Source organism: Chryseobacterium sp. Tr-659 (genome assembly GCF_011752975.1).
In the GTDB taxonomy this organism is placed as follows: Bacteria; Bacteroidota; Bacteroidia; order Flavobacteriales; family Weeksellaceae; genus Chryseobacterium.
In genome coordinates this window covers 576,717-634,387 of the sequence record NZ_VWWP01000002.1, presented here as the reverse complement: position 1 = coordinate 634,387, position 57,671 = coordinate 576,717, and the positions used below count along the sequence as shown (strand labels likewise).

The window sequence follows — 57,671 nt, the reverse complement described above, 5'->3', positions numbered from 1 at the left end:
ACAGAAATATGCAAAAGCTGGTACGTCTGAACGGGAAGGCTGAAATTGCACCATCCCATATCAGCTCAATTTCAAGTATTATGGGAGGACATATCAAATCCATTCATGTGATCAGCGGAAGTCATTTCAGGAAAGGGCAAGTGCTTGCCGTAGTGGAAGATCCTCAATTTATCCAGCTTCAGCAGGACTATTTGGTTACAAAAGCACAGCTGGAAGCTGCAAGACTGAATTTTAACCGTCAGAAAGATCTTAACACAAGCAAGGCAAGCAGTGACAAAACTATGCAGGCCGCCCAGGCAGAGTATGCCACATTGAATGCCACTTTAAGAGGGCTTGAAGAAAAGCTGAGAATCATCGGGATTAGTGCTAAAGGATTAAGCATAGGAAATATTAAAAGTAAAATCAATATTTATGCTCCGTTTTCCGGTTTTGTAAGCAGGATTTTTGTGAATAATGGGCAGTACATCAATCCGGCAGATACATTGTTTGAACTTATCAATCCGGCTGGATTACTTCTTGAATTAAAGGTTTTTGAAAATGATGTGAATGATATAAAAACGGGACAGGAAATTGTAGTTTATAATAACCAGAACCCGGATATGAAAACGAATGCCCAAATTGTAAGTGTAGTTCCGAGTATTGAAAACGGAGGTTCCGCTACTGTTTTGGCCAGATTATCTTCTGCAAATTCAGAATTTGTAAAAGGAATGTACGTTAATGCCGAAGTAAAAATCCACAGCCGTTATACACAAGGACTTCCTAATGAAGCCATAGTTTCTTTTGAAAATAAGAATTACATCTTTGAGGATCTTGGAAAGTCAAACTATAAGATGATTCCTGTGGTTACCGGAATCTCAGACAACCAGTTTACAGAAGTTTTAAAAAGTGATTTTTTAAAGAATAAGAAGATCGTTCAGAAAGGCGCTTACAGCTTGTTAATGATGCTTAAAAATAAAGCGAATTAATACTCACTCCGTTTTCTGTGGAGATTATCAAAGTTCCATCTTAAAATAAGTCAATTGCTGTCAATTTATTTTAGGATGGAACATTAATATTACAGAAGTATCTGTTACTTTTTGTTTAGAAGTTCCAGCGTATGTTCTACATGTCCGCCGCCTTTCCATTCATCATGGCCTGGAATAATGAGGGCAGCCTGTGAATATTTGGCTTTAAGTTTTTCCATTGTCTGTGGCCATTGTGCTACATTAGCTTCTCCTGTATAACCCAGGTCCGTTGCTGCTCGGCTTTTTACAAGGCATCCGCCGTCCAGTACTTTATATTTTGGGAACCATACCACTACATTATCTACGGTATGTCCTTCACCCAGAAAATCTACGGTAAATTCTTCTCCGCCTATACGATAAAGCTTTCCTGTTTTAATAAGTTCAGTAGAGGTTGCCTTTCCTTCTTTTTTTAGGAGCTCGTTGGTTTTGGCGGTGGCATAGGTTTTAATTCCTTTGTTATTATAAAAACTGAGATCTCCGGCTCTGTCGTCATGAGAATGAGTGGCAAAAAGGGCTATAACAGGAAGATTGTGACGTTTTTTGATAGTATCCAGAAGACTTTGATACTGTTCTTTCTGCCACGGAACATCAAATAGAACAACTCCTTTTTTAGTAATAAGGTATACCGCATTGGCAGAATATTCTTTCCCTCCGAATACTCCGAAGGATTTATAGATATAGAGGTTGGGCTTAATCTGAGGTTCAATCACAAAATCTTTCACCTGAGCATTAGCAAACGGACTCAACAGCATAGAAACAATAAAAAACGGAATGCTTTTCTTCATAATTTTATGGGATAAATAAATTAAAAATTTTGTATTTGTCGGAAAGACAAAACGTTTGAGGAAAGTTCTGCAAACCTAATAAAATTAAAATACGAAACATTTTATGAAAGCGAGTTTAACCGTTTTTTAACAGTCATTTATATTCATAAGGATAAAATAAAAAATTAATTATCGCAACATTGTTGCGATAATTAATTTTTTACTACATTTGATTTTTATTAATAACCATTTTTCAAAGTTTAATAGATCTTAATAAAAAACCTTAATGTATATGAAATTCAGATTGATGCTGTCGGTATTTGTTATCTTTATTATTTCGATGGTCAATGCTCAGGATGCAGAAGTAGCAGGTAAAGTACTTTTTGAAAATGGAAGCATTCCGGATGCAGAAGTAATACTCAAAGATACTTCAATAAAGACAATGATTAGTAAAAATGGTGATTATTCAATCAAGAATATTACTCCCGGAAATTACAGGCTTTTAGTGAAAGCTAGAGGATATGAAGATGCTGAGCAGGGAATTGCTGTTGAGAAAAAGAAGACAATAATTCCTGATATTCTTCTCATTCGAAATAATAATAAAATTGATGAAATAGCAATAACAGGTGTTTCAAAAGAGACTTTAATTAAAGAAAGCCCTGTGGCTATCCTTAGTATTTCATCCAAACAGATTGAAAAAGCTGTAGCTACAAACATCATCAGTTCATTGATAAAATCCGCTCCTGGGTTAAGTGTTGTAGAAACGGGGCCGAATATCTCAAAACCTTTTATCAGAGGATTAGGCTATAACCGGGTTTTAACTCTTTATGATGGTATTCGTCAGGAAGGCCAGCAATGGGGAGATGAGCATGGTATAGAAGTCGCTCCATATATTGTTGAGCATGCAGAAGTGATAAAAGGTCCAGCCAGCCTGATGTACGGATCTGATGCCTTGGCCGGAGTGGTGAGTCTTTTTCCTTACTTGCCTTCTCAGAATGACGGAGTTGTACATGGAAAAATAACGGGAGAATATCAGGGAAACAATAACCTTATAGGAAACGGGATGCAGCTGGGGTACAAAAAAGATTCTTTTATAGCCTCATTAAATGCTTCTTACAGAATGGCAAAAAACTACAGAAATGCTGCAGATGGCAGGGTGTATAATACCAATTTTGAAGAAAAAAACTTTTCTTTCCTTTTAGGGCGCAAAACAAAGACAAGTTTTTCAAAAATCAATTTTACATTATATGACAATCTGCAGGGAATACCTGATGGAAGCCGTGATCCTAATACTGGAAAATTTACCTATCAGATAGGAGAAGGTGAGGATGACGACACGGAAAAAAGGCCTGTTGTTTCACAGAAAGATCTTAATTCATATACCCTTTCTCCTTTGCATCAGAGAATTCAGCATTATAGGCTGTATGCGCAGCACAGTCAGCAGATCGGGAAAGGAGATCTGGATGTTCAATTGGCTTTGCAGCAAAATATTCGTAGAGAATATAATCACCCGACTGTTCCCTCACAACCGGGAATGTATGTACGGCTTAATACTTTAAATTATGGCATACGCTATAATTTTCCGAAGTTTTCACCCATAGAACTTTCTGCAGGAGTCAATGGAATGATTCAAAATAATAAAAATAAATCAGCGACAGATTTTCCTATTCCCGATTATGATTTGAGTGAAGGCGGCTTTTATACTTATATTAAGTGGAAATATAAAAGATTCAACATCAGTGGAGGAGCCCGTTATGATATCCGAAATATCCGTTGGGATAATTTTTATATACAGACCAATCCGGCAACACAATTTGAAGAGCATGCTGCCCAGGAATCATCTCATACCAGACTTGGATTTGCCTCATATAACAAAACATTCGGAGGTCTGTCAGCCAGTATCGGATCTGCTTTTCAGCTCACAAAACAGATCAGTTTAAAAGCTAATATCGGGAGAAGTTACAGGGCCCCTAATATTACAGAGATTGGTGCGAACGGTCTTGATCCCGGTGCTCATATTATTTATAAAGGTAACAGGGATTTTAATCCTGAGTTCTCTTTACAGGAAGATCTTGGGATCAGTACACGCTTCAAAGATTTCTCAGCGGATGTAAGCTGGTTCAACAATAATATTCAGAATTATATTTATCTGTCATTGCTTGTAGACTCACAGGGAAATCCTCTTGTAGATGCACAAGGAAATAAAACCTATCAATACCAGCAGGCTTCTGCACAACTATATGGAATGGAAGCGTGGTTATCATTGCATCCTGAAAAATGGAAAGGATTCAATTTTGAAACCAGTTTATCTGTTATTTATGGATTCAACCGTGATAAAAAATTTAAAAATAAAGGGGTTCAGGGAGAATATCTTCCTTTAATTTCTCCATTAAAATTATCGGGAAACCTGTCTCAGAAAATAAACATGAGATCAAAACTAATTTCATCAGTAACTCCCACAGCAGAAGTAGAGTTTTCAGCGGCGCAAAACAGGTATTTGGGATTGGACAATACAGAAACCTTCACACCGGATTACACATTGTTCAATATTGGGGCATCAGTGGAGCTTCACTATTCCGAAAATCATTCTGCTATGTTACAGCTTCAGGTTAATAATGTATTTGACCGGGCTTATCAGTCTCATCTCAGCCGGCTAAAGTACCTGGGGAATATATATAATATGGGACGAAATATTTCCTTAAAACTTATTGTCCCTTTTTAACAAGTAAAAACGGTGACGGCAAAAGATCCGGTCACCGTTTTATATAATGTCTTTGCAATAGTTTATTTTTTTACCAGTATTTTCTCTGTCGCTTTTTTGCTTAAAATTTCTGCTTTACCTTCAATTTCTATCGTCATCGATTTATCAAAACTTTCAATTTTTACTATTTTCACTTTAGTATCAAGAAGAAGTTTTCTGTCATTTAAGTAGGTTAGAAAAGAATCATCAGAAAGTGTTACTGAAGCAAAAACAACGGTTTCACCAATCTCGCAGCTGCTTAGTTTCTGCAAGTCCTGTGCAATTATATTTCCGTCTTTATCCGGAATAGGCTCTCCATGGGGGTCAAATTTAGGATGATCCAGAATTTCATCCATTTTATCAAAGAAAATCTGAGAATGTACATGTTCCAGCTGTTCTGCAATCTCATGAACATTTTCCCAACCGAAATTCATTTTTTTTACCAAAAACATTTCGGTGAGCCGGTGTTTACGAACTACTAATGCAGCTTCACGTTTTCCACTTTCTGTAACGATCAGAGGTTTGTAGGTCTCATAAATAACCCACTTTTTCTCTGCGAATTTCTTCATCATATTATTAACGCTCGGCATTTTTACATTTAAAAATTTACTAAGCTCGTTAATTGTAACCTTTCCTTCATTGTCAACCAAATGAAACAAAGCTTTCAGGTAATTTTCTTCTGTTAGGGTTGTTTTCAAAATGTTAGATGATTTTCAATACAAATCTAACAAAATAAAACCAAAAATTGGCTCTTGTTATTTTAACTTTTTTTAATTTTACTCTATGAAATTTTCATTCAAAAACGACTATTCTGAGGGATGCCACCCGAATATCTTACAAGCACTTTTACAGTATAATCTTAACCAGCAGGCAGGTTACGGAGAAGATGAATATTCTTTGAAAGCAAAAGAGCTGATTAAAGAAAAGATAAAAAAAGAAGATGCACAGGTTTATTTTGTTTCCGGCGGAACACAAGCCAACTTAATTGTTATTTCTTCCATTTTAAAACCTTATCAATGTGCAATCTCAGCTTCACCCGGCCATATTCTGAATAATGAGACAGGTGCTATTGAAGCAACGGGGCACAAAATATTAAGTATTGATACGGAAGACGGCAAGCTGACACCGTCACACATCATTCCGGTATTAGAAAGCCATGGAAATATACCGCATCAGGTAATGCCGAAACTTGTTTATATTTCGAATTCTACGGAGTTAGGAACTATTTATCAGGCTAAAGAGCTGGAAGAACTTTCAGCATTTTGCAGACAGCATAATTTATTCCTATTTATGGATGGAGCAAGACTTGGACACGGGCTTACATCCGAAATCAGCGATCTTACCCTGGAAAAAGTGGCTGCACTTACTGATGTTTTCTATTTGGGAGGAACCAAGAACGGAGCATTGATAGGAGAAGCTATTGTGATAAATAATCCTGTAATTCAGGAAGATTTCGGTTTTAATATCAAACAGAAAGGAGCCTTGCTTGCTAAAGGCAGACTTTTGGGAATTCAGTTTTTGGAATTAATGAAGGATGATCTGTATTTTGATCTTGCCAGACATGCCAATCAACAGGCTATGAAAATTAAGCAGGCTTTGCAGGAAAAGGGAGTCTCATTTCTTTCGGATACCTATACCAATCAGATTTTTCCGATTATAGATAATGATCTGATTGAAGTCTTATCTGAAAATTTTGAATTTTATGTCTGGAAAAAAATCGATGAAAAGTCTTCGGCTGTTCGTCTTATTACTTCATGGTGTACAGATGATGAGGCTGTAAACAAGTTTATTGAAATTATTGAGAGAGAATTACCATAAAAAAACAGCCTTGAACAGGCTGTTTTTTATATAGAGTTAATTATTTTAAAGCTTTGCTGACCACTTTACAATCTGCTGTATTGAGCTTTTGCCCGTCTTTATAGCTGATCTTTTTATCGTTCGCATACTTAGACTGTCCGTCTTCTTCTTTATGATCTCCGATTCCTTCTGTCAGCATATTATCTTTTTGAAGGAAGTAAATATCTCTTTTGCTTTTTTTACCTTCAGAAGTGAATTCATAGGTAAGTTTCAGCGTATCTCCGGATTTATAACCGGCCACATCACCTTTTGAGCTGTCTTTTTCATTGTTTTTGTAAGATAATTTTCCGGTGATTGTTCCTAAATTATCATCAATAGAGGCAAAAACACTGTCTTTTCCTGTTGTACCGATATAGCAGAAAGATTTTGGCCCGAGGGTATCTACTACAGGTTCAGCAATAGCAATAGTGTCAGCTGCAACTTTCGGAGCGGGAGTTTCAGTTTTTTTATTACAATTAATTAAAAAAGCTGATACAGTGCTCAGTAAGATTAATTTTTTCATATCCTTAATTGTTAAAATCAAATTTCGATTCTGCTAAAATAATAATAGTATTTGTATATTAAAAATAGGATATAAGGAGATATTCATTTTATGATGAAAAATTAATATTTCAAAAGTGAGATTTTAAGGAAAAATAGTAATTGAAATATTATTTAATTGATCTTTATTTTTCTGTTACAATACTCAACACCTATAACCTTGTAATCTTGATCTCTGGTTATCAATTTTTGTGTGAGATCCATTATGATAGAATAGTGGTCAGTGTCTTTATATTGTGTCAATCTGATATCTTTTATGTCAAAATCTCCCTGTAAATGATAGAATAATTTACTGTAATGATCTAAAGTTAAGACGTTTAAGTCAAATCCATAAAAATTGGTACTATATGAATAAAGAAATTTCTTGTCTTGTGAAATGATAGGCTTACTTTCAAAAGAATAAAATAAACTGTCCTTTTCATTATACATTAGGTAACCGCTTATTTCAAACCCGGAGTACTTAAAAAAATAGAAGTTATCTACAACAGAACTGAGTTTAAATTTTCCTAAAGTGGTATACCGGTCTTCGGGAATTTGATCTCTTTGATTTTCGTCACAAAAAAAATATTCGTTATACTTTTTTGTCGTTATTTTTAAGCACTTGCCATCATATACTTCCGGAAATTTATTTTGAAATAACTTAAGATTATCCTGATTACTTTCTTCTATATTGATTACTTCAGCTATTTTTTCAGAGAAATTATCAAACAATTTTTCCGTAAAAGAAATATTGAAGTTTCCATAAGAATCTATATTTTGCTTTAAGTCAGTACATTTTTGTGTATAGAACACTGTAGAGAGGAGTGTAGATATAAAAACGAATATTTTTTTCATACCCAAAATGGTTACAATTAAATTTTGAATCCCAAAAATAGCAATACTATCCATATAGTAAAGAAAATGTTGATAAATAAGAACAATTTTAATGCTTTTAAACAAGATCAATGGTTTTAGGCACGGAAAATGATTGACCATGTAAAATTTATTCTAATGAAAAATATGACAAAAGTACTAGGATTGGGGTTATTTATGCTTGGGCTGTACTGTCTAAAAGCGCAGGCCATTCAGAATTATATTTATACATCTTCAGGGGATCTTAAAACAATAGAAAAGATGATCACGCGTAAAGATATTGGAGGGGTACAGATTGTCTATAATTGGAGAGCTTTGGAAACGTCAAAAGATGTGTATGATTTTTCTGTTATTGAGAAAGATCTGGGTTATTTGAATTCACTGCATAAAAAATTATTTATTCAACTTCAGGATAGGTTTTTTGAGACACAGGCAAGATATATTCCTGATTATGTGTTGAATGATAAAGAATATACGGGAGGGTTGGTTCCTCAATATGACAATCCCGGGGAGAACAAACCCGTAGGAAGCGGATGGGTTACCCAGCAATGGAACTCTGCTGTTCGGGAGCGGTTTCAAAAGCTTATAGGAGAGCTGGCAAAGAAGTTTGATGGAAAGATTCAAGGGATTAATCTTCCAGAGACTTCCATTGATATAGATATGAAAAAAGACAAAACAGGTTTTAACTGTGAGCGTTATTTTCAGGCTGAACTGGAAAACCTGAAGTTTACGAGAAATGCTTTTCATGAATCCAATGTATTGCAGTATGTCAATTTTTTTCCATGTGAGTGGGATAATGATCATCAATACATGTCAAGGCTGTTTGATTTTGCTTATAAAAATAATGTAGGATTGGGAGGACCGGATATTGTACCGAATAAAAAAGGACAAATGAAAAATTCCTATCCTTTTTTTAATCGGTACAAAGGACAGCTTTCTCTTGTGGCCATGGCAGTTCAGGAGCCAACACTTACTTATACAAACCCGAAAACGAAAAAACCTTTTACCAAAGAAGAGTTTGTAGAATATGCTGAAAACTATCTAGGCGTACAAATTATCTTTTGGAGTGTGGAATCTCCCTGGTTGAGAGATTCCTAATGTATTTTGAGAAAGATCTTAGTTCATTTTTCGGATTACACTTTCAAACTTCCTCTAAATCCTCTTGCTGCATAATAAGAATCTGCACCGTTGTGATACGTGAATACAGTATTGTAGCGTCTGTCACAAAAGAGTGCTCCTCCAAGTTCTCTGATTTTGGAAGGCGTCTGAATCCAGCTTGATGTCTTTTGGTCAAACTTTCCAACCTCCTGAAGCTTGCGATATTGTTCTTCTGTGAGAAGTTCGATGCCCATTTCAGAGGCTGTATCAATAGTATTGCTTTCCGGTTTGTTAGCCTTCCTTGCATTCCAGGCCTGATAATCATAGCATAAACTTCTGCGCTTTGGACTTTCCGGGGAGCAGTCGAAAAAGATATATTCGTCTGTCTTTTTATTATAGTCTACTACATCGGGTTCGCCTTCGGTGGTTTCCATTTGATGTAAAGACCATAGTTTTTCTGGTGCTGCTTCAAGTTTTGCCTGAATTTTTTCCCATTTCACATCTTTATGGCGTGGCATATTTCTTTCAAAACGGGCTTTTAGTATTTTTAAAAGTTCATTGATTTGTTCCTGGGTCAGTTTCTTTTTCATATCAAATTTTGTTTTTACTATGATTAAATTGTGGGTTTGTATTGTTGGATAATCGCAAAGGCGCAAAACCTTTCATAGTGTAAATACTCTCAAGGCACAAAGATTTTATCTGCGATAAAATTTCCGGCTTTTTATCAATCAATAATCATAATCTTTCTGTCTGCAGGTCTAAAATACCAAGAAATAATGACTAAAACAAACAATAAGACTGCTGGAAAAGTCCTTGCCATAGTATCTTCTACAATAAGGTGTGAGATCACAGCTCCTGACATGACAAAGAAAAATCCTGCATAAGCCCATTCTTTTAATAATAAATGTTTCGGGATCAGTATAGCAATGACACCCAGAAGTTTCCATACTCCAATAATGGTCATCAGGTAAGCCGGATAACCGAGATTGGTAAAGTTGGCAAGCTCATCTTTATTTCGCATAAGCTGCACAATGGCTGTAGAAACCATTCCCAATGACATCCATAGGGTGAAGATCCAATAAATAATCTTTGTTCTTTTTTGTGATTGATGTTGTGTGTTCATGATCTGTTTTTTGAGGTTAATCATTTAATCCTTTTCCTTCCATAATTTGTGGAATCTGCTTTTCAATACGAGATTCCCTGGTCTTGGATTGTTTAGCTGACGAAAAGTAGAGTAGGTAGGCTCTCTGTCTTCCCGGAGTTAAAGCTTCAAATGCTTCTTTCAATTTGGGATCCTGATCCAGTTTATTTTGAAATTCTTCAGGCATTTCGAATTCTTTGGTTTTCTTCATTTTTACTTTTGCTCCGGATTCTTCAATTTCAACCGCTTCAAACATATAAGAGCGGAGAACTTTTTCCAAATCATTGATCTGTTCTACATCTGTAAAACGGATTTGTCTTGCGGCCTGTACATTTTCAGACTGCTGTATTAAAATATGATCCGGATCTTTCATTAATGCTCCTTTAAAGAAGAGTAAAGCACAATATTCTTTAAAGCCGTGAATCAGGAAAATATTTTTCCCTTCATAAGTATAACAAGGGCATCCCCATTTCAAGTCTTCCTGAAGCTCTGTACTAAGGGCGATAGTTCTTAATTTTTCAAATTCTTTGTGCCATTGCCGGGCTTTATCAAAGAAAAAATCAACTTTTGGATTCATGTGTTTGGGGTTTTGTGGGTTGAGAGCGTTTAAGGTTCAAGGTTTGATGTTTAAAGATTAAAGTTCAAGGTTGTCGTCTTTTTACTGATAATTGAATTGACGATTTATTTTGTGAAACAAAATTAACTATTGAACTGGCCTTACTTAAACATTTCCTGCAGACGATTATGAGCCATATTAATTCCTTGTGCAAAAGGCATTTTCAGATGCTGATCTCTGAAGTCTACGGATTTATAAATCGTTTGAATGGTAATTTTACTGGTAGTATCTGTCAGTTTTCCAAATTCTAAGAACTCAATCTGAACAGGAAAGGGTGTGTTTTCCATCTGAAAGGTTCGTATAATTTTCTCGTTATGAATAATTTCGTGAATGGTTCCATTAGCACTGAAAACTACATCCCCTTGGGGATTAGAGGTTTCGAAACGATAACTTCCGTGTTGCTTATTTTCAAATTTGGTGACCTTTGTCCCCATCCATTGTTCGAAAAGTTCAGCTTCTGTATACGCTTTAAAGAGCAGTTCTACCGGAAGGTCAAATTCTCTGATGATGAAGATTTCCTGTTTTCCATCTTCTGCGTGAATTTTTGTTTTTAATTCCATGATTTTAGGTTTGAGGGTGTTAGAGTGGGAGAGTGTTTATGATTCAAGGTTCAATGTTTAAGGTTGCCGTTCTTTCACTGATAATTGACGATTCACTTACTAAGCAAAATTGACTATTGACATCGACAAACTACACTTTTACATTATTGCCTCTCATCTTTATCTATTTATTTTTCAAATTCTGATACGCTTTCATCACATCTTCCAGTTTGTTGAATTTCTCGTCCCACATTTTACGGAAAGGTTCTATAAAATCGGCTATTTCTTTCATTTTATTGGGATTGAGGTGATAGATTATTTCGCGGCCATTTTGTTCAGATTTCAGAAGTTCACATTCTGTAAGGATCTGGAGATGTTTTGAAACAGTAGGCCTCGCCGTATCAAAATTAGAAGCAATGGCTCCCGCTGTCATCGACTGTGCTGCCACCAACATTAATATAGATCTTCTGGTAGGATCTGCTATTGCCTGAAAAACATCTCTTCTTAAATTCATTGTGTAGTTATTTGACTACAAATATATGTGTAGTTATTTAGCTACGCAAATTTTTTGAGAGAAATTTTTTGATTTTAAGAAATTACCAAATTATTCATAGCCTGCTTAATTCTTTCATAAAGGTTTAAAACATAATTTTCCATTCCTACTTCCTGAAGAATTAAATAGAATTCATCATCCTTAACAAGTTCATATAGATTAATATCAAAATAAATAGTACTTTCTTTGGTCAACAGTGTAAAACCATTTCTCTTAGGAATTTTATTTATAATATATTTATAAAGCTTAGAGTGCGCTTTTATATTAATATTAAAAAATTTAATATTTTCTTGTGAGTAACAATCTTTTAAAAAATATACATCTAAACTAATTGTAGAAAAGTCAATTCCTAAATATTGAATAATTACTTCAATAAGCCATTCATCATCCGATAATAAACTTTTTCCAAATCTCCTTTCTTGTTTGTTCCATTCTATTTCAAATTCCAACTTGAAAAAATTTAAGAATGATGAGAAAATTGTTCTTGATGATGTAATGTCAATATTAGATAAGAATCTTTCAAGTTCTGGAACAATGACAATTTTATTTAAACGATTTATATTTTTATAATTTAAATAACGTAATAACTTTGAGTCATATATTTCAAAAGTGTGCTCAATTACCTTTTCCTTAAATTCTTCATTAGATTCAATATGATTTAAATGCTCGCTAATAAAATAAACTTTAAAATCAGAACCAGAAAATTCATACCATCTTTTATTAGCAATGATAATTGGTGATAATATTTCTACATGATGATGTGGAATATTATATTGAATAAAAAGTTTTTCAATCCGAATTTTTGGAATTGAGAAGTCATGGTCAAAACTATTTTTTGTCAGTTCATAGAAAACGTTTTTAAAAAGGATAGAATCAATATTTTTACTTTTGCAATAAAAAATAAAAAAGGAATCTAGAAGAGTATAGTTATCAAAAGAAGATAAAGAAATAGCTTCATGCTCTAACCAATGAATAAAAAAAGAAAATATATCTTTGTTATGTTTAAAAGGAGCTGATATAGATTCATCGTCATTTAAGTTTAGTATGTTAATTAATTTTTTGTTATTCTTGATAGTTTTAAGATATTTAATTGGCTCAAAATCTTCATCCGAATTATCAAGTATATATTCATTTACAACATTATCAAATTTTTTAGGCTTAAACTTATATCTAGGTTGAAATTTGAGTTTTTTCAAAGTCTTTATTTCCTTATTATTTAAAGGTTTTGAAAGTAAAAATATCTCACGTTTTGCAGCATCCTCAATTTTTTTAATAAATTTAGAAGTAAGCCTGATTTTATATTTTGTACAAATTTCTTCTATGTAATAATCTAAAAGTGTATCAAGCTTAGATTCCATATTGTTATCTCTATAATATTCTATTTCATCTATTATTTGATATTTTATATCTTCTTTTATTTCAGTAACATTTTTTTTAAGAAAAGCATCAAACTCTATTGGAAATATTTTTTTTAATTTAAATAGATGATAGTATTCATAAATAAATGTACAATTATCCCAATAACAATAAATTATATAGCTGGCATCTATCTCTATATAAGGAATTAATAGTTTTATTATATCTGAAAATTCACCTATTGAACGCTCCGTCATTATTTTCCAACTAATTGATGAATATGAATTTATATCTTCTTTAACTTCTTCAATTATAAAATTTCGTACATCCAGATTCTCTTCTTTTGAAATATTGAACAGATTATTAAGAAAAAACAATTTCCGATATTTAGCTTCATCGACATTATGCTTTGAGGGAAGGCTGCGCTCAGATAAGTTATCATCATAAAAACTAAAATTTAATTCTTTAAACTCCTTAAGTATTTTAGCTTTTAGTACTTTTTTTAACTCTTCAGAAAGATTAATTTTTTTTCCATATAGAGGATTTCCAGATGTAATATTTTGTTTGTCATCTTCTTGGGTTTGGGTCTCAAAGATAGAATCGAGTTGATGAAAAAACATTGCCTTTTTTATTAATGGCTCTATCCATAGTTTACCGTCTTTTCTAAGGTATTCTATTAAAAAGTCTTTTATTCCTGGATTCTGAAAGCGAATAAATATTTGGTCAGAATCATATTGCTTTTCTGAAATAATATAAAAATCTTCTAATATTTGTAACTCTTTATTGAACATTAAAGGCTTTATATCCTCATTTAGGCTTTCACGCACAAAGCTTTGTACAACATTAAAAGACTTTTCTAAATTTCGTAAATCAATCGAATCATTTGATATAAGCAATAACAGAAGAATAAGTTTAGATGTTCCACTTAAATCATTAAAGTTTTTATTCCAGTATTCAATAGGACTGTTAAGATATTCCTGAAATGAATAATAAAAATTAAATCGACCTTGATCTTCAAAATTTAAGAATCGTTCAATAAATTCCTCAATATGTCTAGGTGAATAATTAGGATGTTTGATAATCTCTTCAAGAATATCACTATATTTTAAATGATTAAAAAATGACTTTTCAAAGTCATAATATAAAAGGTGGTTGAGAAAAATACGGACTTTGTCTTCATCATGATAATCGTCTAAGTTAACAATATATCTCTCCGTTTTTAAGATTTGCTGTGTTTGATACTCAGAATGGGCCAAAACATCTTTAATGATGTACTCTCTTGAAGTAAGAATAAGATAACGATTTTCACTTTCTTTAAAGTAATTTATGATTCTATTAAAATCTAGAAGTAGAGGACCATCAAGCTGCTTCGGGCTATAATTTTGCCCCCAAAAATCATCAACAACAATAATTTGATTTTCTTGATAAAGACCTTCGATTTCATCAAAATCAGTACCAGTTAGAAAAAGTACATTCTCTACTTTTTGATTGATAAAATAATTAACAATCATTTTGGCTGTGGTAGTTTTTCCAACACCAGGATTTCCGGTAAGAATAATAATTCTATTTTTCTCAAGAATATCGATACAATTTCTCAAGATTTGAGTATTATGAAATAATTTATGTTCTTTTTGTATCTGTTTGAGAAATGATTTTGTTTTATTAATATACTTTTTATCAACAATTTTTTCTAATTCACGCTCAATAAACTGTAAGTTTGGAACAAGCAATTTTGAATAAACTTTTAATAGATGTTGATATTTTTTATTTTCATATTGTTCACCACGAAGAAACCTATTAAGTTTTGCTCCATCTATAATATCTTCTTCATTTTTGATATATCCTTGAAAAAGCTCAAGAATTTCAGTTGCCCAATCTGGCTTTAATGTAATATTGGTACAAAGAATATAACGATCTGGATTTTGTCGGATACATTTTTTTACTTCATTTTTCAAACTTGTGAAAAATGAAGAGTAGTTGGCAGGATTATATAATTTACATTGCCCAATAATCTTTATTTGGGTGTTAGTAGATTTAAAATCAATGCCACCGTCTTTTCCTCGTCTGTATGTTGTAAATTTGATTGGACTATCTCGGATATTAATAATATCTACACATAGCTTTTCAAATTCTATATCGAAAAGTAGATTATGAAAATCGAAATCTGTCATTAAGTATTCTTGCTTAATAATAAACTAGCCGTAGATAAAATATCTCGGCAAGCTTTGTTGAATATATCTGATTATTAGTGATGGTTTAATAGCTGATATTGAAAAATTTATTACTTATTTTCTATAAGTTTTTCTAATTTCTCAATCATCTCTTTCTGTTGTTCAAGCATACGCTCATAGAGCTCCACCATTTTATCAAGAGGGTTGAAATTGAAAGTAGGATAGTAGTTATAACCGTTTGATTGGTCGTTAAAAGTATTCGAAATAATATTCACCGCCTGCTCCTCATCAAAATTCTCAATCGCTTCCGCAGGAACTTTCAAAATCTTCGCCACTTGCGCCAGAATATCAGATTCTACGGTTTCTTTCTGTTCCAAAAGAGAGATTTTCTTCTGGTTCCAGTCATCTCCCAGTTCAGAAGCCAGTGCTTCCTGTTTAATGCCCAGCATTTCGCGGAAACGTTTTATATTTCTACCCTGGTGTATTTTCTTATTTTGCATATCTGTGTAACTCATAATAACAAATATAAAGCTTTAGAACAAAAAAATAAAGCCCTGTTTTAAAATAAATACTATTCTAAAATATCCTTCTTTCTGCATAAAATATTCTTCTTCCAACTGGGATATCCTCCTGTTTATGCTTTGATTTACTGAAAAATAACAAAGATGAAAAGAACAAGAAGAATGAACAGCAGCAAATATAATGAACTGCACAATCGTAACCTTACGGTTTTCCTCAAATCATTTTCAAGAGCGTATGGCAGAATCGTATATTTTCCTGAAATAAGAATCACAGGGAAGTGGGTACAGCAATGCGGTTTTCAGGCAGGTGACAGAATTGTGGTTACAGTAAGCAGAAACCAGATTATTCTGGAAAGGGAAGTGGAGTATGAAGAATAAATATGATTTCTATTGTCTCCTGCAGAAATTGATATCACAGATTGCTTAGTATGATAATCTGTGATATTTGCTTGATTCGCGAGATATTATATTTTTTGATCTTTCTCTGCTTAAGGCTGAAATCTCCTTTTATTATTTAAGTAGGAATTTTTGTTTTTTTCTTTACAAAAATGTCTGTCCAAAAATATATGGAGTATGGCTATAAAAACATTTATACTTTTGCTTTTTTTCACATGGGTAGGTATTAGCTTTTTCTATTAACACACTAAAAAGTGTGTTGTTTTATAGCTGCAAATGTATAAAATAATTATAAAAACAGAAAGATAATTTAAACGAAATTATACTAATGATATTTAATTGTTTATTGAGGCAAAAAATGGTGTGTTTTATAGAATAGATCAGTTATTGAAAATAACCTGTCTTAAAATAATTAGTGGGACAGGTTATTTATAATCTATTACATTAAAACAAAATGATGTAATGATAATATGTATATTATTTTGTACATTAATTAAATTATGGCAGTGCAGGTGCTATGTCTTTCACTGGAACCGGCCAAACACCTGGTGCAGGAAAAGAAACTCCTTTATTAGATCCCATCATCATGTTATCCTGACCAAAATAATAAAGAGGCCATCCTTTATAAGTAAGCTGTTTTTTTCCGTGTACGGTAATCGATCCAAAAAGTGATTTATCCAAACCAGAAGGAACAACTATTTGATCAGTCTCGTAGATTGGCCATACTCCGTTATTTGAAAAATCGGCAGCAGTAAAGTTGTTCTTGTTTTGCTTATCATTCTTAAATGTATAAAGCGTAACTCCTTTAGCATCGGTAAAATAAAGTGTCTTGCCTGTTCCTTCGGTATAGGATGAAGTATAATTTTTCCCATCATGGCCAATAAGTTGTGCATTTGTAAGCATAATAGTATAGTCAGGCTTTGCTACAAACCATACTCCGCCAACATTTTCTCCTCCCGTTTTTCCCGGTTCTTCTTTTGTATTTGTTCCATTTACTGCAGGTGCATAATAATATAAAGGTCTCCCTTTATAAGTTAGCTGTTTCTTACCCGAAGTTGTAACTACAGTTGCAAAATCAGGAAAATTCAGTCCTGGACCTAAATTTTCAGCAGAAAGATTTTCAACATTAAATGCCGGCCATACCTGCTCGCAGCCACCTGTACAATTGCTCATCGCTGTTGGATCATTGGCAAAATAGTAAAGTGTGCGGCCCTCTTTATCCGTAAGTATATTACCGAGACTAGTATCAGAACGGAGTTGAATTTCTTTGGTTTCGGATTCCATTTCCATTATTTCATTGTCATCAGAACATCTAACAAGTGTAAACATTAACATAACAATTGAAATAAAGCATAATAATACTTTAGGTATGAATTTTATTTTTCCCATTTGTATAAATTTTTAATTAATCTTAATAATAAATTGTAAGCTATTTTATATTAGGTGCAAAAAAAACAAAAAAATCACCTGATATTTTTATGTAAAAAGTTTAAGTGTTTGATTTTCATAGATAAAAATTTATTTTATTTGATGTTTTTATGTACAATGTGCTTATTGGTATAATTATATTTTTGTTGAACCTCTTCCATATTTTTATAAAAGCCGCTAAAATCTTTACGGACAAGTCGTCCACTTAAGAAATACAGAAAAGCCCTTCTTAAATTATATGAAAGAAGGGCTTGCCAGTTCTGATTTTTCGTTGTGTAATAAAAACTGCTGGATAATTATAAAGACTTCAAGACATTATTTGTCTTTTTCTTTTCAGAAATGTTTGTCCAAAAAATAGATGGTGTGTAGTCATAAAAACAGCATACTTTTGTATTTAAAGTTTCCCATTTATTTTAATTTCTTCATCGCAAATCCCTGTTTTGACTGCTTTCCGTTTAGCATGCCGGAGATCTCTGCAAACAAAGAGTCTTTTCCCTTTTTTTTATAAGAAATACTTTGTGGAAAGTCATGAGATGGGTTTTCAAATATAAGAGAAGAAGGATCTTTTATGTTTTTTGAAACAAAGTCTACCGGAAGCTCATTATTGTGGTTCTTTACAGAAACAATATAATGCAGTTTCTTATCTTTCTCAACAAGCCGGACGGATTCAAACAGAATAGTGTCTTTATTCTTCAGATAATAGCTTTTGCCTTGAAATTCATTAGCATTTTTTCTTGTCCAGGTTTCATAAAGTCTTCCTTTCGAGGTTTTTGTTTCCCATGTTCCTAAGAGCCATTCTATTTTTTTTGTTTCATTTTGTTGTTGTGTCCAGCTGCCCGCAAAAGATATAACGATAATTGCGAGAATTAGTTTTGTTTTCATTGCCTTAATTATTTATAGCGACAAAGTTCAACATAGGGACCCACGTAAAATTGTAAAAATGCGACATCAGGAATCTGTTCCATAAAAAAGAGAAGACATTTGCAGTTTATCTCCATAAAACTCTTTCGGCGTGAAGCCTGTAAATTCTTTAAAATCCTTAATGAAATGAGCCTGATCATAATATTCTGACTCATGTGCCAGGGCCGTGAGATTAGAATATTCTTTATTTAACAGATGTTTAAGAGTGGTTTGAAGTCTGATGATTTTGGAAAGCTGTTTAGGGCTAAGACCAATAGCCGATGAAAATTTGCGTTCAAGCTGTCTTCTGTTGATATTGATTTGTTTTGAAAGTTCGTTAATAGATATTTTTCCATTCATATCTAAAAGAAAATCAACGGTAGACTTAACAATTTTGTCGACAGTTTCTGTATTAAGCATTTGAAGTAGAAAACTTTCAACAGTAAGTATTTTGTCTTCAACGGTTTTTGCTTTTAAAACATCTTTTTCAAGCTTAATACCATTATTCCCGAAAAGTTTTTCCAGCGGAATAGCTTTATCATCCATATCTTTAATAGGAATAGTGCTAAAAGGAACGAAGCCGTCGTGGTGAAATCTTACAGAAAATATACCGGTAACCCCGGTAGGTTCTATTCTCAAAGGATGTGTCAGCTGTCCAAACACACAGCTTCTGGGCTGTATAACAGCTTCTCCTTCAATATATTGTTTGTACAGATCTCCATAATGAAAAATCATCTCCATACAGCCATCAGGAACTATAGTCTGTACCTGTGAAGTTTCTTCCTTGGGGCTATCCAGCGTCCAGTAACATTTTATGATGGAAGCCAGATCCGGATGTGGCAGGAATGTTTGATAATTCATATGGTTTTCATTATTCTGACTATATAAAACTATTAAATAAAACTGAAATAATCTGTCTCATTTATCTATTAGAATATTTTTTAACAAAACTTGCAAAAAAGCCCATAAACGCTGTGTTTTTTAAGTTAGTAACTATGCTATCTGCTTTATATTTGAAGCTAAAAACGGGCAAAAACGCTATTTTGGGTTAAAAGAAGCAAATTACATATGGAAAACATTAAATTTATGGCCGTCCGGATCTGCAAAAACAAAACCGTAATAACTTTCACCGAAGCTTTCAGGGGGAGAAACAAGGGTTCCGCCGGCTTTTACAATTTCTTCAGCCCAGCGGTCAGCCTGATTTATGCTTTCCGCTGAAAGTGTAAAAATAATTTCATTGGTTGTCTGAGGATCACAGAATTCAACTTTCACATTGGTTTCTATAACATTTTTCAGGAAGAAATGAATGACAAAATCATTTTCACCGACAAAAAAACTTACCAATTCATTAGAACTGTGTGGATTATTGGGCTTAAATCCAAGTTCCGTATAAAATTTCTGTGTACGTTCAAGATTGGCAACAGCGAGATTAGCCCAGATCATTTTTGGTTTCATATTATTTTATTTTGGTTGGATAAAGTTATTATGTTTAGCAATATTAAAAACTGTCATGTGACAAGATTTTTTATTTAGAATTGGTTAGAAGGTTTATTGGTAGAAAATTTCGAGAATAAACAATTCTCAGGGAGTTAAGTACACTATTATAAGAGGTAATTAAAAATCCTATAATTTATATTATGTTAAATTGTATTTATTTTTAGAAACCTTTTCAATTTGTGTCCAACGAAAATCACTCTTTCGGGTTATTGTATTCTTTTAATTATAGAGATATTTTTAATTGAAAATATTCTCCTATTCTAAAATTAAAAATCAACCATATGAAAACATACCTAATAATTAAGAATTTTCTAAAGAAAGAAATCGTACAAGCTGTAATAATGTGTATAATTCTTGTATTTCTGGCATTCTCTGTACAAATAAAATCGGTTAATTTTATGGAGTCGTCTTCTATAAATGTTCTAAAACCATTAGATTCCGCTGATGCAATTCAGAAACAAATTATTAATGATTTGTTACCAGAAAGATCAGGTAAAATGTTAATCTTAAAAAGACAGTATCAAATCACTGAGGAAATAAAAAAATATTATAGGCACTTGGGAACTACTTATTATGTTAACTATTATTCTTTTTCAATTTGTGCTATTTTATTTACAACTCTACTTACGGTTGCCGTTTTCCTTGTGGTGAACAAAGGCTGGCAAAATTCTGGTCTTATTTTCAAAACATTCTTATTATCAAATATAATACTGGCTTCTATATATTATTTTCTTCCAAATGTTTTGAGTAATAAGGATAATTTAGCCAATAATATGGAAAAAATAAAGGTCTTTCAGAATATCCAGTCTGATATCATCTCTGTATCATATACAATCAAAAATCTGGATGAGAAAAAGACAGATAGTGCAATTTTAAGCCATTTTAATAGAATATCAGTGAACGTAGATTTTCCAACTACTATTGATAATACTAAAATTAATAATGAATTATCAAAATTATTGGAAAATTATACTGGAAAGCAAAAGTAAAAACCAGCGAAAACTCAATCTATGGGCAAAATCTTTTTCCCCTCTCTCCTATTTTTTTAGTTATAAAATTTTCTACAGCTTATATTTAGTGATCACATCTCTTTAAAATAAATAAGCTTACAAAGTATATGCTTTGTAAGCTTATTTTTAAATATTTAAAAATTATTTTTTGGTAATCCTGAGAGTTCTAATTGCATTACCTTTTGTATCTTTCAAAGAAAGTAAGTAAATTCCTGATGGATATTCAGCAAGGTCAATCGTATTTTTTCCTTTATTTAAAATCATAGTTTTAATAATTTTACCTGTGCTGTCATATAAATAAGCGCTTTCGTCAGCTTCTGATTCAATAATTATCACTCCTGTCGTTGGATTAGGATACGCCTGATTTTTTAATTTTTTCGAAGATTCTGTTGTTGATAAAACACACGTAGAATAATTGTCACCACTGATACTAAAGCCTCTGTTAACCAATTGAGCTCTAGCCATAATGGCTTGTGGCGTAGAATAAATAAGCCCTGCGGCATCTATATATCCAGATGTTAGTGTTGAACCTGTCCATGTGGGATTATTATTCAGAGCAATTAAAAAATTATTATAATTTGTACACGATAAACCGGAATTTTTTAATCCAAAAAATATTGAATTTCCAGTAAAATTTTGAAGCTGAATATTCCAGGTAGAAATATCCTGATCAAAATGTGAGGCGCCATTAAACATATTAAAGCCGAAACCATAATCAACTTTACTAACATCCCAATTTCCAATCGGCTGATTGAATGATACCGCATTTTCAAACATATATTCAAAATCCGTTACCTGGCCTGTATCCCAATTGTTAAGAGGCTGGTTGAAGGATGCAGCATTAGAAAATACATAGCGAAAATTAGTTGCATTTGAGGTATTCCATGAATTTAAAGGCTGGTTGAAAGCTACCGCATCTGCAAACATGGATGAGAAATTGATTCCAGACGCCGTATTCCAGCTGGAAATATTTTGATTAAAAGCCGATGCAGAAGAAAACATGCTGCTAAAATTTGTTACATTCGCAGTATTCCACATTCCAATATTCTGATTAAACAATTTAGCTCCGCCAAACATGCCACTCATATTCGTAATTGTGCTTGTATTCCAATTTGAGAATGAATTATTACCAATTAAAGATGGACAATTAAAGAACATTTGTGATAAATTGTTTAATTGTGTCAGATTAGGGGTGTCTGTAGCCGTTACGTTAAGATTGAGGCAGCTTGCAAATCCTCCATTGAATTGCTGAAGCCAAAGAATATCTCCCCATTGGCTGATTTCAGCGAGTTCAAAATTTGGAAAAGTACCGATAGTAGTTATGCCGGCTCTAAACCCATAAAATAATCCACTACCATTTGATACTTTCAGTTTGTAGGTGGCCTGCAGAGGATTTGTATTTAAAGAAGTACCAAAAGAAATAGTCATAGGATTATTACTATTAGATGTTACAGAGTTAAACACCCCATTATGTTGAGGATATCCTACTTCTTCCCAGCTAATTGTATAGTTAGTTCCGGTACCGCCAAAAGATATGGCATTATCAATTGGACCATTTACATTAGGTTTCCATAATGTAATAAATTCAGTTTGTGCATAAGAACTGAAAAATGAAAAAAGAAAAATGATTACTAGTTTTTTTTTATACATAATTTAAAAAATTTCACAAAATAAGAGTCATTAAAAAAAATAGAAAAGTGTTGTTCTGAATTTTTTGAAGCAATAAGTTTTAAGGTTAAAAATTTTGTTTGGTAAGAATAAAAATTCCCGGGATTACTTATCTTATCTCTAATACAAAGATATAGATGCACAACGACAAAACATGTCGTAATAAAGTTGTATTACAAAATAAATCTTTAAGTTTCTTATATTATCTTTTGGGTGAGTTTTTGTAATTACTATTTTAATTATATTTATTTTAGCACAAACTAAAACCAGTGAAAATTCAATCTCTTATGAGCAAAATCTTTTTCTTCTCCCTCCTATTCTTTTCTTTAACTATAAATGCGCAGGTATCTAACTGCAAATCTGCACATATTGGAAAATTTGAGCTGGATTCTGGTGAGTATGGAGTATTTGTGGTTGAAAGAAATCTGAAAACCCAAACTGAAAAAAATGAAAAATTAGGCTTTAAAGCAATTTATGATATTGTTTGGAAAGATGACTGTCATTATGAATTGAAAAACAGAAAAATTATAAAAGGCGAAATTTTAGAAGGCTCTTCTCCTAACGATGTTGTAAAAGTAGAAATTGTAAAAGTTGTAGATGGAAAGGTGTTCTTAAAAATTGGATCGAATTTTTCTGATGAGGAAATGGAATGCGAAATGACCAAAATAAAATAATCAGTATCTAAATAGAGATCAATATACTTTGTTATAAATGAATAGAAGTAAATAGTTTCCATTGCTTATATCTCATGATCACATCATTTTAAAAGAAATAAACTCACGAAACTAAAAAACATGTTTCGTGAGTTTATTTATGAATTTTAAAAATTATTTTTTAATAATCCTGACAGCTTTAAATGCATTACCTTTTGAATCTTTTAAAGAAAGCAAATAAATTCCGGAAGGATATTTAAGAATCTCTGTATTGATATTCTTTTCAATGGCTTCAATATTTCCTTTTGAACTGAAAATTAATTTACCATCTATACTTAAGATTTCTGCATTGTAATTTCCTGATGCATTTTTTACTTGAATGTGGATTAAACTATTCTTCTCCACAGGATTAGGATAGACCATTAATTCAGAATTGCTGTTTTCCACTTTATTTACAGAAAGTGTCAAATTTGAAATGGGATACACCAAAATTTTCTGTCCGTCGTAACCTACCGCATACACTGCCGCAGCATTAGACGGATAATAAACTTTTGTAGTCTGATTAGTAGTATCTCCTGTTCCCATTACAGATACATAGATAAGCTCATTATTAGCATTAAATGTTTCATAAGCTACTGCATTTTGCCACACACTATGTTGTACCGTAAGGTAACCATTGCTTAAAGTAACCCCTTGCCCTGTCTGCCCGCTTAATGGAAGATGATCACGGAAAGCGGCAATACTTCGGGATGAAATATAATGCATTACAGGCGAAACAGGTGCTTGATAATTCTGAGCCTGAATGTGTGCAATAGTAGCATCAATCTGAGCCTGTGTAATGGTAAGTTGACCAACACCGTAATCATCAATAGAACGGTCTATTGGTTTTAAAAATCCGGTTTTTATGAAGAAGCCGGTCAGATCTTCCTGTACTACAGCGCAGGTGTTTTTTACAAAATTCAGAAGCAACTCACCATTGGAAACACCTGAAGCATTATAACTTCTTGCAATATTTGCTACCATTCCAAACCAATGAGCATAATCTACTCCTGTATAATTGGTTGGATAATTAAAGGACAGAACAGGTGCATTTCGTGAAGCTCCCGCCAATTGATAATACAATTCCAATTGCCAGAAAGGAACCAGTACTTTAAAAACATCTGTATTTGTATTTCCCTGTAAAGCTTCCTGGTTTATTGTGGTATTCAGAATCGCTCCGTTTATTCTTCCTGATGATATGCTGGTCATTCCTGTTGCAGGTTCCACTGATTCTCTTTCCAGACGGGACATTCCGTCGTTTTGTGGATTCATATGATAATCTACCCATGTACTATGCATATTATTGGTAACTTCTGTAGTACCAATCCATTTAATGTCTGGCCTTATCTGATTGATATGTCCAAATTCATGGGCAAGTCCCCATAAAGATAATTGATTCACATTGGCCATACTTTCTTCACCCCAGTCTGAGTCCATATTTATACCCAGTCCTCCTGCATACCAGCCTCCTCCATTATTACTGTAGCTGAACATACGGTTTTTCGGAACTAAATTATATTTATATAGCCCCATCACAAGCCATTCATTTTTTACAATAAGGTCATATTTGGCAATAAGTTCTGCAGGATTAAAAGGAGCATGATTCTTCAGCATACTTTTCTTATAAACCAAATGAGAATGCTGACCCACAACATCAATCATATTATAAGCTGAATTCGTCAGATTATCCTGCCAGTCGTTTTGTGTAGACGTCTGATAATGATAAAGACCATTTACCTTACCAGAAACAATATTAACCCGGATATCAGGCAATGCACTGTTAATATTATAATAACTAATATATCCTAAGCCACTGTTGGTTGGCTGAAATACATTTAATCCGTTATGAAGCTGATAATAGGAAGTGGTACCTCCGAGTACTGTAGAAAAATCCTTTATCTGTAACGAGACATTCGCTCCTGCCGGGATATTCTGAACAAACATAACGGCCTTATTTTCCCTTTCAAATACAATACCTGTAGGATTTTCAAAACTGTCATACCCACTTCCCACCTTTAAATTATTGGTAGTAACAGCCACAGGTGGATATACCTCATAATCCTGAATTCTATATTTATTTACATAAGTCCCATTGAATAAACATTGTGCTAAACTTTTATAGAAAGGAGATGTTATTGCATCTATATCTGCTTGAGAAACAGAAGGCTTTAATGCTGAATAAAGATTGTTTGTGAAAATATGGGTATAAGTGTTAGCTGTTCCGGAAGAGCCTATTGTATAAAAGCCCATTTCAGCGCAGCTTGCAAAATTTCCTTCACCACTGTTTATGGTAATTCTGATATTTAAAGGAATGATCTGATTAGGAAAATAAACATTCACAGGAGAAGAAGGATTCTGAAAATCATAAGACATCAATGTAACAAACGTACTGTTTGCGGTAGTATTATAACTGATGCTTACGTTTCCAAACCGGCCATTGCTTCCACTAGCTCTTGGCGTATACTTAAGATAATCAATAGGAGTAACACCATCTAACCTGTAATTTAGAACTACTGGAAAAGTAGTATTGCTCCATGAAGAGTGATAAAGTGTATTTACATCGTTATCATAAGATTTATCAATGTTTGCTCCAGGCTGATAAGAAGATGCGGTAGTCCCCGAAGGAATAATGGTTGCTTTTATATCGCTGGCACCATTGATGCTTAGTTCTGATGTATTGATTGCACAGTCTGCACCATCAGCAATTACAGGTTGTGTTTCGGAAAAGAATTTCATTTCTGCGCAGCTCGAAAAATTTCCTACGCCTGCATTTACCGAAATTTTAATAATGTAAGGATTTTGGATCGCCGTTGGAAAAACAACTTCCTTATCCTGAGTATTGGCGGCCCAAACTAAGTTGTTACCTATCGGGATAAAAGTGTTGGGAGCCGCTTGTGTACTGTAGGAAATACTTACATTGGTCCATATTCCGTTAGTACCTCCGGATTGTCTTGGAGTGTAGACCAGTTTTTTTATACTGGTAATATTAGAGGTAAAATAAAACTTCAGCTCATCGGGAATACCGCTCTGATTCCATTTAGAATGATACATAGTTGCATTGTTACCATCAAGCATCTTGGCGGCTTCTTCCCCCGATTGTGCCGGTTGTAAAGATGTACCTGTATATACAGGCACCTGGACGAGCTGCGAAAATGCATGCAGGCTGCATAATAAGGGGAAAAGCAATAGTAGTTTTTTCATATAATATCTTTTTTATAGAGTTTTAAAATGTTGTTTAATTTTTAGGAGTGGCTCTTCAATCTTCTTTAATTTATTTATTCACAAAATTGAGAAAAATTTTTCTTATTTACAGTACTCAAAAAACTCTATAAATACACAAATATCTAATTGGAATACTTCAGAAAGATTATTTCCTCTTCCCTAGATTCATTTAATTCAGATTTATTAGGTATAAATTTTATAATATCCATTAAAACTAATGAACATTAATACCTTATTTTCCTTTGAATAACAATTATTAACGAATTAATTGTGCAGTAGTAATTTATTTATTTAGAGCTTTGCCCTCAATTAAAAACATACATAATGAAAAAAGAATTGATAGTGTCTTTAGTTAGACATTTTACATTGCCTGCTGTATTTCTTTCGGTTATACTTTTCGTACAATCATGTCATGAGGACAATAATCTCAATGATAATAATGCCATCAAGCATGAATTACCTATTATTGAGGATAATCCGAAGGCAGGAGGCTTTCCGTTAATAAAAAAACAAGTTCCTTATGTGAGAATGGAAATGCCGGCAGATCCTCAAAAGCTGATTTTTGATGAAAATAAGAAAGATGTAGCTATTTCTGCAATCAAAGATACTGTAGTTGTTTTTCTTGAAGGCGGCCCAAAACATGAAGTAGGATATGATTATGTAAAAATGATTAAAGAAGAAATTAATTCTAAGGGATTTATTAATCATACGGTGGTTGGTTTAAGACAAGCTCATAGTACTAACCCCACAGTTTTTGGAAGTGGATCTTCATTTACAAGTGCCAATGCAGAAGAAGTCAATAACCAGACTCTTAATGTGACGGAGAAAATAATAAAATGGTTAAAATCAAATAACAAGACCGTTTACATATTTGGACATTCAAATGGTAGTTTTATAGTGCAGAATTATATGACTTCAGGAAAAATAAATCCAGCCGGTTATATAATATCCGCTACAAGAATAAAGCCCATAAAGGCATTTACAGATAATTATCCCAAAAATATAGATGCTTCATTTACTAAAGGAACAACTGTAGTAACCAAAGATGTTCCGGCCAATGAACTGCCCTATTTCAATGTTATGACAAAATTACAACTCAATCACATTAAGAATTATATCACTCTCCTTGTAGGAAATAATATGCTTTCAAAAACATTTTACTCTTTGGCCGAGCATGATGAGGCAGTGGGACAAATAGAACAGGATGAAAAAAATTTCATAATTACGAACAAAATACCTAATATTTTTATACCTAATGGAGAACATGGGGAGGCAGCTCTGGGGATTACCCCCGCTTTGACTTTTTTTAGAAAGTAATAATATTTTGAATAGAGGGTGAAAAGAAAATTATTAAACAACATTCATATTTATTTTATAGATTTTTTTACGAAAGGAGAGACTGCTTTTTAGGCAGTCTTTCTTTTTCCACAGGAATTCAAATCACAAAAAAACCGCTCTGAAAAGAGCGGTATAATTTTTAATGTCAGAACTTACTGATTAGCAAGTAGTACCACACTCAAGTAGTCTGATGTGGATAACACCATTTACTACACACTGTGTTTGGCATAAAGCGTTAGTAACAACAGTACTTACACCGCCTACTACTCCACCAACTGTAGATCCTACGCCAGTAACTACACCACCAACGATAGTACCTACACCGCCAACTACTCCACCAACTACACCTCCTAGTCCACCTAGTAATCCACCGATTGGATCTAGAAGTCCGTTACCTGAAATAGTTTTTAATTCGTTTCTGTCTAATTTTTTTAAGTTTTTCATAACTATAATTTTATATGATTATTACATCACGAATATAGGAATAATTACAATACAATTGCAATTATTTCGAATAAAATAATTAAATAATTTTATAATTTAATATTCCATTAATATAAAGGTGTTTTAATAAGAATATCATTTTTATTTATATCTAATTGATTTTCTAAATGTTAAAAAACATAACTCAATTTGCAAAATTTAGAGTTATTATTTTTACACTAAATACTGTTTATTTATGCTTATTCTTCAAAACGAATAAAACCTTTGAAATTTCTCTGAAAACTAACTTTCATCCTCCACATTTGGCATCTGAAATACTCAGAATAATCCATTTTTAGAAAAAATAAGCAACACATGCATTAAAAATAGTTTAGTTCTTATAGTAAATCCCAATCTGAATTATTGATAACGGAATCAAATTTTGTATTTTTGCTGACATACTTTTATCAATGTCAGTTTTTTCAAATAATATAAGATTCTTAAGAGCCAGAAGAAAGCTCTCCCAACAAAATGTAGCCGATGAACTGAGTATCTCCCGTGTACGATATTCAAAATATGAAAACGGTATATCCGAACCTCCCATTGAGCTGCTCATTAAAATTTCCAAATATTTCCATGTAAGTATTGACCTCATGCTGTCGGTAGATATTGAAAAATACCCGATGGATGAAATGCTTAAACTTCCGGATAACAGAATTGTTCTCCCAGTGGCAGTAGATACCCACGGAAATGATACCATAGAAATTATTCCACAGAAAGCTTCAATGGGATATCTTGAAGGATATAGCGATGTGGAATATATCGAAAGCCTTCAGAGAATTGCACTCCCTTTCCTTACTAATGGAAAATACAGAGCTTTCCCTGCAGACGGAGATTCTATGCCGCCTTTCAGAAACGGTTCTTATATTGTAGGAAAATATGTAGAAGGAATTAATGATTTGAAACAAGGGAAAACCTATGTCTTTGTAACATTGAATGACGGAATTACCTATAAGCGCTTTAAAGAAAGAAAAGAAAATTCAATTTGTGTAAGTGCAGATAATACGTTCTATGAACCTTATGACATTCCTTTTGAAGAAGTGGTTGAAATCTGGCAGTATGCTTCAGGAATTTTCCCTGAAGATTTTGAGCCCGGCGATTATGAAAGTTATAATTTTAAAGAAATGTTCCGCGAGCTGAGACAAGATATAAAGGATCTGGACCGTAAGGTTTCAGGGCGTCGCAAAAAATCTTAATCTTTGAATTAATATATAAATAAGGATCAACTTAAAATCATAAGTTGATCCTTATTTATTATACCGATTACGAATCTGGGTTCGGCAAAATAATCAATTGATTATTTATGAAAAGTACCATATGCTGAGATATGGTACCCATGGTTTAAGTCCGGATAATAGTAAGCTATATAATTAATATGTGTTTTTTTAAGGTCTGACGATCGATGTTTTTAAAGTCCATTTCCAGGTTTGCCCGGAAATGGACGCATCACCTTACCATCATCCAAATCACAACTAAACTATGAACAGCGAAGCAATAGCTGTTGCATCACTTCCGCTTAAAATTTCATCATAAGCCGCAGAACCTGCTGCTGCACCAAATAAAGATCCGGTATTGTATCCTGCCTGAGTGAGATTGTCTTCTCCTGTATAAACAGGATTGGTGGCTGATGGCATATTTCCTCCGTCCGCAAGTTCAATCCATCCTTTATTAGCTCTCATTCTTCTTACCTGTGAAGCATGTCTTGCTTCAACCGAATGTATCTGTAAAGCAGCCTGAAGTACTCCTTTATCAGACATTACATTCCCGGCCTGCCCTTTATAGGCTCTTACTCCTGTATCTTCAAAAGCCTGGGCCAGAATAAGAAATTGATTATAATCTGTAAAAGGAGAAAAGCTTCCATTGGCTGTAAAATCAAAAGTGGGTTTATTTCCAGGAGCTGTTCCCAGAGAAGTGAGTGTACTTTTAAGGAAGCTGACATGTGCTGATTCATGCTTTGAGATCTGCATAAAAACAGTACGGTCTGCGTTAGGGATCAGTCCTGGTGTAGACAGTCCTATACTGTAGTATTCATTTTCAAGATATTCCAGAACCAATGCCAGTTGTAAGGCATCCGTAAGAGTACTTTTAAAAGCAGCTCCTGTTCCCCCTGGTTTTGGAGATTCTGCTTTGGCAGAAGTAGTCATAAGCGTTCCTAATCCAAGAGGTATTGCTGCAATCGCTGCTTTTTTTCCGAATAATGACATATTCGTAATCGTTTCCAGTCTTGATGCTTCCGTTGTGAAAAATTTATCATGAGAAAGCTTATCCAATAATCTAAGAATATTCATAATATGAGTTTTAAAGGTGAATGATTAGTTGATACCTCTCTCTTTCCAGGTAAAAGGAGTTTTGATAAATGCTCCGGCAGCCATTACAATATCTTTGGGTTCTTTTGCCAGATCAAGCCCATTAGCATTTATAATATCATCTCCTGAAAAATCAGCAGATCCGGGATTGATCAGGTTTCTGATGGCAGAAGCATGTCTGGCCTCCACTGAAACTATTTTTCCTGCAATAACAAGATAAGCGGGGTTGGAAATATATTTCCCTGCACCGTTGTAAGCAGCAACACCGGTATCTTCTAAGGCTTTGGCTGTAGCCAATACCGAATTCCGGTCATTAAAATTCACATTTGGATACTGAAACTCAAGCTTAGGAAGCACATGGTCTGTAGCTCCGCTAATAGCTGCTTTGAAAAAATCCCGGTGTATAACTTCATGGTGATAGAGATCCGTAAAAATTTCTTTTTCAATACTGGAAATTTCAGTATAAAAATTATTGACCACTTTTGTATAGAAATCAGCTTCCAGCTGTTCCAATGCATAAGCGTAATTCAATACTCCTACATCTCCTGTTCCCAAATCATATTTGGGTTCTTCCATGATCTGGAAATCATCGTTGTCATTACAGCCTATAAAGGTGAGTCCTGCAATGGCTATTCCTACTCCGCTTAGTTTTAAAAAGTTTCTTCTATTGGTATCAAGGGTAGCTCCCTGATTAGAAACGTTGATTGTTCTTTTCATACTATTAATTTTTTAGTGTTCGGATAAATAATAGAAAAAAAACAGCATATTTTATTATGCTGTTTTATATCTTACAAATTGTCATGGCATTAAAACGGTGTCTATCACATGAATAACCCCATTAGACTGGTTCACATCTGCGATGGTTACTTTAGCATTGTTTCCTTTGGCATCTTTTATATAAAGATCTTTACCCTTTGTCCAGAAAGTAAGCTCTTCACCTTGTACTGTTTTCATCATACTTTTTCCGTTTCCGGATTTTACAGCAGCCCATATTTCTTTTGCGCTGTATCTTCCAGGTAATACATGATAAGTCAATATGCTCGTAAGCATTGCTTTATTTTCAGGCTTTACAAGGTTTTCCACTGTTCCTTTAGGAAGTTTTGCAAAAGCAGCGTCAGTAGGAGCCAAAACGGTAAAAGGTCCTGTTCCCTCGAGCGTTTCTACCAAACCGGCAGCTTTTACAGCAGCTACAAGAGTCTTGTGATCCTTAGAATTTACAGCATTTTCAATAATATTTTTGGATGGATACATGGGAGCACCTCCTACCATTACTGTTTTTTCTTTCATCGTTTGTGCAGTTACCTTCCCACTGAAAGCAAATGATAATGCAACCATTGCTAAAACTGTGATTTTTGATTGTGTGTTCATTGTGTTGATTTTTTTAATTATAGTTAATTGTGCTTTTAATGTCATTTACGAGGTTGGTTTTATTTTAGATTGAAAAAAAATGAATTTTATTTTAAATCATTGATTTTCAATTAATTATTTTCTCATTGGAACAAATTCAAGGCATATAGAATTCATACAGAACCTTTTTCCTGTGGGTTTTGGACCATCATCAAAGACATGTCCCAAGTGAGAATCACATCTTCCGCACAATACTTCTGTTCTCTCCATATGATAAGAAGTATCTTTACGGTATTTGACACTATTTTTACGAATAGGTTGATAAAAAGAAGGCCAGCCGCAGGTGGTAGCAAATTTTGAGGTTGAAATGAAAAGAGGGTTTCCACAGACGGCACAATAGTATGTTCCCTTTTCATCAAACTCATAATATTTTCCTGTAAAAGCTGTTTCTGTTGCTCCCTCTCTGGCGACCTGATAGAGTTCAGGTTTTAAAATTCTTTTCCATTCAGCATTGCTCACTTTCAATGGATTTACTGCAGTATGCGAGTAATAGGGGTTTTTAGTTTTAAAAAGCTGGTTCTGGGCACTCAATACGCCTATGGATAGAGCAATACATAAGATAAATGAAGCTCTTGAAATGAAACTTTTCATATTCTAAATTTTTAATGATTTTCTTAAAAATATGTACGAAATAAAAGATTATACGGTTTTTTATAACTATATGTTTTATTTTACTACATTTGAGTAGAAAAAATAAAAGCTATAAAAACAACCTATTCGGAAGAGGAACTTATCGTTTTATTAAAAGAAAAAAACGAAAACGGTTTTCATTATCTGTATGACCACTATTCCGGTGCGTTGTACGGAATTATTCTTAGGATTGTTCAGTCTAAAGAATATACTGAAGAAGTGATTCAGGATGTTTTTGTTAAAATATGGAACTCTATCCATCAATATGATGCTTCTAAAGGACGGTTTTATACCTGGATGATTAATATTGCCAGGAATACGGCGATAGACTATCTCAAATCCAAAGGGTTTCAGAATGAGCTTAAAAACCAACCACTTCCCGATTTCGTATATAATACTACAGAACTTTCAACGGTCAATAATTCATCTGATTATATCGGGTTCAATAATGTTCTTGAAGGTTTGGAAATAGACAAGCAGGAACTCATTGATCTTGCCTATTATCAAGGTTTTACCCAATATGAAATATCGGAAAAGCTGAAGATACCGCTGGGAACGGTAAAAACAAAAATGCGGAATGCGCTAATGAAATTAAAAGATTTGTTAAAAGATTATCAATAAATTGAACACTAAAGAATACATATCATCCGGAATTATAGAATCTTATATTCTAGGCCATGCTTCTCCTGAGGAAGCTGGTATTTTGGAGTGTGTGATGAAGAATAATGCTGAAGTAAAAGCAGCTTTTGATGAAGCTCAGAAAACGTTGGAAGATCTTGCTACTGCTCAGGCTGTAACACCTCCAAATGATTTAAAATCTAAAATATGGAACAAAATTCAACAAGAACAGACTGTTGAAGAAATTCCTGTTGCTCCTGTGCATGCTTCTAAAACTCATGATGAGAACGAAATTCAGGCTCGTGGAAATACAAACTGGAAAACTTATGCTATTGCAGCATCGGTCTTATTTCTGTTAAGTATTGCGGGAAATGTATTTTGGATGAACAGCCAATCTGAAGCCAGACAGGAAATAACAAGGCTGGCGGCGGAAAAGCAATCTCAGGCTGCTGCCATGGAAAAGATGAATCAGAAACTGAACCTGTTTTCAAATCCTGACATGCAAATGGTTATGCTGAAAGGAGTGGAAAAACATCAGGATGCAAAAGCCATCGTATTCTGGGATAAAAAGACAAAAGAAGTCTACCTGAATGCCGAAAATCTTCCCAAAGCTCCCACTGGAATGCAGTATCAGCTTTGGGCAATACAAGATGGCAAACCGGTAAGTGCAGGCATGTATACTGAAAATAAAGATAGCAGAATTGCCCTTGCCAATATATCAAAAGCACAGGCCTTTGCCATAACTCTCGAAAAAGAAGGTGGAAGTAATGTTCCTACTATGGAGAGTATGTATGTTATGGGAGGAATATAGCCGGCAATAAAATGGCTGCATATTAAACAAGACGGATAAAAACCCGTCTTGTTTCAAAAAATCTGTTAAAAATGTAAAATATGTTTGTTAAAAGTGATGACTGATTTTATATCGGGGATGCTTTTAGCATTAAATAATGCAGGTCCGTATTCTTAATAAATGGCTGTAAAAGCTCACTTCCAGGCCCGTAAGCAGCAACTTCCACATAATCACCCGAATGATCCATACTGATCCACCCTACCGAGTTTCTGTTTTTTTGAATTTCTGAATAAAGTTTAAAAGGCAGTTTTTTATAGTTATAGAGACCTTCTTCTTTTTCCAGCCCGTTATAAAAGCTCAGCAGATGTTTAGCTTCATCATCGCTAAGAACGATTTTATTGCCTTCATAGATCCAGTCTTTAATATCTTTTTGAGAGTAATCTTTGTTAATTTTATTTAGAATGTACTCATTCGTATACTGATAGTTTGAAATACTGTTGAAGTTTTTAGTTGCATCATTTCCGTAAATAGTTCCCGGGTTGGCATTTCCATGATCTGTAGTGATAATCACCAGCGTGTTTCCATCCTTTTCAGCGAAATCCATTACGGTTTTCACAGCTTCATCAAATGCCAATTGATCATGGATGAGTGCAGCCACATCATTAGCGTGGGCAGCCCAATCCACTTTTCCACCTTCTACCTGAAGAACAAAACCCTCTGGATGATCTTTCATCTGTTCAATAGCTGTACCAGCCATTTCTGCCAATGTGGGTGTATTTTTAAATTCAGAAAGACCGGCTCTGTCAATGCTGTATGGTAAAGCACCTGTACTGAAAATACCCAAAACCTTTTCTCCCTTTTGAACTTCTTTCAGGTGGGTGCGTTCTTTCATAATCCGATATCCTTTTTTTCTGTAGACAGAATAAAGGTCTTTTTTATCTTCTCTTTTTTGAGCATTGAAAAATTCGTCGCCACCACCCATCAAAACATCAAATTCCAATTCCGCATACATTTCAGCGATCTCAGGTTCAGCACTTCTCTTCGAAGAATTAATGCAAAAACCTGCGGGTGTAGCATGAGTGATTGTAACAGTAGTTACACAGCCTGCTTTTTTTCCTGCCTTTTTAAACTTTTGCCATATAGGAGTATGCTTTTCCCCATTAGCTCCTATATTTAATACTCCGTTTTTCACCCGTATTCCTCCTCCGAAGGCGGAGCTGGCTGCTGCAGAATCTGTTACAATAGAACTTGCAGAAGCAGTATCCATTAAGGCGCGTGACACTTTCTTCTTATGATACAGATTCATCCAATGGCTTTCTTTCCCTAAAATATTTCTTGAATAGAGATCTGCCATCGAAAGAGTACCGAGACTCATACCGTCACTTACCATGAAAATAATATTTTTTGCTTTTCCTGTTCGGGGTTGTTCAATGTTCTTTGAAGAACTCCAGAGTTCAGATGGTGATAAGGTGAATAATCCGGATAGTAATGCTGATCCTTTAAGGAATTTTCTTCTGTCCATATATTGTAGAAATAATGCTGCAAGTTATTCTATTTATAACTCAACTGTAACACTGTTGCATTAATTTAAGGTTAATTTTAAATATTTTTCGGAAAAGGATCTTCGAAGCTTTGTTTTTGTTTGAAAAGCCTCCTTTCAGATTCATTAATAAGACAGCTTTGAAGATCAGAAGAAATCTGCTTTTTGTCAAGATTCTGGCCAATGAATACTAGTTCATTGATTCTGTCTCCCCAGTCTTTATCCCATCGGCTTTCAATAAATTCCTGGTTTTCTGCAAATGATGCATATTGTATTCTGTAACTCATCGGCATACTGCACCACCAAACTCCTGCTTTTTCCAGGCGGAAAGAGCCTCCTGCCTGAGAAAAATTCAACGCTTCATCGGGTCTTGAAGCCAGCCAGAACAAACCTTTGGCTCTGATTGCTCCTTCAGGATAATAATGGTTAAGATATTCCCATAACCTCATTGGGTGAAAAGGTCTTTTATCTCTGAAAACCAAAGAACTTATTCCATATTCTTCAGTTTCAGGGGTATGATGACCAGACTGCAGTTCCTTTTGCCAGCCGGCAGAAGATTGCGCTTTATCAAAATCGAAAAGACTTGTATTTAAAATCTCTTTAGAATCAACTTGCCCAAATTCTGAATTCAGGATAACAGCATCAGGATTTAATTTTTTTATAGCAGCCTTTAAAAAGCCGAGTGTCTCAGAATCTACAAGATCTGTTTTATTTAAAATAATAACATTGGCAAATTCAATCTGGTCAGTAAGAAGGTTAACAATTGTTCTATGGTCTCCAGCCATATCTGTAAGATTACGGTCCATAAGGAGTTCAGCTGAGCTGAAATCTTTTATAAAATTGAAACAGTCAACTACCGTTACCATCGTATCTATATAGCTGAAACGAGAAAGGTCAATTCCGCTTTCTTCATCAATGTAAGTAAAGGTTTGTGCTACCGGAACCGGTTCACTGATCCCTGTACTCTCTATTAACAGATAATCGAAACGGTTTTCATTGGCAAGGCGTTCCACTTCTTCCATCAGATCTTCCCGGAGTGTGCAGCAGATACATCCATTGCTCATTTCTACCAGTTTCTCTTCTGTTCTGGAAAGCGTATTCTGATTTTCTACAAGACGGGCATCAATATTGATCTCGCTCATATCATTAACAATTACCGCTACTTTTAAGCCTTCTTTATTATGAAGAATATGATTAAGTAAAGTGGTTTTTCCGGCACCCAGGAAACCACTGAGTACGGTGACAGGAAGTTTTTTAGTCATGTACTTTTAATGTTTATGATGTTTAAAATTGATGATATGTCCTGTGATTAATCCTACTGCCCCAATATAGATAAGAGGAAGATGTACTTCAAACAGCAAATCTGTAAGGACGGAAATAAAAATCAGGGTAACAGATATCCAGAAAAGAAACTTCAACCAAAAATTGGATATTTTCCTTGTTACCCTGAAAACCACAATAGCGCCAATACTAAGAAAGGCTAAATCAATATATGGATTGTGCGATATGCCTAAGGGAATGATCAGTAATAATGGAAATATAATACAATGAATCATGCATAAAACAGCAGCTGAGATTCCGACAACATCAAGAAATTTTGATTTCATAAAGCATGGGATTAAATGTTCTTATTGTAACTTTGTTGCAAATGTAAATATAAAAATCTAAATAACGCAACAAAGTTGCAATAAAAATTAAACATGCAGGAAATAAGCAAAAACTGCCTATGCGTAAAAAAAATAAGCAAATAAGCGGTGAGCCTATTTGCTTATTCTAAAAGTAATGTAATATCCTGTTATAGAGAGGAGATATATACTTCTATCTTAGTTCCGTCATAGTTGAACGTTCCATCGGAATTAATTTTACCTAATACCCACTTCATATCCACCGGTACAGACCATGTGGAACCTAGTGCAAATCCGTTGACAGATCTGATTTCATTTCCGCTTCCTGTAGTAATTGCCGAATGAAACCATGCTTTATCGGCCACTCTGTAAAAGCCGATTGCTTTTCCTCTGGGTATTGGAGTGTATCCGTCCCATTTTTCTCCTGCGGAGTAGTTAAATACAGATAACCATCCTCTTCCTAAAGACTCGGCTATTTGTGTAGGGCTTATGGCAGCCCCCCGCATATATAATGCATAAGCTACGGCATCATGGCATATTCCGCTGGTATATTTTGATATATTCTCTGCTCCTGAGAGAACAGCATTAGAAACGGATGCCCTTTCAGAAAGGGATAACTGTGCCTTCGTAATTCCTTCCGGTGTTAAAACTGACATATTATTATATTTTGTTTGGTTAGGGTAAAGATACAGCTTTTATAAATTAAATGCTTTTAAATGTATAAATTGAGTTATGTATGTTATTATTTATAAATAGACTTGATGAGCCGCTTGATAATAGTAATGAATAATTTTTGCATTGTAAATAAGCACCCTAATACCAAATATTTATTGTAAATTAACATTCATTTTAATTATACTATAACCAATTATTTAAAATCTCGAATTTGTTCAGCTAAGTCAGGGATATTTCTTTAATTAATAGCTATATAAGAATTAAAAAATGAAAAACTTTTAAAGAATTTGTTATTTCTTACTTTTTCTAAGCTTTAAAATTTAAGAATTGAATAAATTAAATAAAAACTAATTACATGAAACTTTGCTTTGTTATTATGGGATATGGAAAGAAAACCGATCCTACTCTCGGAAAGACCTATGATCTTGATAAGACTTATCACAATATTATAAAACCTGCAGTACTGAAGGCTGGTTTCGAATGTCTTCGGAGTGATGAGATTCTTGAATCAGGAATCATTGATAGAAATATGTACGCTTTACTTATTCGTGCTGATCTATGTATTGCTGATATTACAACTTTTAATCCTAATGCAATATATGAATTGGGGATCAGACATGCTGCGAAGCCTTTTTCTACCATTATAATGAAAGAAAAAGATGGTAATATTCCTTTTGATCTCAATAGTAATAAAATCTTCACTTATTCCCATATGGGAGAAGATATCGGATTCAATGAAACATTAAGATGTGTAGATACTCTTACAAAGCTTATAGAAGAGGTTGATAAAACTAAAGAAACAGATAGTCCCCTCTTTTATCATATCCGTGGAATGAAGCCTTATACCCTTCCGGAAACAGAATATACTGAAATTATCAAAGAACTTGCAGATAAGGAGAAAGGGCTTTTTGCTATCGTAGAGGCGGCAAGAGAAAAAATGGAAGAGAGTAATTTTAAAGAAGCCAAACGACTTTGGAAAAAGGCCAGTGAAAAGGTTGAAAACGATGTTTATTATACTCAACAATGGGCATTGGCAACCTATAAAGATGAAGGACAAAATCCTATTGATTGTTTATTTGAAGCCTTGAATATTATAAAAACGCTAGAACCCGAAAGCAGAAACACCATAGATCCTGAAACTTTAGGTATAACAGGTGCAATTTATAAAAGATTATGGTTTGAAGATAAAAATAATATCGAATATTTGAATAAAGCTATTGAGTATTACAAACGGGGCTTTACAATCAATCAGGATTATTATACCGGAGAAAATTATGCGCTTTGTTTAGATCTCAAGGCTGGAATTACAGATGATCCGGACGAAAAGATTTATCTTAGCTATGCAGCTAAAAAAAACAGAAAAGATATCATTACTATTATTGAAAAATTGAAAGAAGATGAGGATTTTGAAATAAGAACAGATCTGAAATGGATTTATGCTACTTTGGCTAATTGCTTTTTTGCTCTTGATGATAGAAGCAATTTTCAGATATATAATGATCTTTTTTTCAATTTAAACCCTGAACCCTGGGAAGCAGCAACGTATAACAATGGTATATACCAGTTAAAAGAGATTAAGAGCCAATAAAAATGAGAGTCTATGGGCTATCACTGATAATGATTTCTGTTCTGCTGACTTTTACAAGGTTTAGTAATTTTTTACCATCATCAATATTTCCTGATCCTATTGACTTAATGTGATCAGATGGAAAGCCTTGATTTATAAGATAGTTCTTAATAGAATTCCCTCTACGTTGTGTAAGTTTTAATATATATGCTTTTGATGCCATATCATTTTCAAAGTCATAACTTTTAATAATAATATCAACATTTTGATAAGTTTTTAAACAAATTAATAGTTTATTTAAATAAGAAATATAAGCCGGAGTGATGCGATCCATACCAGGTTCAAAGAGAATAACATGTTCTTTTGATAAGTAGTTACAGTCTATATTGGTAGGTGGTTCGTAGTTCATTAAAGTTCTTACTGTGAAGTTTTCCACCTTTTTGTTTGAAACATCAAGCTCTGCATGGGTATTGAGGAGCTTATTTTGATTTTCATGTAGTTCCGATTCTGTTTTATTAAGTGAATCTTCTTTTATCTTTAAAGTCCTTTTAATATCTGAAAACAAAGAAGATAATAATTTAAGGGAATCTTCTTTCTTTTTAATCATGATCTCTATGTGTTTTACTGATTCTTTTTTTATTTGAATAGAATCTGCTAAACCAACATTGATAATCTGAAGTTTCTTTCGTTCTGAAAACAAGAAAAATAAAATTCCCACCGAGGTTAAAATCAGTAATAAAAAAGTAATGATGCTGTTTCTGATCCTGATGGACTGCCGGGTATAGTTCAATGAATTTTTTACTCTTTTCAGAAGCTCAGTAGAAAACTGCATTTTCAAAAAATTTGTTTTTTCATCAGATAAGGCAATTCCTTCAATGCTTTCAAACCACTGAGCTTTTGAAATATCCGTTAGAGCAACAGGGATTATTATTTTTTCGGTTTGTAAAAATATGTGAATTTCCTCTTCTATTGCTTTCGAAGTCAATGATGCTTCACTTCCTAACAAGATTAAAACAGAGCTATACTTTATTTTTCTTTTTAAAGAGTTAGGGAGCTCTTTTCCCGGAAGAGATCCCCATTGATCCAAATAGCAGCTGTACTTGTCTTCAATAATAATATTGGCTAGGTTAGCAGCATATTCTGAACAATCTGAACGGGAGTACGATATAAAGAAGTCGTATCCTATAAAAAAATGCAGTATTTTATTTATCTGATTCATGGTTAATTCTGCTTTAAAGAATTTGGCTAATCCGGTAAATAGGGCACACTATATAGAGTTCTTATCTAACTTTCCGGAGACTTGTCTTTCATAAATTTCTTCAAGGTGTCTGTTTATCATTATAGATTTACCAGGGTCTAAATCTTTTATAATCATCATTCTAACAGAAGCTGTAATAGTACTCCACGCCATTTTTGGATTATGAAAATCGCTTATTGGTTTTGCCTGATATGGCAACGCTGAAAACTGCTGAAGATTATAATCTCCATTTCTTCCCCAGTCATAGAATTCAAGTATTACAGGTATTATTTTTACAGGATCTCCTTTTTTATATCTGTCTATACCAGTGGTTATTTCATGATCAACAATATATGGAGTACTATAAAAAAAATCACTTATCATATAGAAAATAATATCTGCTTCTTCAAATTTGGCTTTTATTACTGTATTCCATTCTTCTGCAGGATTCAATAACGTACAATACCAGGGTTGTTCAATAAGTTCTTCTGCAATTAACGGATTTAAATACCTTATAAGATTGTGTACCTGTGCAACATCTTTTTTAGAATAAGATATAACTACTTTTTTCTTTTTTACAGGATTATCTATAAAATTCATATAATTTTTAATGTTAAAATATTTTTCATTTTCTTTCCCTTTCTTAAAATCTGATATCTTTTTTTCTGTGAAAATATGCTTTCCAATACTGGCATTCTTGTTCAATACTTGTTTTGAAATATAATCTTCCCCATTTAATGTGATCATTTCTTCCAGTTCATATCCCTGGTTTACCTCTCTGATATAGGTAAGTACCTCTTCCACAAACTTAGAAGTCTTCTTTTGAGTTAGATCAAAAAGATCTATATGGGCATTACCTTCTTCATTTCCAAGATAGAATCTTACCATAATTATTTCTTGTGTTGCCGGATTTTTTATTATTAATCCGTCCTTCCAGTAATAAAATATATCTCTGCTTTTATCAAGGGAAAACGATGTTCCCAGTTTTTGGAATATACTTAAAATGATGGTTTTATGAATGAATCCATTATATTCAAACCTTCTGTAAGGAATTTGATTTTCATTAAGGAATAATTTGATCTTTCCATCGGGAAGTTTAGGAAGATAAAGAGGAGCAATATAGGTATTTGAATAAGGATGTTTAAAAATCATCTTAAATTCCTGCATTATGGACAAAAGATTATCTGTTTTATTATTATCAGAGTCCATAATTTTTAAGACATAGTCTCTGTCAAATTCTCCGTTTTTTTCTACCAGTTTTGAAAGAACTTTATGCATATTATCAATAACCCATTTTTTATCGATATAGATTCTTTCTTCAGTATCATCTTTTTTATAGATATACAATAATACTCCTATCTGATTTAGGTATTTGATAAGCCTGCGACATTGATCTTTATCTATGGGATCTTCAAGTATAGAATTACAATAATCTAGAAACTCTGAAAAGTTTAAAATTTCCGGGCCATTATATTCAGCTATTTTACTTTTAATGGGCTCATAAAATTTTGGAAGAACAGCTCCTATAACTTTCATTTTTGAAAGCATTTCAGAAAATAAATGATCAAAATGATCCAAATTTCTCTTAGGCTTAAGTGAAAGATTTATAATATCATAAGTAAAAGGATAATTTTCTTTAATCGTTTTATTATCCTGAAAAACGATTAAAGAAGCGTCATCAACTTTATTTTGTATCAAAAGTAATTGGCTGTCATAAGTAATTTCTCTTTTAATTTCAAATTCAAAATTATCAGCTTCAATATCCTTGATATGAAATTTGACAGAATCCAACCAGTATTTTATGGGATAATCTTGGGTTTCAATTTCAATTTCTGTATTCTCTTTTGTAAGCTGCAGTGATTTTCTTAGATTTAATTGATTAGTATTCTGGTCCCATAAAAGCAAATAAATAGTATTAGTGCTGTAAAACAGGTGATGAGTATCATGATAATAATCATGACCTCCAAAATCAAAAATATGAAGGAGGCATTCCTCACCTATCGTTGGAACGGTATATTTGCTTTTTACAATTTTCTCTTCCAACCATAATGTTGAAGGGTGTTTATCATCAAGACCAGCTTCCTGATCTAAATATTTTACCATAGTAGATTTTCCTACCTCACTGTTGCCAACAAGAATGACTTTAATATCTTTATTGATATACTTCCCTCTTTTTGCAATGTCATCAAAAAAGCCTAGAACAGCTTCTTTTCCTAAACTGACAATTTCAATTGGAGGCTGCTCTAATGGATTTTTTGTAATGTTTAAGGTTTTGACAATCCATTTGTCATTACGTATTCCTATTTTCTCGATGACTTTTCTGGCGGGTCCGAGATCTTTGATCTCATTGTGATGAAGATCCAGGGTTTCAATGTTCTTTAATTCACTTATAAAATCAACTGTCTTAATTTTATTATTACTGAGATATAGTTCCCTTAATGAAATGAGGTTATTTAAGGATTCTGTTTTCGATATTTCATTATTATTTAAATAAACAATCTGAAGATTTTTCAAGTTATTTAAACCCTTCAAATTAGTTATAAGGTTATTACTTAAATTCAGATGTTTCAACTGTGTTAATTTCGTTATAGATGACAGAGCATTAATTCCCCACCTGTTCCAATTTTGATCTTTGGATTTATTCCAGTCGCCACCACAAACTAAAATTCTAAGCTTCGATAGATTATTGATTAAATTAGGGAGAACCTTAATATTATTTTTCTTTCCTATATTACTACTTTCCACCCTTTTCCATTTCCCTTTTTCATATATAGCATATTCATTACTTAAAATTAAACATTCTAAATGAGTACAATCAAACAATTCAGGAATGGCCATTAAATCTGTTAAGCCACAATTTCCTAAATCTAATAATTCTGATTTTGTTTTCAGACATTTATCTATTAAAAGAATAGCCTGAGTAAGGTCTGTACTTTCTTCTAACTCTAAAACGGTCTCTTTTCTGATGTTTTGATCCCAGACAGGTCTTATAAAAGGTAAGTATAAGATTCTACTACAAATTGCTCCAAAATTTTTAGGATGTTGAGATTTTATACCCAATCGTTCAAAAAATTTGGTAATAATTTCCCAAAAAGAATTCTCATTATAAGAACTGCCGGGAAAAATATTTTGAAAAACTTTCTTCCGATGATCTTCAGAAAGCATAGTAAGACGATATTCAGGGTATTGTAAGTATTTAAGTGCGTTTTTAATACTTGAAGAACTTACAGCATTGGGATTATTCTGTACTTTATATTTTAGCAGATTTAAAAACCAGTCATTTTGACGAACACCCGATTTAGCCAATACTCGTTTGTCCGGATATTGATTCCAGATATTTTTATGATAAGCATTATAATCAAGATAAGCAATTAATTCCCCACACAAAGTTGTGAATTTTAGTTGTTCTTCAGTCAACGATCTGGAAGCTATAAAATCTTTAAAAGCTAGCTTAGATTCTTTAAATTTTTCAGATAAGGTATCATAAAAATGATTAGAAGGAGGAGTATGTATAACAAACTCTTTATACTTTTCCAAGGCTAGTTCAAAGTAGAAATTTTTTGCATATTGAATCTTTTCGACCGATTCACTGATAAGAATGTTATTAAGCTCGGCTTCAATTACCAACTGCCCGCTGGAGGTAGTTATATTTAAACGATCATCCTTTATCAGATTGAGAATATTTTCATTGATTGTGCAAAATATAAGTTCCACGTGATTTACTTCCTGATTTTCATAAAATGCATTACGCATAATATGGTAACTGAAATAAGGAGCAAGATTACCTGCTCCTGTCCCTAATATGGGAGTCACAATTTTTTTAATCTTTTTAAGCTCATGTACCATTTTGGAAAGCCTTTTTCCTATCAACTGAATACCGTAATATGAGTTCTTATACTCATCTACCGAACAAGCAAATACAATATAGAGATTAAGCTCTTTTTCAAAATGGATTTTAATCTCTCCAAACTTATAGTTTTTGTATTCCCAGATGTCAGGTGAAATATTAAGATTTTCCAAACCTTTCTCAAAAGATCTGGAAATAGTTCCTTCGGTAGATATAGGAATAACTATTAGATCAGCCTTCACATTAAAGATACTGTCATAAACAGAAGAATACATCATTTTCATTTGAATTTATGAATGGTTATAGTTTAGAGTTATTTGATTTTTAAATATATAAAGTAATATCTTAATATATACTCTTTATCGAAAAAAGATTAGCTTAAAAAGAAAAAAATCGTTATTCAGAATCGGTATAAATTCCATCCTATTGAGGGTGTTCCGTTGGGTAAAGTAAATAAAAATACTATTTTTATCGCCCAAAAAAAGAAAAGACTAAATATGCCGACCGACGCTTCTCATAAGCTGATTCCAATGACTACTTTCGTACTTGAATATTACTCGAACGAAGGATATGCCGATCTTCAGATTTTGAATCTGATGAATAATTATGCTAATTTTCTAAAGAAGCGACTGACTCTTGGAATGTTTGTTCCTGTTGACCGTGAAGGTAATGTATTGAAAGAACCTAAAAATTATGCCTCATGGAAATCTCTGGATCATAATGACGGAAAACGTACAGATATTGCCGGATTCGAAGAATATGGAGAATATCAGAAAGCAGACCAGAACTGTATGTTTGAAGGTTTTAAAGTAGATTATAACGGATACTCCAAAGTGAGAATCACAGCATCATATGATCCCTCCATAGAATTATCCTTTAATAAAACTGACCTTATGCCTACAGGATTCAAGGATGTAGAGTCTCTAACGGTTTTTGATGATATTTTCCTAACTTCCAGTGCTTTAAAAGCAATAGGAATTAAAGACCGGTCATGATAAATCCTTGTATGATCAGGTAAATGATTTAAAGGTAATTAAACTACTTTTCGTTAATCATTCTTTCAAGTTCTGTAATGAATGCGGTTTGGGCAGAGTTGATCTTTTTCATGGCCTCTTCAGATGGAAACCATTTCCACTGGTCTACCTCAGAAATTTCCATTGTCTTGCCTGATCTGGGCGGCCATTCAATCTGTAACGTATTGCTATAAAGTTCAGAGGGATCAATATCACCTTCCAAAGCCCATGCATAAACGGTTTTGCCTCCTTTTTGTATAATGGGTGATAATGCTGTGAGCTCCCCTTCTGCCACTTTTCCTGTTTCTTCTTTAAATTCAATGAGTGCCCGTTTCAATGCATCTTCATCAGGAAGTATTTCCCCTTTGGGAATAGACCATGCTCCCAGATCTTTATTTTTCCAGAAGGGGCCGCCTGGGTGTACAAGAAAATAATACAATTCATTTTTTTCTTTTTTAAACAACAGAATTCCAGCGCTTGTTTTCATGGGTAAAGTATAATAAATGAATTCATGAAAAAATTACACCAAAGCTATATGAGATATCACTCTTCAAAATTTCTTTGAATTTTCGTCCCCTTCAAAAGAGGAGAATTTTTACATCTTCAACTGGAGATTAGTACAAATCAGAGGTTTTATAATTCATTAATAAAGAACAATTTAACTGGGCTTTATCGTTTTATTTCCTTTTTTAAACTCAGATGGAGATATTTGTTTATATGTTTTGAATATTTTATTAAAATGGCTGGCATCATTAAAACCCAGCTTATCAGCAATTTCATTGATATTATCATTACTCTGAAGCAGCCGTTTTTCAGCGGTCTTTATTTTAAACTGAATAATATGCTGCTGTATAGAATATCCGGTTTGTTTTTTTACATAAATACTGATATAATTGGGGGAAAGTAAAAATTCTTTGGCTAGATTTTCTATTCTCATTTTATCGGGATCCAGAACATTTATGTTGATATAATAAAGGATTCTTTCTATTTTACTTAGTTGTTTTGAAATTTTTTCTTTAATCGTATGATTGCTCATTGTATTTCTTACCAGGATGGTTATAATTCCGGAAAAGAGATTCGCAGTAATTTCTTTATTATAATTATTCTTTTGACCGAATTCGTGTAATAGAATCCTGGATAATTGTAAAAGATGTTTCCTGTCTGTTTTATTTTTAATTGCTGATTCATATATAAAAGACTGGTCTTCCATGATAAGCTGGATTACTTTTTTTAATTCATTCTTTTTATCCATAAGAAAGTGCTCCCATATGTACTGATCTGTAAATTTAATATAGATGAAACGGGTCTTGTTTTTAATGGAAAATTCGTGAGCATCACTAGGTCTGAGTAAAAAAACATCACCTTTTTTGTAAGGAAATGTAATTCCGTTCAGATGATGGGATCCTTTGCCGTTTTCTATGATAATCAGTTCATAGAAATTATGGTTATGATATTCAATATCCCATATTTCTTTTTCGATACTGAACACATTGAAAGAATTAAAATTAACAATACGTTTCATTAAAGGATGAATTTATACAAACTTACCATTTATTTTTACAATATATTCTGATCGGTAATAAGCAATTTTGCAGAACAAATACACTTAAAATGAAATATATAAAACAATCTGTACTGATATTGGCTTCAACAGTATTTTTGATTTCCTGTTTTAATAATGAAAGAAACCAGAAAGAAAAAACAGTTCGGAATGAAGCTCATACCTCAAAGAAATACTGGCCCAATGGTGCACAGCTGGTAATTTCTGTTTCTATGCAGTTTGAAACGGGTGGACAGCCGGAGGGAGCAGAAAGTCCTTTTAGCGGAACTCCCCTTCCTAAGGGATATGTGGATCTTCCGGCAGAGAGTTGGTATCGTTATGGAGCTAACGAAGGAATTTACAGAATGCTTGATCTGTGGAAAAAATATGACATTAAAGTAACTTCCCATGTAGTAGGAACAGCGGCCGAAAAATACCCGGAAGTTGCTAAAGCTATTGCAGCAGGAGGTCATGAGATTGCAGCGCATGGGATAGCCTGGGATAATCAATGGAATAAAAACTATGACGAAGAGCTTCGTTTTGTGAAAGAAGGAGTGGATGTTGTTGAAAAAATTACAGGCCAGAAAGCTGTTGGCTATAACTGTAACTGGTTGAGGAGAAGCCCAAATACGCTTAAAGTATTGCAGAACCTGGTTTTTTTGTATCATATTGATGATCTTAGTCATGATGAACCATTCATCACTAAAGTAAAAGGGAAAAACTTTGTGGTGATTCCTTATACCCTCAGGAATAATGATATTGTAAATATTGAAGGGAAACATTGGAGCCCTGATCAGTTTCTTGCCCAGTTGAAATTTGAATTTGATCGTCTCTATGAAGAAGGCGCTTCAAAAAGAAGAATGATGAGCATCAGTTTTCATGACAGAATAGGCGGAAATCCTGCCATAGTTCATGCAATGGAAGAATTTATCAGATATACAAAAGAAAAACAAGGTGTTGTTTTTATGAGAAAGGATGATATTGCCAAAATGGTAATGAATGATCCCAACACTCCTATTGACAATAGTGAGGATCAATATAACAGATAAAAATAGCTGATAAAGAACTTCTGCTTTTCTTTCTTTAAACAATCAGAACCAATAAAATTATTTCTATGAATACAAAAAATACCAAAACAGCATATTTTCTCCTTCGCGTGTCTATGGGAATTAACCTTTTCGGGCATGGGTTAGTTCGTGTAATTAAACTACATGATTTTGCCGAAGGAATCACAGATAGTTTTGAAGAAAGCTGGCTTCCGGCATCATTTGTTTATACTTTTAGTACAGTATTGCCTTTCCTCGAATTTATTATCGGATTACTGCTTATGATTGGTTTTAAAACCCGGATTACTGCCATTTCCGGAGCTCTGCTGATTATTTTCTTGCTTTTTGGAAGCAGTACGGTGGAAAACTGGGAGGCAATGGGATTCCAAATGATCTATGCAGGACTATTCTATATCCTGATCAGCAGAATTGATGATAATTATCTGGCTTTTGATAGTAAATAAGAACAATGCTCTGCTCAATTAAAAAAAGTGACTAAAATAAAGTGAAACTTTAATAAAAAACGCAAAGTTTAATGTTTTCAGAGCTTTATTAAAGTGAGCAAAGATAGCGACAAAGCCGCTGATTAAGCACTCGCTTAGAAAGGATCAATTTATTGATCACGGTCCTTTACTTTCTTAAAATCAGAGATCAATAATTAGACTCTTTGCATTTAAATAAGGTAAAAGGAACGTTTATAAAAAACGCAAAGTTTAATGGTTTCAGATTTTTACTAAAAATAATTAAGTGAAATGGATATACATCCGTTTAGAAAGAATCAGTTAATTGATGTCTGTCTTTACTTTCCCGAAATATAGAGTAAAACATTAATGCTTTGCGTTTAAATTTATGATAAAAAGGATTTGACTATTGTAACAAGGCTCATCAGAATCACCACTATGCCAACTACCACAAACATTTTTTTGGTTGGAAGCTTGGTTGTAAGCATCGCTGAAAATGGAGCAGTAAAAACGCCGCCCAGTAAAAGTCCTAAGACAATATTCCAGTGATGAATACCAATGGTAAAGATAAAGGTGATAGCGCTTGTGACGGTCAACAGAAACTTCGCCACTGTTGAGCTTCCTACCACATAGCGGGGAATCCTTCCCTCTTTTATCAATGTTCCGGTAACCAACGGCCCCCATCCGCCTCCTGCAAAAGAGTCTATAAAACCACCAACAAATCCCAACACTCTGAGATTGGTTCTCCGTTTGGTTTTAACCTGTCCTGATTTTTTATCTTTGAATGCGTTTTTTAAAATATTGACACCAAGATATAATGTATAACAGGCAATAACAGGCTTTACAATATGAGCATAGTGTTCACCGTAATGAGAAAGGGTTAATGCACCTATTATCGAACCAACAATGGCCAGAGGAAACAATACCCATACCATTTTTTTATTGACATTTCCCAGTTTATAATGACTGAATCCTCCGGCTGCCGTAGTAAATGATTCTGCAGAATGGATACTTGCACTGACCACAGGTGGCGGAACATTCAACAGCAATAATATCGTAGTACAAATAACACCATAACCCATCCCCATTGATCCGGCAACAATTTCAGCCATGAATCCGGCGAAAAGCATCCAATAGAAAATATGACCGTCTTTATTAAGAAACTGCTGAATATCACCTGCCAGATTGAATTGGTAAATAACAAGCCCGAAAACTCCCAAAAGAAGCATAACCCCTATAATGGCAAGGTAAATATTGGCTTTTCTCTGAGCTGTTTTTGTAATATTAATCAGTTTTTCAATCTCCATATCAGGTTTTGCAGTGGAAACAGGTCCATCGGCTAAATACTGAGTGGTTATCTTATTAAGTTCTTTAACCTTATAATTGAAATCACCTTTTAACTGATTCCGTATATTCTGCATATTATCGAGTACGAGATCCATTTCCTCTGGAATGGTTTCCGTAAAGGTTTCCCTTAATCTTTTGGCTATGGTAGGAGATTTTCCATTAGTTGAAATAGCAATTTTAAGGCTCCCTTTTTTTACAATGGAACCCAGATAAAAATCACAAAGATCAGGCTTGTCTGCAATATTAACCAATACATTATTGCGTTGGGCATCTTCTCTTATCTTTCCTGCAACTTCAAGGTCATTAACAGCTATAATTGCCACATCAGTATTATTGAAATCATCATTATGATAAACTCTTTCAAACAATTCTATATTGGGATAGAGACTTTGGAGCGCTTTAATCTCCGGACTGATTTCTTTCGCAACCAGCCTTATGGAAGTTTCAGGGGAGTTACCAAGTACCGATTCTAATTTTTCAAGCGCAACATGACCACCGCCAATAATCAGTAATGATAGTTTTTCAAGCTTTAAAAATATAGGATATAAGGAATTACTCATCGTGATCACAATTTTAAATCATACGTAAAAGCGAGATAATATAAGCCCCCTATTTCAGGGCCTGCAGCATATTGGAAGTAACGGCGGTTAAGCAGATTCGTTGCTCCTATTTTCACATGGGCATTGATTTCGGGAATTCTCCAGGTTGCCTGGGTATCAATCGTATAATAAGCCGGAATTTTTCCTGAAGCCAAAGGACTCTCCCACATAAAACCGTCTTGCCATCTCGCAACCACAGTAAATCCTATATTTTTAACGATTTCTCTGTTTCCGACACTCAGATTCACCATCCATTTCGGAGTATTGAAAGCGGTAATAAACAGATCGGAAGTATTGTTGGAAGCAAGGTCATTGTAAGAAACGTTGGTATTGATATTGTAATTTCCGGTTATATTATATCTGATACCTAAAGATGTCCCATAACTTTTGTAGGTACTGTTACTGTTGGTATAAACCCTGTAACGATCCTGCTTGCTGCGGTCCAGCATTGCCAGAACAGCTGTATTGCTTCCTACCTGGCTGTTTTTGGGAACAGCAACTTCAACCTGTCCCAGAAAGCCTTCATAGATATTGTAATAGAAATCCCAATCCAGAACCAGTTTGTTATTAAAGAAAACCGATTTATACCCTATTTCAAATGAATTGATTTTTTCGGGCTGCAATTTCTGCAGATTCGCTACTGTTAAAAGGCGTTGATTATCCTGAGCTGCCTGGCTCTGGCTTTTCCCTCCGTCTACATCAGCGTTTACAGCAGAAGTGAACCTGTCAATAGAAGCCAGTGTGTATGAATTCTCCAGATAGCCCAAGCCTTCATTTACTTTTGAAAGTCCGCCTACTCTTCTTACATTTCCGTTATTAACAAATGAAAGTGCTTCAAATAATGATGGAAAACGGTATCCGTTTTGAAAAGAAGCTCTGAAATTATGCTGTCTGACAGGAGAATATACAATACTGATTCTAGGGTTGAGCTTGGCTTCAAATTCCGGATTTCTGTCAATTCGTAAAGCTGCATTCAGTTTCAGTTTATCATTAAAGAAAAGCTTAGTAATCTGAGCAAAAGCGCCATATTTCTGATAAATAACATCTTTTCCGAATGTTCCGTTAGCTAAAGGGATATTTCTTTCATTTACGGGACGGCTAAAATCAACGAAATTGTTTCCATCAGGAGTAATACTGTACAGGCGATAATCTATCCCGGCAAGAAGATTAAAAATTTTCACAAACCTGCTGAAATCATAAGTTAATTCACCCTGATAAAAGCGGGATTTTTGTTCAAGTTTAGCACCTCCGGTAGCCGGAGCACCTGCAATTCCGGCATTGGCAGAATCCCAGTTATTGATTCCAATAATGGTGTTTTTTAATTGTTCAAATGCTGCAGTTCCGGGGACTACTCTATTTTTATCAGCCTCCTGCCTTGCCAGAATAAATGCATCATTAAGGGTTACTCCAGCATTTAAGTTATTCTGGAGGGAAGTCTGAAATATATTTTTCCAATTATTATTCGAAAGATTGGTGAGATCCAGATTATCTGCCAAAGGTTTAAGATTGTAGGAATCACCTGTGTTTTCGATTGATACATAAGCTCTGAAGGTAAGTTCCTTTCCTGTAAGTTCCACTTTATGATTCTGAACAGTAGCATTCTGTAAACGGATTTTATTTCCTCTCTGAAAAGTTCCGTCCAGCAAGCCATAACGATAGACATAAGATGTTCTCCACTGATCTCCGAAACGGTAGTAGATTCCTGCATCAAACTTTATATTTTTTACATCAGGACTTACAAGATCTTTCTCCAGATATCCGGTTCTTGAAACATTGAAAGTGGTAGGCTTCCCATTATAATCAACCTTTACGGCAACCCGGTTATTTCTTTCATCGCCGTATTTATTCCAAAGATCTTCTGCCGGATTATTAGCTAGAGGAAAATTGGGATTGGCCGTAACCAATGAGTTCGGATTCTGATCAGTCTGATTGTTGGAAATCCAGTCTGTACCGCTGAAATAGGAAGCATTTACTTTGATTGCGATATTTTTATTTAAAACTTTTGCAAATCTGATGGCACTTTCTCCCAAAGAAGTTATTTTATGATCAATATTATCCACATGATTGACTCCACCGCGGAAATAAACACTTAATCCCTGGGAAGTAAAAGGATCTTTGGTCTGGAGGCTTGCCAGCCCGTTAATCGCATTCATTCCGTATAGCGCGGAAGCAGCTCCGGGCGTAACTTCCATAGATTGTATATCCAACTCTGTGGGCCCTATCGCATTTCCCAAAGGAACTCCTAATGTTGCAGACTGTACATCTACACCGTCTACCAATTGCATAAATCTGAAATTGTTAGGAGAATTGAATCCTCTGGAATTAGGAATTTTTAAAGTAAGACTGGAGGTCAGCAGCTGTAAGCCTTTCACATTTTCAAGGGTTTCGTAAAAGGATGCGGCAGGGCTTTCTCTGATTGTCTTAATATCAATTTTTTCAATAGCAATGGGTGATCTTAGTATCTTTTCAGGAACCCTGGATGCAGAAATGACCACATCATCAATAATTGTATTCTGAGGATTGAGCCCGATGGTAATTTTACTGGAAGGAGAAAGAACTTCAAAAGTCTGATCAGAAAAGCCTTCTTTATTGATTACCAGCCGGAAAGGAATAGTGACTCTTGTTCTGATCTTAAAATTTCCGGATGGATCCGTTAAGGCAATATCCTGGGTATTCTGAATCTGTACTTTTACCGAGTCGATGCCTTTTTGTGTACCTGTATTCTTGATGGTTCCACTTAGTTCAATAAGCTGCTGCTGTGCTTCCGCCAGATTAAAAAATAGAAATGTAAATGCAATAATACCTGCTTTGGGTAGAAAATTCCCCTGTTTTTTGTTTTTCATTTTCTTCATTGTTTAGGTTAGTAAGAATGAAGCTGTCTGAACTTTTCCTGAACCATCCCCTTCAAAAATTCCTTGAATTTTTACCACCCTTCCAGAGGATAGAAATGGTTACGTTTTCCATTGAGAAATCTGGGAAAGTTGAAACAGCTTTAATAGTATTGTTTGAAAATCAACAACACATACACATTCGTTTACCTGATAGAAGAAGAGGTTGTTGTTTTAGTTTTTTTTGATCATAAAAAAAGACAGTCATATTTTCAGTTTAGGGTTTGTAAATAGCGGTATGAAAAATCACCAAAGGTTTCTTCTGTAAGCCTTTTCTGTGTGTATATTCCAAAAAGTTCATCCAATGTTGTGAGAATTTCTTCTTCACCAATGTTCTCTTTGAATTTTGTATTAAGACGCATTCCCAGTCTGTCTCCTCCAATGTGAAGGTTGTATTTACCGTATGCAGTCCCTACAAATCCTATTTCGGCATTAGGAGATCTTCCGCATCCGTTAGGGCATCCGGTCATACGAATCGTGATATTTTCCTGTAAAAGTCCATATTTTTCAAGGATAGGTTCTATTTTGGTTACCAGAGAAGGCAGATACCGTTGTGCTTCTGCTAACGCAAGAGAACAGGTGTTCAAAGCAACACAGGCAACAGAGTTTTTACGAAGGGCGCTTGCATTTTCCGTATCATCTGAAATCCCATGTTGTTGTAAAAGGTTTTCAATCTCGTTTTTATTTTCATTGCTGATATCTGCCAGAATAAGGTTTTGATTACAGGTAAAACGGAAATTGGCTTTACCGGTTTGGGCAATTTTCAGTAATCCTGATTTAAGAGGATAATTCTGGGTGTCAAGAATTCTTCCATGCTCTACAAACAATGTATAGAACCATTTTCCTTCATGATTTTGAAGCCAGCCGTAGCGGTCTTTTCTTTGCTCAAATCTGAATTCTCTTGCAGGTTCAAATTTAAATCCTGTTCTTTTTTCAACTTCATCTCTGTATTGTTCAATACCAAGTTTATCAATGGTATACTTCAGCCTTGATAATTTTCTGTCACTTCTGTTCCCAAAGTCTCTTTGTACCGTGATAATCTCATATACAGCCTTCAATACTTTTTCTTCTGTATCTACAAATCCAAGAACAGAGGCAAGACGTGCGTATGTTGCTTCATTTCCGTGGGTAGCCCCTAATCCGCCTCCTGCAGCAATATTGTACCCTGCAATCTTATTATTTTCGATAATGGCAATCAAGGCAATATCATTGATGAATACATCTACATCATTGTTGGGAGGAACAGCAATTCCTATTTTCAGTTTTCTCGGAAGGTATCTGTCCTGATATAAAGGATCTTCTTCTGCCTTTCTATCAACAATCAGTTCATCATCGATCCAGATATTATAATAGGACTTGGTTTTCGGAAGACACATTTCACTGATTTTTCCTGCAAGTTCATAGGCTTCCTGCTGTAATGGAGATTCGGAGGGGTTGGCTGTACAGGTTACATTCCTGTTGACATCACCGCAAGCTGCAATAGAGTCCAGATGCTGCAGATTAAAACTTTGTATAGTAGGTCTTAAATGGGATTTTAAAATACCATGCAACTGAATGGTCTGCCTTGTGGTAATTTTTATGGTTCCGGTGGAATGATCTTCTGCCGTTTCATTTAATCCAACCCATTGTTCAGGGGTTAAAAAACCACCGGGAAGTCTTAAGCGGATCATGTAGGAGTATAACCATTCCAGTTTTTTGGCTACACGTTCTTCCCTTCTGTCTCTGTCGTCCTGTTGGTACATTCCGTGGAACTTGATCAAAGTCTGGTCATCTTCTCTGATGGCTCCTGTAAAATCATCAGAAAGACTTTCCTTTAAAGTTCCCCTGAGTCCGTTGCTTCCGGTTTTGATTTTTTCTACCGGCGATAGGTTATCTTTATTGCTCATAAATTGTTTTCTTTTAATGTTAGGATTAGTTCTGGCTTGTTTTAATAAACATCTTTAGCATATCTGCCGTTCAGCTCCATGTCTTCCAGGTAATGAATAGCTTCTTCCCTGCTTCGTTTTCCCTGATTCTGAATGATGTGTAAAAGGGTTTCTTCCACATCGCGGCTCATCGGTTCTTTGGCTCCGCATATATAAACGGAAGCTCCTCCTTCAAGCCAGTAAAAAACTTCCTGTGCGCTTTGTTCCAGTTTGTGCTGAACATAGATTTTTTCTGCCGTATCCCTTGAAAATGCAAGGTCAAGATGAGTAAGGCTGCCTGTTTTAAGGAAGTCCTGAAGTTCAGATTGATAAAGGAAATCCGAAACGAAATTCCTATCTCCGAAAAACAGCCAGTTTCTTCCTTCTGCTCCTAAAGCATCGCGTTCCCAGAGAAATGATCTGAAGGGGGCAATTCCTGTTCCCGGGCCTATCATAATAATATCTTTATCCTGTTCCGGCAGCTTGAAATGTCCGGCGTTCTGAATATAGAATTCAATATCCTCTCCTTCTGTAAACTCACTCAGAAAACCGCTGCATAATCCGTTATGTTTCTGATGGTCGATAAAAAACTCTGATTTAGCAACCGTGATATGAATCTCTGATTCGCCATGAGCCTCCAAAGAAGAAGAAATGGAATAGAGACGAGGAGCCTGACCAGTTAATATCTGAATAACTTCCCCGAATTCCTCCTCGTTTTTCACCGGATAAATTCTCAGCAGATCAAGTAAGCTCAATCTGACTTCAGGAATAGAATGCCCTGTGATTTTTGCATACTGTGCGACTACGGTTTTTAATAAATAACTGATGTTAAGATGCTTGTGCAGTAATTTTTCAACAGTATCAGTTACCTTAGCTGTTTCAATTTGTTTACCAGGATCAATTCCTGTTAATGCAATAATTTCTTCGACTACAGATCTTGAATTGAAAGGGATGACTCCTAATGCCGCTCCCGGTTGGTAAACAAGAGCTTCTTCGGTTTCAATTTCTATATGATAAGTTTCTTTTTCAGAGGTGATATCGTTCAGGTTGATAATCGTAGAGATTTTTCCCTGGTATTTTTTTCTTCCTGTTGAAGCTTTTGGAGTTGATGCATTTTTAGTGCTGCCGGGATTGGTATTCACGGTTTCAAATACATGCTCTATCCATTGATGAGCTTCTTCTTCATAATCAATGTCACATTTTTTTAATGGAATAATACGCTGCGCTCCAAGAATTTCGAAACGGGAATCCACATCTTCCCCTGTTTTGCAGAATTGAGGATAACTGCTGTCTCCTAAAGCCAGTACACCAAATTTAACATTAGTAAGATCAATTTCATTTTCATGGATATGATCATAGAACTTTTTGGCTAAAATCGGAGGTTCCCCTTCACCCTGTGTACTGATAATAATGAAGAAAAACTCTTCCTTAGCCAGATCTTTAGGCTTGTATTGGGAAAGATCAGCCAGTTTAACCTGGATTCCTTTCTTTTTGACGATTCCAGCTAATCCGGTGGCCAGTTTTTTACTGTTTCCGGTTTCTGTTCCGTAAGCCAGTGTAATTTTCTTTACAGTATTCTGAACTGTACTTTCAACCTGAAGAGGCGGCAGAGAAGCTGTAAGTGTTGTTCCTCCTGCAAGACCTGCCAGGTATCCGCTTGCCCAGATAGCTTCATCTCTGGAAAGATCCCCGGATATTTGTTTCAGGACGTTTAATTTGGTTTCAGACAGCATATTCGAAGAAATTTTGAGGGTTTGATATAAGACTTCCATTCTCTACTGATTTAAAATAAAGACCTTCCTGCTCAGCATTGTTAAGCCAGGAGAATTCTTCATGCAGATTGACGACTTTGCCAATGACCACAAGAGAAGGCGACGCAAAGTTTTTGTTTCCGAAATTTTCTTTAAAGTCATCAAAAGAAGAGGTGTATACTTTCTGATAAGGTGTAGTAGCCTGCTCAATGACTGCAATTTTTTTATCTTTTGAAACTTCAAGCTGAACCAACTTTTCCACAAGAGCACTCAGATTTCCTTTTGACATGTAAAAAACAAGTGTATCATTGGTAACAGCAAGTTCTTTCCAATAGTCATCACTCAGAATTTCAGATTTGTAATACGTCAGAAATCTAACGGATGTAGAATATCCTCTGGCGGTTAAAGGCATTCCTGCAAATGCTGCAGCACCCAATGCCGCAGTAATTCCCGGGATGATCTCGTAAGGAACACGATGTTGTTTTAAAACCTGA

General features: G+C 34.2%; 50 protein-coding genes (2 of these 50 cut by a window edge). 15 read left to right on the top strand and 35 right to left on the bottom strand.

Annotated features, from left to right (window positions below; all coding sequences use genetic code 11):
• A protein-coding gene (locus F3J23_RS07060; protein ID WP_167026211.1) for an efflux RND transporter periplasmic adaptor subunit crosses the window boundary here: on the top strand, window positions 1-965 show its 3' portion. Its footprint begins 187 nt before the window's first position; the window shows 965 of its 1,152 coding nt (coding positions 188-1,152); its start codon lies beyond the left edge, outside the window; the stop codon is at window positions 963-965.
• A gap of 104 nt (window positions 966-1,069) precedes the next feature.
• On the opposite strand, the gene blaIND is transcribed toward F3J23_RS07060, so the two are convergent.
• Window positions 1,070-1,789, bottom strand: a complete 720-nt coding sequence (gene blaIND / locus F3J23_RS07055) for an IND family subclass B1 metallo-beta-lactamase (protein WP_167026207.1) — start codon at window positions 1,787-1,789, stop codon at window positions 1,070-1,072.
• Between the two features lie 271 nt (window positions 1,790-2,060).
• Here blaIND and F3J23_RS07050 point away from each other — a divergent pair, with 271 nt between their 5' ends.
• Window positions 2,061-4,490 (top strand): TonB-dependent receptor, encoded by a 2,430-nt coding sequence (locus tag F3J23_RS07050; RefSeq protein ID WP_167026204.1) that lies wholly within the window; start codon window positions 2,061-2,063, stop codon window positions 4,488-4,490.
• A gap of 62 nt (window positions 4,491-4,552) precedes the next feature.
• On the opposite strand, the gene F3J23_RS07045 is transcribed toward F3J23_RS07050, so the two are convergent.
• Window positions 4,553-5,206 carry a metal-dependent transcriptional regulator gene (locus F3J23_RS07045; RefSeq protein ID WP_167026201.1) on the bottom strand — a complete coding sequence of 218 codons (654 nt, stop codon included), beginning with the start codon at window positions 5,204-5,206 and terminating at the stop codon, window positions 4,553-4,555.
• Between the two features lie 85 nt (window positions 5,207-5,291).
• Here F3J23_RS07045 and F3J23_RS07040 point away from each other — a divergent pair, with 85 nt between their 5' ends.
• Complete coding sequence (locus tag F3J23_RS07040; protein ID WP_167026197.1) at window positions 5,292-6,326, top strand: threonine aldolase family protein; 1,035 nt, start codon at window positions 5,292-5,294, stop codon at window positions 6,324-6,326.
• A gap of 40 nt (window positions 6,327-6,366) precedes the next feature.
• On the opposite strand, the gene F3J23_RS07035 is transcribed toward F3J23_RS07040, so the two are convergent.
• Window positions 6,367-6,867 (bottom strand): hypothetical protein, encoded by a 501-nt coding sequence (locus tag F3J23_RS07035; RefSeq protein ID WP_167026194.1) that lies wholly within the window; start codon window positions 6,865-6,867, stop codon window positions 6,367-6,369.
• A 152-nt stretch (window positions 6,868-7,019) separates the two neighbouring features.
• On the bottom strand, window positions 7,020-7,793 hold the full coding sequence (locus F3J23_RS07030; protein WP_167026191.1) for a hypothetical protein: 774 nt from the start codon (window positions 7,791-7,793) through the stop codon (window positions 7,020-7,022).
• 111 nt (window positions 7,794-7,904) lie between these two features.
• Here F3J23_RS07030 and F3J23_RS07025 point away from each other — a divergent pair, with 111 nt between their 5' ends.
• Entirely contained in the window at window positions 7,905-8,855 is a 951-nt protein-coding gene (locus F3J23_RS07025) for a hypothetical protein (RefSeq protein WP_167026188.1), read from the top strand.
• Window positions 8,856-8,890: 35 nt separating this feature from the next.
• Here the strand turns inward: F3J23_RS07025 and F3J23_RS07020 are convergent, their stop codons facing one another.
• The 7 genes from F3J23_RS07020 to F3J23_RS06990 all read right to left on the bottom strand — a co-directional run bounded on the left by F3J23_RS07020 (window position 8,891) and on the right by F3J23_RS06990 (window position 15,746).
• Complete coding sequence (locus F3J23_RS07020; RefSeq protein ID WP_167026186.1) at window positions 8,891-9,445, bottom strand: DUF4256 domain-containing protein; 555 nt, start codon at window positions 9,443-9,445, stop codon at window positions 8,891-8,893.
• 134 nt (window positions 9,446-9,579) lie between these two features.
• Entirely contained in the window at window positions 9,580-9,978 is a 399-nt protein-coding gene (locus F3J23_RS07015; protein WP_167026183.1) for a DoxX family protein, read from the bottom strand.
• Window positions 9,979-9,994: 16 nt separating this feature from the next.
• Window positions 9,995-10,573 carry a YdeI/OmpD-associated family protein gene (locus tag F3J23_RS07010; RefSeq protein ID WP_167026180.1) on the bottom strand — a complete coding sequence of 193 codons (579 nt, stop codon included), beginning with the start codon at window positions 10,571-10,573 and terminating at the stop codon, window positions 9,995-9,997.
• Between the two features lie 140 nt (window positions 10,574-10,713).
• Window positions 10,714-11,172 (bottom strand): SRPBCC domain-containing protein, encoded by a 459-nt coding sequence (locus F3J23_RS07005; RefSeq protein ID WP_167026177.1) that lies wholly within the window; start codon window positions 11,170-11,172, stop codon window positions 10,714-10,716.
• 163 nt (window positions 11,173-11,335) lie between these two features.
• A complete protein-coding gene (locus F3J23_RS07000) occupies window positions 11,336-11,665 on the bottom strand; it encodes an ArsR/SmtB family transcription factor (RefSeq protein WP_167026174.1) in 330 nt (109 codons plus the stop codon).
• Between the two features lie 74 nt (window positions 11,666-11,739).
• The gene (locus F3J23_RS06995) at window positions 11,740-15,231 is read right to left on the bottom strand and encodes a hypothetical protein (protein WP_167026171.1); all 3,492 of its coding nucleotides are present in this window, start codon (window positions 15,229-15,231) and stop codon (window positions 11,740-11,742) included.
• Window positions 15,232-15,341: 110 nt separating this feature from the next.
• Window positions 15,342-15,746: a helix-turn-helix transcriptional regulator gene (locus F3J23_RS06990; protein WP_167026168.1), complete on the bottom strand. Its 405-nt coding sequence runs from the start codon at window positions 15,744-15,746 to the stop codon at window positions 15,342-15,344.
• 150 nt (window positions 15,747-15,896) lie between these two features.
• Between F3J23_RS06990 and F3J23_RS06985 the strand changes: the two genes are divergently transcribed.
• Window positions 15,897-16,130, top strand: coding sequence for a SymE family type I addiction module toxin (locus tag F3J23_RS06985; RefSeq protein WP_167026165.1), 234 nt, complete (start codon window positions 15,897-15,899; stop codon window positions 16,128-16,130).
• A gap of 516 nt (window positions 16,131-16,646) precedes the next feature.
• On the opposite strand, the gene F3J23_RS06980 is transcribed toward F3J23_RS06985, so the two are convergent.
• The 4 genes from F3J23_RS06980 to F3J23_RS06965 form a co-directional block, all read right to left on the bottom strand.
• Entirely contained in the window at window positions 16,647-17,477 is an 831-nt protein-coding gene (locus F3J23_RS06980) for a hypothetical protein (protein ID WP_167026162.1), read from the bottom strand.
• Between the two features lie 507 nt (window positions 17,478-17,984).
• Window positions 17,985-18,458: a DUF6265 family protein gene (locus F3J23_RS06975; protein WP_167026159.1), complete on the bottom strand. Its 474-nt coding sequence runs from the start codon at window positions 18,456-18,458 to the stop codon at window positions 17,985-17,987.
• A 66-nt stretch (window positions 18,459-18,524) separates the two neighbouring features.
• On the bottom strand, window positions 18,525-19,337 hold the full coding sequence (locus tag F3J23_RS06970) for a helix-turn-helix transcriptional regulator (protein ID WP_167026156.1): 813 nt from the start codon (window positions 19,335-19,337) through the stop codon (window positions 18,525-18,527).
• A gap of 201 nt (window positions 19,338-19,538) precedes the next feature.
• Entirely contained in the window at window positions 19,539-19,931 is a 393-nt protein-coding gene (locus F3J23_RS06965) for a VOC family protein (RefSeq protein WP_167026153.1), read from the bottom strand.
• 323 nt (window positions 19,932-20,254) lie between these two features.
• Here F3J23_RS06965 and F3J23_RS06960 point away from each other — a divergent pair, with 323 nt between their 5' ends.
• Window positions 20,255-20,962, top strand: a complete 708-nt coding sequence (locus F3J23_RS06960) for a hypothetical protein (RefSeq protein ID WP_167026150.1) — start codon at window positions 20,255-20,257, stop codon at window positions 20,960-20,962.
• Between the two features lie 162 nt (window positions 20,963-21,124).
• On the opposite strand, the gene F3J23_RS06955 is transcribed toward F3J23_RS06960, so the two are convergent.
• Entirely contained in the window at window positions 21,125-22,633 is a 1,509-nt protein-coding gene (locus F3J23_RS06955; RefSeq protein ID WP_167026147.1) for a BspA family leucine-rich repeat surface protein, read from the bottom strand.
• Between the two features lie 287 nt (window positions 22,634-22,920).
• On the opposite strand from F3J23_RS06955, the gene F3J23_RS06950 reads away from it, so the two are divergent.
• On the top strand, window positions 22,921-23,325 hold the full coding sequence (locus F3J23_RS06950) for a hypothetical protein (RefSeq protein ID WP_167026145.1): 405 nt from the start codon (window positions 22,921-22,923) through the stop codon (window positions 23,323-23,325).
• A 153-nt stretch (window positions 23,326-23,478) separates the two neighbouring features.
• Here F3J23_RS06950 and F3J23_RS06945 read toward each other — a convergent pair whose 3' ends face one another.
• Window positions 23,479-26,544 (bottom strand): M60 family metallopeptidase, encoded by a 3,066-nt coding sequence (locus F3J23_RS06945; protein WP_167026142.1) that lies wholly within the window; start codon window positions 26,542-26,544, stop codon window positions 23,479-23,481.
• A 345-nt stretch (window positions 26,545-26,889) separates the two neighbouring features.
• Between F3J23_RS06945 and F3J23_RS06940 the strand changes: the two genes are divergently transcribed.
• Window positions 26,890-27,882: a hypothetical protein gene (locus tag F3J23_RS06940; protein WP_167026139.1), complete on the top strand. Its 993-nt coding sequence runs from the start codon at window positions 26,890-26,892 to the stop codon at window positions 27,880-27,882.
• A gap of 180 nt (window positions 27,883-28,062) precedes the next feature.
• Here the strand turns inward: F3J23_RS06940 and F3J23_RS06935 are convergent, their stop codons facing one another.
• Window positions 28,063-28,347 carry a bacteriocin-like protein gene (locus F3J23_RS06935; RefSeq protein WP_167026137.1) on the bottom strand — a complete coding sequence of 95 codons (285 nt, stop codon included), beginning with the start codon at window positions 28,345-28,347 and terminating at the stop codon, window positions 28,063-28,065.
• A gap of 449 nt (window positions 28,348-28,796) precedes the next feature.
• On the opposite strand from F3J23_RS06935, the gene F3J23_RS06930 reads away from it, so the two are divergent.
• Complete coding sequence (locus tag F3J23_RS06930) at window positions 28,797-29,582, top strand: XRE family transcriptional regulator (protein ID WP_167026134.1); 786 nt, start codon at window positions 28,797-28,799, stop codon at window positions 29,580-29,582.
• Window positions 29,583-29,858: 276 nt separating this feature from the next.
• Here the strand turns inward: F3J23_RS06930 and F3J23_RS06925 are convergent, their stop codons facing one another.
• From F3J23_RS06925 to msrB, 4 genes are all read right to left on the bottom strand, one after another.
• Window positions 29,859-30,674 carry a ferritin-like domain-containing protein gene (locus F3J23_RS06925; RefSeq protein ID WP_167026131.1) on the bottom strand — a complete coding sequence of 272 codons (816 nt, stop codon included), beginning with the start codon at window positions 30,672-30,674 and terminating at the stop codon, window positions 29,859-29,861.
• 24 nt (window positions 30,675-30,698) lie between these two features.
• Entirely contained in the window at window positions 30,699-31,409 is a 711-nt protein-coding gene (locus F3J23_RS06920) for a ferritin-like domain-containing protein (protein ID WP_167026129.1), read from the bottom strand.
• Between the two features lie 81 nt (window positions 31,410-31,490).
• A complete protein-coding gene (locus F3J23_RS06915) occupies window positions 31,491-32,060 on the bottom strand; it encodes a fasciclin domain-containing protein (RefSeq protein WP_167026126.1) in 570 nt (189 codons plus the stop codon).
• Between the two features lie 114 nt (window positions 32,061-32,174).
• Window positions 32,175-32,690, bottom strand: a complete 516-nt coding sequence (gene msrB / locus F3J23_RS06910; RefSeq protein WP_167026123.1) for a peptide-methionine (R)-S-oxide reductase MsrB — start codon at window positions 32,688-32,690, stop codon at window positions 32,175-32,177.
• A 207-nt stretch (window positions 32,691-32,897) separates the two neighbouring features.
• Between msrB and F3J23_RS06905 the strand changes: the two genes are divergently transcribed.
• Complete coding sequence (locus tag F3J23_RS06905) at window positions 32,898-33,350, top strand: RNA polymerase sigma factor (protein WP_262888148.1); 453 nt, start codon at window positions 32,898-32,900, stop codon at window positions 33,348-33,350.
• A gap of 1 nt (window position 33,351) precedes the next feature.
• Window positions 33,352-34,158 (top strand): anti-sigma factor domain-containing protein, encoded by an 807-nt coding sequence (locus tag F3J23_RS06900; protein ID WP_167026121.1) that lies wholly within the window; start codon window positions 33,352-33,354, stop codon window positions 34,156-34,158.
• Between the two features lie 106 nt (window positions 34,159-34,264).
• Here the strand turns inward: F3J23_RS06900 and F3J23_RS06895 are convergent, their stop codons facing one another.
• From F3J23_RS06895 to F3J23_RS06880, 4 genes are all read right to left on the bottom strand, one after another.
• Complete coding sequence (locus F3J23_RS06895; RefSeq protein WP_167026118.1) at window positions 34,265-35,659, bottom strand: alkaline phosphatase; 1,395 nt, start codon at window positions 35,657-35,659, stop codon at window positions 34,265-34,267.
• A gap of 77 nt (window positions 35,660-35,736) precedes the next feature.
• Window positions 35,737-36,939, bottom strand: a complete 1,203-nt coding sequence (locus F3J23_RS06890; RefSeq protein ID WP_167026116.1) for a GTP-binding protein — start codon at window positions 36,937-36,939, stop codon at window positions 35,737-35,739.
• A 6-nt stretch (window positions 36,940-36,945) separates the two neighbouring features.
• Window positions 36,946-37,284 (bottom strand): MerC domain-containing protein, encoded by a 339-nt coding sequence (locus tag F3J23_RS06885; protein ID WP_167026113.1) that lies wholly within the window; start codon window positions 37,282-37,284, stop codon window positions 36,946-36,948.
• Window positions 37,285-37,472: 188 nt separating this feature from the next.
• Window positions 37,473-37,958: a hypothetical protein gene (locus tag F3J23_RS06880; protein WP_167026110.1), complete on the bottom strand. Its 486-nt coding sequence runs from the start codon at window positions 37,956-37,958 to the stop codon at window positions 37,473-37,475.
• Window positions 37,959-38,332: 374 nt separating this feature from the next.
• Here F3J23_RS06880 and F3J23_RS06875 point away from each other — a divergent pair, with 374 nt between their 5' ends.
• The gene (locus F3J23_RS06875) at window positions 38,333-39,565 is read left to right on the top strand and encodes a TRAFs-binding domain-containing protein (protein WP_167026107.1); all 1,233 of its coding nucleotides are present in this window, start codon (window positions 38,333-38,335) and stop codon (window positions 39,563-39,565) included.
• A 10-nt stretch (window positions 39,566-39,575) separates the two neighbouring features.
• Here the strand turns inward: F3J23_RS06875 and F3J23_RS06870 are convergent, their stop codons facing one another.
• Complete coding sequence (locus tag F3J23_RS06870) at window positions 39,576-40,763, bottom strand: TIR domain-containing protein (protein ID WP_167026104.1); 1,188 nt, start codon at window positions 40,761-40,763, stop codon at window positions 39,576-39,578.
• Window positions 40,764-40,811: 48 nt separating this feature from the next.
• A complete protein-coding gene (locus F3J23_RS06865; RefSeq protein ID WP_167026101.1) occupies window positions 40,812-44,906 on the bottom strand; it encodes a COR domain-containing protein in 4,095 nt (1,364 codons plus the stop codon).
• Window positions 44,907-45,125: 219 nt separating this feature from the next.
• Between F3J23_RS06865 and F3J23_RS06860 the strand changes: the two genes are divergently transcribed.
• The gene (locus F3J23_RS06860) at window positions 45,126-45,623 is read left to right on the top strand and encodes a hypothetical protein (protein WP_167026098.1); all 498 of its coding nucleotides are present in this window, start codon (window positions 45,126-45,128) and stop codon (window positions 45,621-45,623) included.
• Window positions 45,624-45,666: 43 nt separating this feature from the next.
• Here F3J23_RS06860 and F3J23_RS06855 read toward each other — a convergent pair whose 3' ends face one another.
• Both F3J23_RS06855 and F3J23_RS06850 read right to left on the bottom strand, forming a co-directional pair.
• Window positions 45,667-46,128 (bottom strand): NUDIX hydrolase, encoded by a 462-nt coding sequence (locus tag F3J23_RS06855; RefSeq protein WP_167026095.1) that lies wholly within the window; start codon window positions 46,126-46,128, stop codon window positions 45,667-45,669.
• Between the two features lie 171 nt (window positions 46,129-46,299).
• Window positions 46,300-47,163 (bottom strand): AraC family transcriptional regulator, encoded by an 864-nt coding sequence (locus F3J23_RS06850; protein WP_167026092.1) that lies wholly within the window; start codon window positions 47,161-47,163, stop codon window positions 46,300-46,302.
• A gap of 89 nt (window positions 47,164-47,252) precedes the next feature.
• Between F3J23_RS06850 and F3J23_RS06845 the strand changes: the two genes are divergently transcribed.
• Both F3J23_RS06845 and F3J23_RS06840 read left to right on the top strand, forming a co-directional pair.
• Window positions 47,253-48,230, top strand: a complete 978-nt coding sequence (locus F3J23_RS06845) for a polysaccharide deacetylase family protein (protein ID WP_167026089.1) — start codon at window positions 47,253-47,255, stop codon at window positions 48,228-48,230.
• A 65-nt stretch (window positions 48,231-48,295) separates the two neighbouring features.
• Window positions 48,296-48,691: a DoxX family protein gene (locus F3J23_RS06840; RefSeq protein ID WP_167026086.1), complete on the top strand. Its 396-nt coding sequence runs from the start codon at window positions 48,296-48,298 to the stop codon at window positions 48,689-48,691.
• A gap of 383 nt (window positions 48,692-49,074) precedes the next feature.
• Here the strand turns inward: F3J23_RS06840 and F3J23_RS06835 are convergent, their stop codons facing one another.
• The 5 genes from F3J23_RS06835 to cobA form a co-directional block, all read right to left on the bottom strand.
• The gene (locus F3J23_RS06835) at window positions 49,075-50,595 is read right to left on the bottom strand and encodes a TSUP family transporter (RefSeq protein ID WP_167026083.1); all 1,521 of its coding nucleotides are present in this window, start codon (window positions 50,593-50,595) and stop codon (window positions 49,075-49,077) included.
• Between the two features lie 5 nt (window positions 50,596-50,600).
• Window positions 50,601-53,477, bottom strand: coding sequence for a TonB-dependent receptor (locus tag F3J23_RS06830; protein WP_167026080.1), 2,877 nt, complete (start codon window positions 53,475-53,477; stop codon window positions 50,601-50,603).
• Between the two features lie 257 nt (window positions 53,478-53,734).
• Window positions 53,735-55,426 carry an assimilatory sulfite reductase (NADPH) hemoprotein subunit gene (cysI, locus tag F3J23_RS06825; RefSeq protein WP_317167702.1) on the bottom strand — a complete coding sequence of 564 codons (1,692 nt, stop codon included), beginning with the start codon at window positions 55,424-55,426 and terminating at the stop codon, window positions 53,735-53,737.
• A 23-nt stretch (window positions 55,427-55,449) separates the two neighbouring features.
• Window positions 55,450-57,198 carry a sulfite reductase flavoprotein subunit alpha gene (locus F3J23_RS06820; protein WP_228455281.1) on the bottom strand — a complete coding sequence of 583 codons (1,749 nt, stop codon included), beginning with the start codon at window positions 57,196-57,198 and terminating at the stop codon, window positions 55,450-55,452.
• Window positions 57,149-57,671 carry the 3' portion of a uroporphyrinogen-III C-methyltransferase gene (gene cobA, locus F3J23_RS06815; protein ID WP_167026075.1) on the bottom strand. Its footprint extends 323 nt past the window's final position, so 523 of the gene's 846 nt are visible here — the last part of the coding sequence; its start codon lies off the right edge, out of view — the gene reads right to left on this strand; it ends in the stop codon at window positions 57,149-57,151. The genes F3J23_RS06820 and cobA overlap by 50 nt, the downstream gene beginning before the upstream one ends.

Excerpts from the sequence above, each read along its gene's own strand:
- F3J23_RS07020 (WP_167026186.1), bottom strand. The coding sequence starts at position 9,445 with ATGAAAAAGAAACTGACCCAGGAACAAATCAATGAACTTTTAAAAATA.
- F3J23_RS07005 (WP_167026177.1), bottom strand. The coding sequence starts at position 11,172 with ATGGAATTAAAAACAAAAATTCACGCAGAAGATGGAAAACAGGAAATC.
- F3J23_RS06840 (WP_167026086.1), top strand. The coding sequence starts at position 48,296 with ATGAATACAAAAAATACCAAAACAGCATATTTTCTCCTTCGCGTGTCT.
- F3J23_RS06835 (WP_167026083.1), bottom strand. The coding sequence starts at position 50,595 with ATGAGTAATTCCTTATATCCTATATTTTTAAAGCTTGAAAAACTATCA.
- F3J23_RS07025 (WP_167026188.1), top strand. The coding sequence starts at position 7,905 with ATGACAAAAGTACTAGGATTGGGGTTATTTATGCTTGGGCTGTACTGT.
- F3J23_RS06990 (WP_167026168.1), bottom strand. The coding sequence starts at position 15,746 with ATGAGTTACACAGATATGCAAAATAAGAAAATACACCAGGGTAGAAAT.
- F3J23_RS07040 (WP_167026197.1), top strand. The coding sequence starts at position 5,292 with ATGAAATTTTCATTCAAAAACGACTATTCTGAGGGATGCCACCCGAAT.
- F3J23_RS06965 (WP_167026153.1), bottom strand. The coding sequence starts at position 19,931 with ATGAAACCAAAAATGATCTGGGCTAATCTCGCTGTTGCCAATCTTGAA.
- F3J23_RS07000 (WP_167026174.1), bottom strand. The coding sequence starts at position 11,665 with ATGAATTTAAGAAGAGATGTTTTTCAGGCAATAGCAGATCCTACCAGA.
- F3J23_RS06890 (WP_167026116.1), bottom strand. The coding sequence starts at position 36,939 with ATGACTAAAAAACTTCCTGTCACCGTACTCAGTGGTTTCCTGGGTGCC.
- msrB (WP_167026123.1), bottom strand. The coding sequence starts at position 32,690 with ATGAAAAGTTTCATTTCAAGAGCTTCATTTATCTTATGTATTGCTCTA.
- F3J23_RS06985 (WP_167026165.1), top strand. The coding sequence starts at position 15,897 with ATGAAAAGAACAAGAAGAATGAACAGCAGCAAATATAATGAACTGCAC.
- F3J23_RS06895 (WP_167026118.1), bottom strand. The coding sequence starts at position 35,659 with ATGGACAGAAGAAAATTCCTTAAAGGATCAGCATTACTATCCGGATTA.
- blaIND (WP_167026207.1), bottom strand. The coding sequence starts at position 1,789 with ATGAAGAAAAGCATTCCGTTTTTTATTGTTTCTATGCTGTTGAGTCCG.
- F3J23_RS07035 (WP_167026194.1), bottom strand. The coding sequence starts at position 6,867 with ATGAAAAAATTAATCTTACTGAGCACTGTATCAGCTTTTTTAATTAAT.
- F3J23_RS06960 (WP_167026150.1), top strand. The coding sequence starts at position 20,255 with ATGAAAACATACCTAATAATTAAGAATTTTCTAAAGAAAGAAATCGTA.
- F3J23_RS06980 (WP_167026162.1), bottom strand. The coding sequence starts at position 17,477 with ATGTTTACACTTGTTAGATGTTCTGATGACAATGAAATAATGGAAATG.
- F3J23_RS06955 (WP_167026147.1), bottom strand. The coding sequence starts at position 22,633 with ATGTATAAAAAAAAACTAGTAATCATTTTTCTTTTTTCATTTTTCAGT.
- F3J23_RS06995 (WP_167026171.1), bottom strand. The coding sequence starts at position 15,231 with ATGACAGATTTCGATTTTCATAATCTACTTTTCGATATAGAATTTGAA.
- F3J23_RS06920 (WP_167026129.1), bottom strand. The coding sequence starts at position 31,409 with ATGAAAAGAACAATCAACGTTTCTAATCAGGGAGCTACCCTTGATACC.
- F3J23_RS06860 (WP_167026098.1), top strand. The coding sequence starts at position 45,126 with ATGCCGACCGACGCTTCTCATAAGCTGATTCCAATGACTACTTTCGTA.
- F3J23_RS06855 (WP_167026095.1), bottom strand. The coding sequence starts at position 46,128 with ATGAAAACAAGCGCTGGAATTCTGTTGTTTAAAAAAGAAAAAAATGAA.
- F3J23_RS07030 (WP_167026191.1), bottom strand. The coding sequence starts at position 7,793 with ATGGATAGTATTGCTATTTTTGGGATTCAAAATTTAATTGTAACCATT.
- F3J23_RS06970 (WP_167026156.1), bottom strand. The coding sequence starts at position 19,337 with ATGAATTATCAAACATTCCTGCCACATCCGGATCTGGCTTCCATCATA.
- F3J23_RS07050 (WP_167026204.1), top strand. The coding sequence starts at position 2,061 with ATGAAATTCAGATTGATGCTGTCGGTATTTGTTATCTTTATTATTTCG.
- F3J23_RS06870 (WP_167026104.1), bottom strand. The coding sequence starts at position 40,763 with ATGAATCAGATAAATAAAATACTGCATTTTTTTATAGGATACGACTTC.
- F3J23_RS06820 (WP_228455281.1), bottom strand. The coding sequence starts at position 57,198 with ATGGAAGTCTTATATCAAACCCTCAAAATTTCTTCGAATATGCTGTCT.
- F3J23_RS07015 (WP_167026183.1), bottom strand. The coding sequence starts at position 9,978 with ATGAACACACAACATCAATCACAAAAAAGAACAAAGATTATTTATTGG.
- F3J23_RS06945 (WP_167026142.1), bottom strand. The coding sequence starts at position 26,544 with ATGAAAAAACTACTATTGCTTTTCCCCTTATTATGCAGCCTGCATGCA.
- F3J23_RS06885 (WP_167026113.1), bottom strand. The coding sequence starts at position 37,284 with ATGAAATCAAAATTTCTTGATGTTGTCGGAATCTCAGCTGCTGTTTTA.
- F3J23_RS06830 (WP_167026080.1), bottom strand. The coding sequence starts at position 53,477 with ATGAAAAACAAAAAACAGGGGAATTTTCTACCCAAAGCAGGTATTATT.
- F3J23_RS06925 (WP_167026131.1), bottom strand. The coding sequence starts at position 30,674 with ATGAATATTCTTAGATTATTGGATAAGCTTTCTCATGATAAATTTTTC.
- F3J23_RS06845 (WP_167026089.1), top strand. The coding sequence starts at position 47,253 with ATGAAATATATAAAACAATCTGTACTGATATTGGCTTCAACAGTATTT.
- F3J23_RS06875 (WP_167026107.1), top strand. The coding sequence starts at position 38,333 with ATGAAACTTTGCTTTGTTATTATGGGATATGGAAAGAAAACCGATCCT.
- F3J23_RS06850 (WP_167026092.1), bottom strand. The coding sequence starts at position 47,163 with ATGAAACGTATTGTTAATTTTAATTCTTTCAATGTGTTCAGTATCGAA.
- F3J23_RS06975 (WP_167026159.1), bottom strand. The coding sequence starts at position 18,458 with ATGAAAACAAAACTAATTCTCGCAATTATCGTTATATCTTTTGCGGGC.
- F3J23_RS06935 (WP_167026137.1), bottom strand. The coding sequence starts at position 28,347 with ATGAAAAACTTAAAAAAATTAGACAGAAACGAATTAAAAACTATTTCA.
- F3J23_RS07010 (WP_167026180.1), bottom strand. The coding sequence starts at position 10,573 with ATGAATCCAAAAGTTGATTTTTTCTTTGATAAAGCCCGGCAATGGCAC.
- F3J23_RS06915 (WP_167026126.1), bottom strand. The coding sequence starts at position 32,060 with ATGAACACACAATCAAAAATCACAGTTTTAGCAATGGTTGCATTATCA.
- F3J23_RS06880 (WP_167026110.1), bottom strand. The coding sequence starts at position 37,958 with ATGTCAGTTTTAACACCGGAAGGAATTACGAAGGCACAGTTATCCCTT.
- F3J23_RS06930 (WP_167026134.1), top strand. The coding sequence starts at position 28,797 with ATGTCAGTTTTTTCAAATAATATAAGATTCTTAAGAGCCAGAAGAAAG.
- F3J23_RS06865 (WP_167026101.1), bottom strand. The coding sequence starts at position 44,906 with ATGATGTATTCTTCTGTTTATGACAGTATCTTTAATGTGAAGGCTGAT.
- F3J23_RS06940 (WP_167026139.1), top strand. The coding sequence starts at position 26,890 with ATGAAAAAAGAATTGATAGTGTCTTTAGTTAGACATTTTACATTGCCT.